Consider the following 40,980-nt stretch of genomic DNA (forward strand, 5'->3'; position numbering starts at 1 on the left):
CCCAGACCAAGGCCCACCGGGGCGAGGAACTGCCGGAGAACCTCGCCCACCTCGCCGCCGAAGGACCCGCAGCCCAAGAAGCCAGCAGCCTGCTGGCGAGGAACTAGGAGAAGGGGCGGATCAATGGCGATCAGCGTCTTCGACCTGTTTTCGATCGGCATCGGGCCGTCGAGTTCGCACACGGTCGGCCCGATGCGGGCGGCCAAGACCTTCGTGGACGGTCTGGTCGAGGACAGCGTGCTGGAAACGGTCGCGCGGGTGCGAGCCGAGTTGTTCGGCTCCCTCGGCGCGACCGGATTCGGGCACGGCAGCGACAAAGCTGTGCTGCTCGGCCTGTCCGGCGAGAAGCCGGAGGAGATCGACACCGACACGGTGCCCGCCAAGGTGGCGGCGATCCGGGAGTCCGGGCGGCTGGCGGTCGGCGGGACGCACGAGGTGGCGTTCGCCGAGGACACCGACCTGACGATGCACCGGCGGAAGTCGCTGCCCGCGCATCCGAACGGGATGGTGTTCCGGGCGTTCGCTTCCGACGGTTCGCTGGTGCGGGAACGGACGTACTACTCGGTCGGCGGCGGGTTCGTGCGGGACGAGTCGTACGAGACCGACACGGTGTTCGTGGAGGATTCCACGCCGGTGCCGTATCCGTTCCGCACCGGGGCGGATCTGCTGAAGCACTGCGCGGACACCGGGCTGCCGGTCAGCGAGATCATGCTGCGGAACGAGCTTTCCTGGCGCGGCCGCGAGGAGATTCGGGACGGGCTGCTGCGGATCTGGCAGGTGATGGCCGAGTGCGTGCGGAACGGGTACACGCACGAGGGTGTGCTGCCGGGCGGTCTGAAGGTTCCTCGGCGGGCCAAGTCGTTGCATGACAAGCTGCTCGCCGAGGACGGTGCGGACGACCCGTTGTACGCGATGGACTGGGTCAGCCTGTACGCGCTCGCGGTCAACGAAGAAAACGCCGCGGGCGGGCGCGTCGTCACCGCTCCCACCAATGGTGCGGCCGGGATCATTCCGGCGGTTTTGCATTACTACCGAAGGTTTGTGCGCGGGGCTTCGGACGACGGCATCGTCACCTTCCTGCTCACCGCGGGTGCGGTCGGCTCGATCCTCAAGCAGACCGGATCGATCTCCGGCGCCGAGGTCGGATGCCAGGGCGAGGTCGGTTCGGCTTCGGCGATGGCGGCTGCCGGGTTGACTGAGGTGCTGGGCGGATCGCCTGCTCAGGTCGAGAACGCGGCCGAGATCGGCGTTGAACACCACTTGGGCCTCACTTGCGACCCGGTGGGCGGGCTCGTGCAGATCCCGTGCATCGAGCGCAACGCCGTCGGTGCGTCCAAGGCGATCCACGCCGCGCGCATGGCGATGCGCGGGGACGGAAGCCATGTGGTGACGTTGGACAAGGCGATCAAGACCATGCGCGAAACCGGCGCGGACATGTCGGTGAAGTACAAGGAGACTGCGCGCGGCGGACTCGCCGTGAACGTCATCGAGTGCTGATTTTCGTTCCGTGAAGGGCTCCTTGAGGGAATCAGATTCCCTCAAGGAGCCCTTCACGGCGTTTCGGGGTGGCGAGGCGAAGGCCCAGTTCCATGAGCCACCAGCCGAGCCGTTGCCGGGCAGGTGGCCGGGGTGGGTGGCGCACGGCGGCGGCGAGGAGTTCGCCCTGGCGGTCGGCGGCGAATTCGGGCAGGAACGGGTGCATCAGGATCCCCCCTGGTCTTCGGCTGCGACGGTCGCGTGCGGGAACGCCGCCCATTGCGTGATCACCGTTTCGTCGCCGGGACGGGCCGGACGGCGGTAGCGTTCGATCACCGCTTCGATTTCTTCGATCAACCGCTGGGACTCGCCCGGGGTGAGCGGCATCCGGGTGCTGCTCAGCGTCGAGCTGTCCCGCCATTCGTCCGCCCAGCGCGGCAGTTCCGAGACGAACTGCGCTTGTTCGCGGTAGCGGATGTCCACGTGCTGGTGCAGGAAAGCCATGAGCGGCCCGGCCATCTCCGGGTCGTCGGCGAAGTCGGCCGCGCGCATCCGGGTCGATTCCTGCGCCGCCTTCCACCAGCGTTCGCGCTTCGAGCCGCGGCTGGTGTCTTCCTCGACCAGCCCGGCGTCCGCGAGCTGGCGCAGGTGCCACGACGTGGTGCCGGAGCTTTCGCCGACGCGCTTGCCGAGCCCGGTCGCGGTGGCCGGGCCGTCGACGGTCAGCAGGTCGAGCAATTCCATGCGCAGCGGATGCGCCAGCGCGCGCAGGGTCCGGGCGTCGATCTGGCGGGCGCGGCGTTCGTCGGGCATGCTCCGTACGGTAGACTACAGAGAAGTCTTTGCAAAGAGTTCTCTGCAATTAGGCGGCATAGAATCGGACGGGTGGAGTCGACCTCGGTGGTGAGCGCGAACGCGGCCCTGTTCCGGCCGGTGCGTGCCGGGAACGCCTTCGAGGAGACCGTCGAGCGGCTGTTGCAGGCGATCCGGCTCGGGGTCGTCGGCGCGGGGGACCGGTTGCCCTCCGAGCGCGAGCTGGCGGAACGGCTCGGCGTGAGCCGGGTGACGCTGCGGGAGGCGATTCGCGCGCTGGCTGACGCGGGGTACGTCGAGTCGCGGCGCGGGCGGTACGGCGGCACGTTCGTGAACGAAAACCTGCCGGAGCCCGTGGAACGCGCGGTCGGCGAGGTCGACGCGGCCGGGCTGGAAGACGCGTTGTGCCTGCGGCACGTGCTGGAGACCGGTGCGGCGGAGGCGGCTGCGGCACGGACCTTGAGCCCGGCCGACCGGCAGCATCTCACCGGCACGCTCGCGGAAGCGTCGGCGGCGGGGCTCGCCGATTACCGGCGCAAGGATTCGCGGCTGCATCTGGCGATCGCCGAGGTCACCGCGTCCGCGTCGCTGACCAGCACGGTGGCCGACGCGCGGACGCGGGTCAACCAGCTGCTCGACCGGATTCCGCTGCTCGAACCCAATCTGGAGCATTCGAACGCGCAGCACGAGGCGATCGTCGACGCGATCCTGGCCGGCGACCCGGTGGCCGCGCGGCAGGCGATGGCCGAGCACATCGAAGGCACGGCGTCGTTGCTCCGCGCGTTCCTCTCGTGATCAATTCACGGGCTCGGCAGAACCTTGTCACTAGTTCAGTCGTCCTTCAATCGTGGAGCCAGCCCCGGAGAGTGACCGATCCGCTGTTGTCCGTCGCAAGTGGCGCCGCATCCGCAAGGGTGCCTACTACCTGACCGGCTTCGCGGTCGGCGTGCCGCTGATCGCGTTCTGGATCGCCTACCTGCTGCTGGACGTCCGCAGTCCGCAGGACGTCCTCGCCTCGCTCGGCAAAACCGTCACGCTGAAGTACGCCGACGGCAGCGAGCTGCTGCGCATCGTGCCCCCGGAGGGCGACCGGCGGTTCGTGCCCTTCGACCGGATCCCGGGGAAGCTGCGCGACGCCATCGTCGCGACGGAGGACCCGACCTTCTGGGCCAACTCCGGCTTCGACCCGACCGGGGTCGGCCGCGCGTTCCTGACCGGCGTCGGCGGCGGGTCCGGGATCACCCAGCAGTACATCAAGAAGTCGACCGGCGACGAGGATTCGACGCTCTCCCGGAAAATGCAGGAACTCGTGCTCGCCACGAAGATCACCCAGGAGCAGAGCAAGGAACAGATCTTCGAGAGCTACGTCAACATCATCTCCTTCGGCCGCAACACGTTCGGCCCGGCGGCGGCGATGAACGCGTTTTTCGGCCGCCCGCTCGACAACAGCATCACCTGGAGCGAGGCCGCGTTCCTGGCCGGGATGATCCAGTCGCCGTCGGTGCACGATCCGGCGGTGTCCGGCGACGAACACGCGGGGAAGCGCTGGCGGTACGTGCGCGACAAGCTGATCGAGCGCGGCTATCTGAAGAACGCCGACGGCATGGCTTACCCGGGAGCGGAGATCAAGCCGCCCGCCGAGACGCGGGTGAGCCTGAACTACGACCAGTACCATCTCAAACAGCGAGTGCTCGCCGAGCTGGAGCCGGCCGGGTTCTCGCTTTCCCGGTTGCAGCAGGGGAATCTGACCGTCCAGACCACGCTGGACCCAGCGTCGCAGACCGCCGCGCACGACGCGCTGAGCGAGAGGTTGAAGGGCGAACCAGCGGAGTTCCGCGGCGCGCTGGTGGCTGTCGATCCGGCGAACGGCGCGGTGCGCGCGTACGACGGCGGTGCCAACGGCGTCCGGGATTATGCGGCAACCGGCCATCCGCTCGGCTCCGCGTTCTACCCGTTCACCGCCGCGGCCGGCTTGCGGAACGGGATGTCGCTGGACGAGAAAGTGGCTGCTCCCCGTGAGATTCAGTACCTCGGCGAGAAGTTCGACTATCCGCCGAAGTGCCCGCAGCCGTGCACCTTGCGCAGCGCCTTGACCTCAGGAGCGGACACGCCGTTCATCACGGTCTCCAAGAAGGTCGGTGTCGACGAGGTGAGCGAGGCGGCCCGTGCGGCGGGCATTCCGGACGAGGTGGAGGGCACGCCGACCATGCGCGAACAGGACGGTGCCACGATCGGCTCGGGCATCGTCGTCGGCCGGTACCCGATGCGGCCGCTCGACGTGGCCGGGGCGTACGCGACCTACGCCGCCAACGGGATGCGCTCGCCGGTGCACCTGGTGGACAAGGTGCTCGACCGGTCCGGGCAAGTCGTGTGGCAGCACGAAAACCAGCCGGTCTCCGCCGTTCCGGAACAGGTCGCGCAGGACGTGACTTCCGTTCTGCGGACGACGTTGCCGGACGGTCGCGCGGCGGCTCTGCGCACTGGCGAGTCCGAGCGCGGCAACTCCCGCGACAACCAGGACGCCTGGGCGGTCGGCTACACGCCGCAGCTGGCGACGGCGGTGTGGGTCGGTTCCGACGACGACCGCAAGCTGCTCGACGCGGACGGCAAGAAGGTGACGGGTTCGTCGGTCCCGGCAGACGTGTGGCGGTCGTTCATGACCCGCCGCTGAGTCAGGCCGCCCGGCGGCTGACCTTCGGGATCACCATCGGGCTCCCGCTCTCCGGGCACTCCATCACCCGGCACGGCAGCTCGAAAATCCGCTCCACGTTCTCCGCCGTCACGACCTCCTCCGGCGTCCCGGTGGCCAGCACCTTCCCGTCGCGCATCGCGATCAGGTGCGTGGCGTACCGGGCCGCGTGGTTGAGGTCGTGCAGCACCGCGACCAGCGTGCGGCCCTGTTCGCTGTGCAGGGTCGCGCAGAGGTCGAGGATGTCGAGCTGGTGCGCGATGTCCAGGTACGTCGTGGGCTCGTCGAGCAGCAGCAGATCGGTCTGCTGGGCCAGCGCCATCGCCATCCAGACGCGCTGGCGCTGCCCGCCGGACAGTTCGTCCACCATCCGCTCGGCGAGGTCGTCGACGCCGGTCGCGCGCATCGAATCGGCGACCACCGTCGCGTCCTCGGCCGACCATTGGCGCAGCAGTTTCTGGTGCGGGTACCGGCCGCGCGCGACGAGGTCGGACACGGTGATCCCGTCCGGCGCGATCGAGCTTTGCGGCAGCAGGCCGAGCCGCCGCGCGACCTCCTTCGCGCCGTAGCTGGAGATCACCTCGCCGTCGAGATAGACCGAGCCCGCGCGCGGCTTCAGCATCCGGGCGAGCGCGCGCAGCAGCGTCGTCTTGCCGCAGGCGTTGGGGCCGACGATGACTGTGAACGACTTGTCCGGGATGACCACGCCAAGCCGTTCGGCGACCGTGCGGCCGTCGTAGGCCAGCGTCAGGTCCTCGGCGTGCAGTCGGGTTTCTTCGCTCGTCAATGCCACACAGGTAAGGCTAACCTAGTGACCCCCGTTCGGGGAGTTCCGTAGGTCGCATTAGCCGTACGTGACCGGCCGGTGCCATGATGCGTCCGGGAGAATCCCGGCGGAGCGAGGGTGGGATGGACGACTACCGCGTCGTCGCGGACGAACTCGCCGCCGACATCGAAGCCGGCCGGCTGCGGCCCGGCGACCGGCTGCCGCCGCAGCGCCGCTTCGCGCGCGATCGCGGCATCGCGGGCTCCACCGCGGCCCGCGTGTACGGCGAACTCGTCCGCCGCGGCCTGGCGATCGGCGAGGTCGGCCGGGGCACCTTCGTGCGCGCGGCGAAGCCCGGGCCCGAACCGGCGCTGTCCGAACCCGGCGACGCGCGCGTGGACCTCGAACTCAACTTCGCCGTGCTGCCCGCCCAATCGGCCAAACTGGCGCGAGCGCTCGAACCCGTGCTTCGCGCGGACGTCTTCACCGATGCCCTGCACCCGCTCGGCGCGGCCGGCACCAAAGCGGTCCGCGAGGCCGCCGTCACCATGCTCGCGCGCGGCGGCTGGACGCCGGATCCGGGGCAGGTGCTGGTCGCGGGAAACGGGCGGCAGGGCATCGCGGCCGCGCTCGCGGCGTTCGTGCCGACCGGCGAGCGGCTGGCGGTCGAATCCCTGACTTACCCGGTGGTCAAGGCCGCGGCGACCCGGCTCGGCATCGAGCTGGCGCCGATCGAAACCGACGCGCACGGGCTGGTCCCGGCCTCGCTCGCGGCGAGCGCTCCGGTGCGGGCGCTGTACGTCCAGCCGACCCTGCACAACCCGCTCGGCACCACGATGCCGCCGCAGCGCCGCGCCGAACTGGCCGAGACCGTCCGCAGGCTGGACCTGCCGGTGATCGAAGACGGCATCTACACCTTCCTCCGCCCGGACACCGAACCGCTCGCCGCGCTGATGCCGGAGCGGACGGTGTTCGTGGACAGCCTGTCGAAACGTGTCGCGCCCGGGCTCACCGCCGGGTTCCTCGTGGTGCCGCCGCCGTGGGTCGCGCGGCTGGCGAGCGCGATCCGGTCCGGCGGCTGGTCGGCCTCGCGGTTCTCGGTGGAGGCGGCGCGGCGGTGGATCACCGGCGGCGTGCTCGCGGAGGTGGAAGCGGCGAAACGTGCGGACGCCGGGGCGCGGGCGAGGATTGTTGCCGAGCGGCTGGCGGGTTTCCAGGTGTACGGCGACGCCTCGGCCTACCACCGGTGGTGGGTGCTGCCGGACCAGTGGCGGGCCGAGACCTTCGTGGCCGCCGCTGCTCGCCGGGGGATCGCGTTGTCCCCGGCAGCGGCGTTTTCGGTGGTGCCGGGACACGCGCCGAACGCGGTGCGGATCGCGGTGTCCGCACCCGCGGAGGAGACGTTGGCGAGTGCGTTGGGGGTGCTGGCCGGGCTGGCTGGCGGGTCGCCGGACGACATGGTGGTGGACTCGTGAGCGGTTATGCCGGTTCTAACCGTGCTAGACACTCACGACGTCCTTAAGCCTTCCTCCGCCACACCAGCCGCGTCAGAGCCCCTGCTACGGCCGCCGGTGCAGGCTGCCTGGCCCGCCCCTTGGCTTCCGGCGCGGATTCCGGCATCACCCGGTACACGAGGTGTGCCGCGAACCGGGCGAGGTCCGGCGCCGCCAGCGAGGCCAGTTCCGCGGCCCGGCCCTCGGGCAGGTTCAGGATCTGCGGCCGCCGTTCGATCGCCTTCACCACCAGCGCCGCGGCGCGTTCCGGCGAGCTCGCGGGCAGCCCGCGGTACGACCCGGTCGGCGCGATCATGTCGGTGCGCACCAACGGCATCCGGACCGAGGAGAACGTGACGCCGTCGGACAGCGTCTCGCGCCCGGCGGTCAGGCCGAACTCCTCAAGCGCGGCTTTTGAAGCCAGGTAAGCGGAAAACCGCGGGGTGTCGGTCTGCAGTCCCTGCGTGGTGACGTTCACGACGTGGCCGAACCGGCGTTCGGCCATCGACGGCAGCAGCCCGAGGATCAGCCGCACCGGGCCGAAGTAGTTGATGGCCATGGTGCGTTCGTAGTCGTGGAACCGTTCCGTCGACAGCTGCACTGAGCGTCGGATGGAGCGTCCTGCGTTGTTCACCAATACGTCCACTGCACCGTGGTCGGCGAGGACTGCCTTCACGAGACTGTCGACCGCGTCGCCGTCAGTGAGGTCGCACGGGTACGTCGCTGCTTCGCCGCCTGCTGCGGTGATCTCGCTACGCACGTCTTCTAGTTCTTCGGCGCGGCGCGCGACGAGAAGCACCTTCGCACCGCGACGCGCGACAGCGAGCGCACTCGCGCGGCCAATGCCGGACGACGCACCGGTAATGAGGACAACGCGTCCTTCAAGCCCTGGTCGACGAGCGTGGTCCGGGTCGAGATGCCTGCGCCAGTAGCGGTAGAGCGGTTCGGCGTAGTCGCGAAGCTCGGGAAGGTGGACGCCGCTGCCGTACAGCTCCGAAGTGGTGCGCGCGGTGTCGAACTCCACCTCCATGTTCAGGTGGGGGAGTACTTCGAGCGGAATTCCCAGCTCGGTCAGCACTGCTGCCCGCGTTGCATGGCCAGTCGGCAGGCGGTCGACAGCGGTCGCGAGGCGGGACGCCGTGCTGCGAAGCAGACCTGACGGCACCGTCGTACGTACGCGCGGCGCTCCGGCAACGCGGGCGAAGGCGTTGTAGACCTCGTGCAGCTTCTGCGGTCGCGGCGAAGCGAGGTGATACGTACTGCCCGAAGGTGCTTCGCGATGCATGAGGGTTTCCATCGCGGCGACGACGTAGTCGACCGGAACGAGGTTGGTGGCCCCGAAGTCGGGCGCTGCGAGCGGCAGTTGCTTCGGTAGTGCGGCAAGGCGCGAGATGGCAGGCAGGAAGTAGTACGGGCCGTCGATTTTGTCCATCTCGCCGGTGCGCGAATCGCCGACGACTGCCGAGGGCCGGTAGACGCGGAACGGCACGTCCGACTGTGCACGGACCAGCTTCTCGGCTTCGAACTTCGTGGCGTGGTACGGAGAGGTGAAGGACTGGCCGAGGTCGAAATCGGCTTCGGTGAAGCGGCCGGCGTGATCGCCCGCGACGGCGATCGACGACATGTGGTGCAGCAGTCCCGCGCCGGCAGCCGCGGCGAAGGCGAGCAGGTTCCGGGTGCCCTCGACGTTCGCGGCCCGGTTCGCCGCGTCGTCGGCGGTGAAGTCGTAGATCGCGCCGAGGTGGACGACGTGGTCGACCCCGTCGTAGCCGGCCGGGTCGAGGCCCAGCAGCGCTTCGGTGAGGTCGCCGACGGCGGGGACCAGGCGGTCGGCGTTCGGCCAGTCCCGCGCCAGCGCGGCCAGGCGGTCGCGCGAGGTGTTGCGGACGAGCACGTGGACGGCGGTCGTGTCCCGCCGCGAGAGCAACCGGGCGACCAGGCGCTTCCCGAGGAAGCCCGTCGCGCCCGTGACGAAGTAGGTGGTCATGGCCGGCACCTTTCGGGGTCTGCGGGTGCCGACTCTACCTACTCGCGAGTAGGAACGGTAGTTGTCAGTCGGTTCCGGTGCGTCGCGCCGACGTCGCGGTGGCCGCCACGGCGTCGCGCAGGGCCGCGCGCAGCCGCCCGACCTCGAGCGGCCCCAGTACGGCCGCCTCTCCCGGCGGCGCGACCAGGACGACTTTGTCGTCGCTGCTCACGAACACCGTCACGGCGCGCCGCCTGCCCGCCAGGTCTCGGCAGCCGACCGTCCACTCGTTTCGCACCGCACTGTCGTCCCGCGCTGTCACGGCCCTCGCCCTCCGATCACGTAGCACCCGTGTCCTTCGTGCGGGGGTGTGACCGCGCCCTCCGGGGCGGCTTACGCCGGTTCACCCGAATTGCCTACCGGCCGGTTTTCCACGGGGTGTGACCAGCCGGATACCGGAGTAGCGTCGGCCACCGCACGCGGCGGGCACTCAGGAGGACGCATGTCGGAACCCCGGAAAATCGTCGTCGTCGGAGCCGGACTGGCCGGTGCCACTGCGGCGGCGACAGTGCGAGAACGCGGTTTCGACGGCGACATCCTGCTGCTCGGAGCGGACACGCACCGGCCGTACGAGCTGCCGCCGCTGTCGAAAGCCGTGCTGCTCGGCAACGCCGACGAGCCCGACTGGGTGCGTGAAGAGGGCTACTGGACCGAGCGCGACATCCGGCTGCTCTCCGGCACCACCGCGACCCGAGTCGAACTGGGCGCCCGCCTGGTCCTAGACGACGCTGGCGACGAACACCGCTACGACCGTCTTGTCTTAGCGACCGGCTCGCGCCCGCGGACGCTGAAGGTGCCCGGCGGCGACCTACCTGGCCTCTACACGCTTCGCACTCTCGACGACGCGCTACGGCTGCGCGCAGCCTTCGAAGCAGCGAAGCGCGTACTGATCGTCGGCGCTGGCTGGATTGGCACTGAAGCCGCTGCTGCCGCGCGTACGCACGGTGCCGAGGTGACTGTGGTCGCTCCGGAGAAGCTGCCGCTCGCCAACGTCCTAGGCGACGAGGTGGCCGGAGCGTTCTACCGCCTGCACGAAGAACACGGTGTGGAGTGGCGTCTCGGCGAAGGCGTCGCAGCGATCACCGGCGACACCGCAGCGACCGGCGTCCGACTGTCGAGCGGCGAAGAGCTGTACGCCGACGTTGTCCTTATTGCGGTTGGCGCGGCCCCGAGCGTCGAGTTGGCGCACGCTGCCGGTCTGGAGCTGGCAGACGACGGCGGCGTCGACGTCGATGCAGGCCTGCGTACAGCGGCACCTGACGTTTACGCGATCGGCGACATCGCTTCGCAGTTCCATCCGCGCTACGGCCGCCGTGTACGCGTCGAGCACTGGGCGACAGCGCGTACGCAGGGCGAGCATGTGGCGGCCAACCTCTTTGGCGCGAACGAGCCGTACCTGAACAGCCCGTACTTCTTCTCCGACCAGTACGACCCAGACCGCGGCGGCCCAGCTATCGGCTGCGAATACCGCGGGCTGCCCGTCCTGGACCGAGACCGCGTCGTAGTGCGCGGCGACCTCGCGGCCTACGACTTCACGGCGTTCTGGGTGACCCCGGACAGCGAGGTCTCGGCCGCGATGAACGTCAACCAGTGGGACGACGGGGACGCGCTGCAAAAACTCGTCGACGAACGCGTCGAGGTCACCGACGACCAGTTGCGGAGCGGAAATCTCGCCGATCTGGGCTGACCGCCAGCGTCGCGAACGACAGCAAGGCGAGCACCCCGAACCCGGCCATCACGGCGGTCATCGGAACCGCCGTGCCCGGCCCGCCGAGCCCGACCAGCGGCGTCGCGATCCCGCCGATCGCGAACTGCAGCACGCCCAGCAGCGCCGACGCCGCCCCCGCCGTGCGCGCGTGCCCCGCGAGCGCGAGCGAACTGGCGTTCGGGCTGATGATTCCGATGCAGGAAACCATTAACAGCAGCGGAACCAGCAGCGCAGGCAACGGCAGCCGCAGGGCTGCGGCCGCCAGCGTGGCCAGGCCAGAGAGGGTCGACACCGTCAGCCCCGTACGCAGCAGTGTCCGTTCGGGGAACCGGCCGACGAGCCACCCGTTGAGCTGCCCAGCGAGCACGATGCCGACACCGTTGAGCCCGAAGACGACGCTGTACTCCTGCGGACTCAGCCGGTAAACGTCCTGCAGTGCGAACGACGAACCCGAGATGTACGCGAACAACGCGGCGAAGTTCAGCCCCGCGGTGAGCGCGTAGCCGAGGAATGCGCGGTCGGTGAGCAGGTGCCAGTACGTCCGAAGCACCCCGCCCAGCCGCGCCGGATGCCGCCGCTCGACCGGCAACGGTTCCGGCAGCGCGAACGCGACCGCGCCGAGCAACAGCGCGCCGAACGCGGTGAGGACGACGAACACTCCGCGCCAGGACGTGAAGGTGAGCAACTGCCCGCCGAGCACCGGCGCGAGGATCGGCGCGAGACCGTTGACCAGCAGGAGAAGCGAGAAGAACTTCGTCATCGCCGTACCGGTGTAGAGATCGCGGACGGCCGCGCGGGCGATCACGATCCCCGCTGCCGCGCCGAGCGCCTGGATGCTCCGTGCGGCGATCAGCAGCTCAACGCCCGGACTCACCGCCGCCGCGACCGACCCGGCGATGTACAGCCCCAGTCCGACCAGCAACGGCCCCCGCCGCCCGAAGGAGTCCGACAACGGCCCAGCGATGATCTGCCCTACCGCGAGCCCGATGACGAACGCGGTGAGCGTCAACTGGACGGTGGTGTCGGAGGCCTGGAAATCGCCCGCCATCCGGGGGAGGGCGGGGAGGTACATGTCGATGGAGAGCGGCCCGAAGGCGGAGAGGCCGCCGAGAATGAGAAGACGTCGGATCTTGCCCCGGCGAGGGTGCTCGGGGAGGGTGGCGGAGTGTTCGAGGGCGGGATATTCCGTGCTGGCCGCGGTGGGGTCTACGGCTGCGGAATGATCCGGCGTGGAGTGGCCGGCTGCGGAGCGGCCGGGCGTCGAGTGATCCTCGGTGGAGTGTTCGGCCGCGGAATGATCCGACGTCGTGCGGTCAGCCGCGGAGTGATCCGCCGCGGAGTGATCGAGAGCTGTCTGGTCGGTTGTCGAGTGGGCTGTGGCGGGGTGATCGAGAGCTGTCTGGTCGGCCGTCGAATGGGCTGCGGCGGGGTGATCGAGAGCTGTCTGGTCGGCCGTCGAATGGGCTGTGGCGGAGTGCTGGGCCGTGGTGCCCGTCCACGGTTTGTCCCGTTCATCGGTACCGCAGTGGCTGTCCGTGGCACCGCCCTCGACAGTGTCGCCTCCCTCGTCGGTGTTGTCCGGATCCGACCGCCCCGGACCCCGCTCGTCCGGTCCTGCTGCCTGTCCTGGTCCCATCCGCGCCGCACCGTCTCCCTCGTCCTGGCGGGACCGCCCCGCCAGGACGAGTGTCCGTTATCCGGCTGGCAGCCCGGTGATCGGATCAATTTCCCCACCAAATCCCGCGTCCCTCTAGATCTGCCGCCCTCCAGTGCGCTATACATCGGATGTATCGCGAGAACGGTGTCGAGAGAGGGGTTCGTCCGTGCGGTTTGTGCGTCTCGGGGCAGCGGGGGCTGAGCGTCCGTTCGTCCGTGCCGGTGACGGCACCCTCCACGACCTCTCCGGGGTCACGCCGGACATCGACGGCGCGTTCCTCGCCGGCGACGGACCGGCCAAGGCCGCGCGGGCGCTCGAAGCCGGGGAACTGCCGGTCGCCGACGGGGCCGGGCTGCGGGTCGGCGCGCCGATCGCGGTGCCGGGCAAGATCGTCTGCATCGGCATGAATTACCGGCGTCACGCCGAGGAAACCGGCGCGGCCGTGCCGGCCGAACCGGTGCTGTTCATGAAGGCGCCCGACGTGATGGTCGGACCGTTCGACGAGGTGCTCGTCCCGCGCGGTTCCACGGCCACCGACTGGGAGGTCGAACTCGGCGTCGTCATCGGGAAAACCGCGCGCTATCTGGAAAGCTCGGACGCAGCGCTGGCGCACGTCGCCGGGTACGTCGTGTCCAACGACGTCTCCGAGCGCGACTTCCAGCTGAACCGCGGCGGCCAGTGGGACAAGGGCAAGAACTGCGAGACCTTCAACCCGCTCGGCCCGGAGCTGGTGACCGCCGACGAGATCGCAGACCCGCAGGCGCTCGGCCTGCGCACCTGGGTCAACGGCGCGAAGGTGCAGGATTCGTCCACAAAGGACATGGTGTTCGGCGTCGCCGGGATCATCCATTACCTGAGCCAGTTCATGGTGCTGCGCCCCGGCGACCTGATCAACACCGGCACCCCGGAGGGCGTCGCGCTCGGGCAGCCCGAGCCGAAGCCGTACCTGCGCGCGGGCGACGTCGTCGAGCTGGAGATCGACGGCCTCGGCAAGCAGCGCCAGAGCATCGGGCAGGCCTGAGATGGCGAAAATCGTGGCCATGGAGGTCCGGGACGTCCGCTTCCCGACGTCGCGCGACCTCGACGGTTCGGATGCGATGAACCCGGATCCGGACTATTCGGCGGCCTACGTCGAACTGCACACCGACGCCGGACCGGACGGCTACGGCCTCGCGTTCACCATCGGACGGGGCAACGACGTGCAGGCCGCCGCGATCCGCGCGCTGGCGCCGCACGTGGTCGGCCGCGAGGTGCCTGAAGACGCGGAAGCGCTCGGCGCGCTCTCGCGGGCTCTGGTCGGCGATTCGCAGTTCCGTTGGCTGGGACCGGAAAAAGGCGTGGCGCACATGGCGATCGGCGCGATCGTCAACGCGGCGTGGGACCTCGCCGCACGCCGTGCCGGACTTCCGGTGTGGAAGTTCGCCTCGCGGATGACACCGGAGGAGCTGGTGTCCCTTGTGGACTTCCGCTATCTCTCCGACGCGCTCACCGAACCGGAAGCGCTCGACATTCTGCGCGCTGCCGAACCCGGGAAAGCAGAACGGATCGCCGAGCTTGAAGCCGGGGGCTACCGCGCGTACAGCACGTCGGCGGGCTGGCTCGGCTACTCCGACGCGAAACTGGTGCGGCTGGCCGAACAAGCCGTCGCCGACGGTTTCGAGATGATCAAGCTGAAGGTCGGCGGGGATCTTGAGGACGATGTCCGGCGGATGAAGCTGGCCCGCGAGACTGTCGGCGCGGACATCCGGATCGCGGTCGACGCGAACCAGCGCTGGGATGTCGCGACGGCGGTGTCATGGATGACCGCGCTGGCACCGTTCGATCCATATTGGATTGAAGAGCCGACCTCGCCGGACGACGTTCTCGGCCACGCGGCCATCGCGAAGGCGCTCGCACCGATCAAGGTCGCCACCGGCGAACACGTGCAGAACCGTGTGGTGTTCAAGCAATTGCTGCAGGCCAAGGCGATCGACGTGCTGCAGCTGGACGCCGCACGCGTCGGCGGCGTGAACGAGAATCTCGCCATCCTGTTGCTGGCAGCCAAATTCGGCGTCCCAGTATGCCCGCACGCCGGTGGTGTCGGGTTGTGCGAGCTGGTGCGGCATCTGTCCATGTTCGACTTCGCGGCAGTGTCCGGTTCGGACAGCGACCGCTCCATCGAATGGGTCGACCACCTGCACGACCACTTCACCGATCCGGCCGTCGTGCGCGACGGTCGCTACCTGGCCCCGGCCGCACCGGGCTTTTCCGCGCGCATGCACGACGCTACGCTGCGCCGGTTCAGCTTCCCGGACGGTCCTGAATGGACGGAGAACGCGCAGTGAGCGAATTCGACGGCTTGGTCGCCGCGGTCACCGGCGGCGCTTCTGGCATCGGCCTGGCCACGGCGAACCTGCTGGCCCAGCGCGGCGCGCGGGTGGCCGTGCTCGACCTCAAGACCGACGAGGTGCCCGAGCGGCTGACCGGATTCCGCTGTGATGTGACGTCCGACGCCGAGGTCCGCGCCGCCGTCGCCGCGGTGGCCGAACGCTTCGGACGGCTCGACATTCTGGTCAACAACGCGGGAATCGGCGCGCAGGGCGACGTCACCGCGAATGACGACGACGAATGGCACCGCGCGTACGACGTGAACGTGGTCGGCATGGTGCGCACGGCGCGGGCGGCCTTGCCGCACTTGAAGAACTCGCCTGCCGCGGCGGTCGTGAACACCTGCTCGATCGCCGCCTGGGCGGGGCTGCCCGCGCGGGCGCTGTACTCGGCCACGAAGGGCGCGGTGCTGTCGCTGACCCTGGCGATGGCCACCGATCACCTGCCGGACCGGATCCGGGTCAACTGCGTGTGCCCCGGCACCGCGGACACCCCGTGGGTCGGCAGGCTGCTCGACACCGCCGCGGACCCCTCGGCGGAGCGGGCGGCGCTCGCCGCCCGCCAGCCGATGGGGAGGCTGGTGACCGCGGACGAGGTCGCGAACGCGATCGCGTACCTGGCCAGCCCGCTTTCGGCATCGACTACCGGCACCGCGCTCGCGGTGGACGGCGGCATGTACGGTCTGCGTCCGCGCGGACCCGTGCAGAACTGATCTGCTTAGCCAACAAGGCCTGTCATCAAGGAGGATGCGGTGCGTACGAAGGTGATCCGGCTGGCCGCCGCGGTGGCCGCCTGCGGTTTGGTGCTCGGTGCGTGCGGGTCCACTAAGGACAAACCGGCGGCAGCGGCCAGCGGCGGCGGCACCGGCAAGGTCGGGGCGACGCTGCCCCTGCTTACCTCGCCGTTCTGGCAGGCCTACAACAAATACGTGCCGCAGATGGCGAAGGAACAGGGCCTCGACGCGCTGCCCACGGTGAACGCCGACAGCGACCCGGCCAAGCTCATCACAGACATCGGCACCCTGCTCAGCCAGGGCGTGAAGGGTCTCGTCGTCACGCCGCTCGACTCGGCCGCGATCGTCGCCGGGCTGAAGCAGGCCGAGAACAAGGGCGTCCCGGTGGTCGCGGTGGACGTCGCTCCGGAGAGCGGCAAAGTCGCGATGGTGGTGCGCGCGGACAACAAGGCGTACGGAACCAAGGCGTGCGAGGAAATCGGCAAGCGCGTGAAGAGCGGCAAGGTCGTGCAGGTGATGGGCGACCTCGCCTCGGTCAACGGCCGCGACCGGTCGGCGGCGTTCCGCGAGTGCATGAAGCAGAAGTACCCGGACGTCAAGGTCCTTGAGGTCGCTGCCGAATGGAAGGCGGACAAGGCTTCGTCCGGTTTGGACAGTCTGCTGACCGCGAACCCGGACATCAAGGGCGTGTACATGCAGGCTGGCGGCGTCTACCTCGCGCCGACCGAGCAGGCGCTCAAGCGCAAGAACCTGTTCTTCCCGGTCGGCGACCCGAAGCACGTGGTGCTGGTGAGCAACGACGGTATCCCGCAGGAGCTCACCGCGATCCGCAACGGCGAACTGGACGCGACCGTCTCGCAGCCTGCCGACGCCTACGCCAAGTACGGCATGTATTGGCTCAAGAAGGCGATGGCGGGGGAGACGTTCAAGCCCGGACCGACCGACCACGACTCCACGATCGTCGAGATCAGCCCCGGCATCCTGGAAGACCAGCTGCCCGCGCCGGTCGTGACCAAGGACAACGTGGACGACAAAGCGTTGTGGGGTAACAACCTGTGAGCGCGCCGGTAGTGCAGGCGGACGGCGTCGGGAAGCGGTACGGGCCCACCGTGGCGCTGCACGACGTCAGTCTCACCGTGCGGCCCGGCGAGTCGCACGCACTCGTCGGCCGCAACGGGGCGGGCAAGTCCACGCTGGTGTCCATCCTCACTGGACTGTCCGAAACGGACACCGGCAGTGTTTCCTTCGGCGGCGTACCGGCCCCTTCCTTGTCCAAACAGGACGATTGGAAGGCACGCGTGGCATGCGTGTACCAGCACGCGATGGTGGTACCGCAGCTGACCGTCGCGGAGAATCTGTTCCTGAACCGGCAGGCCCGGGGCGGATTCGCGATCGGCTGGAAGAAGCTGCGCCGCCAAGCGCGGGAACTGCTGGACTCGTGGGACGTCCGGGTCGAGGTGGACACTCCGGCCGGCGATCTGTCCGTTGAGGACCGTCAGTTCGTCGAGATCGCTCGCGCATTGAGTTACGGCGCCCGGTTCATTGTGCTGGACGAACCGACGGCGCAGCTGGACAGCCAGGCCATCGAGCGGCTTTTCGAGCGCATGCGGCAGATGCAGGAGAACGGCGTCACCTTCCTGTTCATCTCGCACCATCTGCACGAGGTTTACGAGGTGTGCCAAGCGGTTACCGTCCTGCGCGATGCCCGCCACGTGCTCACCGCACCCGTCGAAGAGGTCAGCCGCGCGGCGCTGGTCGACGCGATGACAGGGGAGCAGGGCGGCCTAGCGGTCCGGGACGCAGCGACTCGCGACCCGCTCGCGGTAGACGCCGAAGAGGTGCTCGCCGTCGACGACTTGTCCGGCGACGGCTTCCACGACGTCTCCCTGCGAATCCATCGCGGCGAGGTCGTCGGTCTCGCCGGCAGCAACGCGAGCGGCAAGCACCAGGTAGCCGAGACAGTCTACGGCCTGCGCAGGCCCACCTCGGGAACCGTGGCCGTGAACGGAAAACGCCTGCCACCCGGTGACATTCCCGCCGCCCTGCGCGCGGGCATCGGCTGTGTGCCGCGGGATCGCCACCACGAGGGTCTGGTACTGGAACACTCCATTATGGACAATGCGACCCTGTCGGTGCTTGATCGGATGGGCCGCGGCGGCCTGGCGTCCCCGAAGATCCGCCGCGAACGCGGATCGCGTGCCCTGACCGACTACGACATCGTGGCGGCCGGCCCGGATCAGCCGGTCTCGGATCTGTCCGGCGGGAACCAGCAGAAAGTCGTGCTCGCCAGGGCTCTGGAGAGCGATCCGCGCGTGGTGGTGCTGATCAACCCCACCGCGGGTGTGGATGTGAAGTCGAAGGAGGCCCTGCTCGCGGTCGTGGACCGGGTGCGGGCCGAGGGGAAGGCGGTGCTGCTCGTGAGCGACGAGCTGGACGACCTGCGCCTGGCCGACCGGGTGCTGGTGCTGCGCGCCGGGGAGGTGGCCGCCGTTCGCCAGGCCGGCTGGTCCGACGGGGACCTGGTGGCGGATATCGAAGGAGTCGGGCTCCATGACTGACCTGATGAGCGACCCGCGGACGGCGCTGCCCGCGGCGCGGCCGAAGCGCCGGAAGTCGGCGTGGCTGCGCGAACTGGCGCTGTTGCCCGCGCTCGTGGTGGTGTTCGTGATCGGCGGGTTGATCAGCGACACGTTCTTCACCTTCGGCAACATCATCAGCATCCTTTCCGCGGCGGCGGCGTTGTCGCTGGTCGTGCTGGGCGAATCGCTGGTGCTGCTGACCGGCAAGTTCGACCTGTCGCTGGAATCCACGATGGGCATCGCCCCCGCGATCGGCGCGATGCTGGTCATCCCGGCCGCGTCTTCCGGCTTCGGCACGGAATGGCCGTCGGTGCTCGGCCTGGTGGCGATCCCCGTGGTGGGCGCCTTGATCGGTTTCGTGAACGGCTTCCTGATCGTGAAGCTGAAGCTGAACGCGTTCATCGTGACGCTGGCGATGCTGACGGTCCTGCGCGGAACCCAGATCGGCACGACGAACGGCAAGACGCTGTTCGACCAGCTGGACGCGTTCACCGCGTTGGCGACCACGACCTTCGCCGGCTTGCCGATGTCGGTCTGGCTCGCAGCGGCCCTGTTCGTGCTCTTCGGGCTGGGCCTGCGCTACCACCGAGCCGGCCGCTCCCTGTACGCGATCGGCGGCAACCGCGAAGCGGCGCGGGCCGCGGGCATCCGGGTGGACCGGATCTCATGGGCGGTCTTCGTGGTAGCCGGAGTACTGGCCGCGATCGGCGGCCTGGCATACACGGGCTACGTCGGCGCCCTCGGCGCTGACCAGGGCGACGGATTGATCCTCCAGGTCTTCGCCGCGGCGGTGATCGGCGGCGTTTCACTGGACGGCGGCCGCGGCACGCTGGTCGGGGCGCTGACCGGGGTGCTGTTGCTGCAGTCGGTGGACAGCCTGCTGCGCATCGCCCAGGTACCGGCGGAATGGCTCAAGGCGATTTACGGCGGGATCATTTTGATCGCGTTGATCATCAGCCGGTATGCCGGCGGAAAGCCCCAGACCTGATCGGCGGAGGTTCGGTGATCATCCGACCTTCTGGATGCGTGGGCTCGGCGGGCGAGCGATTGGCTGGCGCGGTGGCCGGCTGGCTGGGTGGCCCAGGTGGCTCGCTCGGCCGGGGTGGCTGGGGTGGCTCGCTCGGCTTGCTCGGCTGGGGTGGCTCGGCTGGTCGGAGTGGCTCAGTTCGTCGTGGTGGCTTGCTCGGCTTGGTCGGTGGGGGCGGTTCGGTTGGCTCGGTCGGCCGTGGTGGCTCAGTTGGCCGGGGTGGCTGGGTCGGCCTGGACGACCGGGGTGCCTCGGGCGGTCCGGTCGGCTCGACGGCCGATGCGGCGGATGACTCGGCGGGGAGGTCGGTGAAGGGTCCCTTCACCGGTTCGGAGTCTCTCGGGTTGCCCCGCACCGGCCACGCCGTCGTCTCCACCTCGGTTGTCTCTCGCGAGTACGCTGCCGTGTCCTTTTCGGCTGCCTCTCGCGGGCGTGCGGGCGTCTCCGCTTCGGCTGTTACTCGCGGCTGCGCCGCTGTCTCTCCCGCTGATGTTGCCTATGGCTGCGCCGCTGCCTCTCCCGCTGATGTTGCCTATGACTGCACCGCTGCCTCTTCCGCTGATGTCGCTCGTGGCTGTGCCGCTGTCTCTGCCAGCATGGTTGCCGCTGGCCGTGCCGCCACCTTTGGCTGTGCGGTTGCGTCCGGCGGTTGTGCCGCCGTCTCGACTTCCGCCGCGCCGTCTTTCTCCGCTGCTTCTGGCGCTGTGAAAGAAACCTCCGCAGCATCAGCGCCGGAGTTGATGAAGGGCCCCTTCATGCAGCCCGTCGGCGAACGCGTGCCCGCCGCTTCGACCGCGCCTGCGCGATGGGTCCCTTCGCCATTCCCGGTTCGGAGTTTGCCGGTCTCCGCCCGGTCCGCTGCGCGAAAGTCCCTCTCGCTCCAGCCAGGCGTGCGCGATGGGTCCCGTCGCTTCGACCGTCATGGCGTGAAGGGTCCCGTCGCTCCTACGGTGCGGGCACGAAAGTCCCCCTCGCGCCAACCGAACAAAAGCGAAGGGTCCCTTCACTCGCACCAGCAAGGAATGAAGGGACCCGTCACTGCAACAGACCGCCCAGAAGCCGTCGTCGTTCGGTCAGGAGGCAGCGGGTTCGGCCTCATCGCCGGGCGTGTCGTCTTCGACCAGGGTGCTGCGCAGCCATTGCTCCACTCCGGCGACGTGCACCGTCGCCCACGAGCGGGCCAGTTCTGGTTCCCGCGCGGCGATCGCGTCGTAGATCGCGGCGTGCTGTTCGCGGGTTCGGGCTACCGCGCCTTCCTGGGTGAGGCCGCGCCAGATCCGGGCTCGCGCCGTCGGGCCGGAGAGGCTTTCGAGCAGGGAGCACAGCACCGGATTGCCCGAGCCGTCGGCGATTTTGCGGTGGAACTGCAAGTCGTTGGCCACGAGCGCCTCGACGGTCGGGGATTCCTCCAGCTCGCCGAGCAGCGCGCCGAGTTCGGCAACGTCCTCGTCGCGCATGTGCAGCGCCGCCATCGCGGTGGCCGCGGGCTCCAGAATCCGCCGCACAGCAAGGAAATCGAGCACGGTGTCGTCGCGGTGAAAGTCGACGACGAAGGTCATCGCGTCGAGCAGCAGGTTCGGTTCCAGGCTGGTGACGTACGTGCCGTCGCCCTGGCGCACGTCCAGCACCCGGATCAGGCACAGCGCCTTCACCGCTTCCCGCAGCGAACTGCGGGAAAGCCCCAGCCGCTGCGCGAGCTCGGCCTCCTTGGGGAGCCGGTCGCCGGGGGCCAGCTCGCCCGAAATGATCATGTCCTTGATCTTGTCGATCGCGACATCGGTGACGGGCATCGGGACCGCCCTCCCTGCAGAGACCTCGGATGTTTACCCCCTACAGCGTGCCACGACTCCCGTCAGGAGGAACGATGACCCACGGCCCGGCGCCGCAAACGGTCGCATTGCGCACCCGGCTCAAGCCCGGAATGGAGAAAACCTACGAGGAGGTGCACGCGGTGATCCCGCAGGATCTGGATGGCGCACTGCGCCGCGCCGGCGTGCGATCGTGGCGGATCTGGCGCGACGGGCTCGACCTGTTCCACTTCGTCGAGGTGGACGATTTCGAGCGAATGCGCGCGAAACTCGTCGGCGACCCGGCCGACATCGCATGGCAGAAGCGGATCAACGAACTGCTCGACCTCGACCATTCCGACGTCGCGCACGGCCTCGGGCTGGTGTGGCAACTCCCGGCGGAGGCGTGACCGTGGACCTTCCTCCGCTGGGACTCGGCGGCGCGCAACTCGGCAACCTCTATCACGCGGTGCCGGACGAAACCGCCGCGGCGAGCGTGCGGCGGGCGTGGGACGAGGGGATCCGCTATTACGACACCGCGCCGCATTACGGGCTCGGGCTGTCCGAACGCAGGCTCGGGGCCGCGCTGGCGGCGTATCCGCGCGCCGAGTACGTCCTGTCCACGAAAGTCGGCCGGGTCCTGGAACCGCGTGCGGTGGCCCCCGGGGAACGCGACGACCAGGGCTTCGACGTTCCGGGGACTTACCGGCGCCGCTGGGATTTCAGCCGCGACGGGGTGTTGCGTTCGCTGGAATCGAGCCTGGACCGGCTGGGTCTCGACCGCATCGATCTCGTGTACGTGCACGATCCGGACGATCATTTCGAGGAAGCGGTTTCGAGCGCGTTTCCGGCGTTGCTGGAGCTGCGGGAGCAGGGCGTCGTGGGGGCAATCGGGGCCGGGATGAACCAGGCTCCGATGCTGGCGGAGTTCGTGCGCCGGTTCGATCTTGACCACGTCCTGATGGCCGGTCGCTACACCTTGCTGAACCAGCCGGCGTTGGACGAGTTGTTGCCGCTGTGCGTCGAACGCGGCGTCGGCGTCGTGGCTGGCGGGGTGTTCAACGGTGGAATTCTCGCCACTGAACAACCCGGCGCTATTTATGATTACGCGGCCGCGCCCGCGGATCTCGTTGAGAAAGCGCAGAAGATCGCGGAAATCTGTGCACGGCACGGTGTTTCGCTGCCAGAGGCCGCGCTCGCGTTGCCGCGCACGCACCCGGCGGTGGTGTCGGTCGTCGTAGGTGCGCACGATGCTGAGCAGGTGTCGCTGAACGTTCGCCGGGCAGCGGCGAATATCCCGGCCGTACTGTGGGACGACCTCGCCGACGCTGGCCTGCTGCGGTCGGCCGCCCGTCCCGTCGTGTCCGGAGGAATCCAGTGATCGATTCGCACCACCACCTGTGGGATCCCGCGCGTCGCGAGTACCCGTGGATGTCCGGTGACGCGCTGGCCCCGATCCGCCAGCCATATACCGTCGACGATCTGCGCGCGGTGACCACTGCGGCGGGTGTGCACGCCACCGTGCTGGTGCAAACCGTGTCGGACGCGGCGGAAACCGAGGAATTCCTTGCCACGGGCGCGTCCGAGCCAGTGGTGGCCGGCGTCGTCGGCTGGGTCGACCTCGCCGCCCCGGACGTGGCCGACCGGCTCGCCCGGCTGCGCGAACTGGGCCCGCTGGTCGGCATCCGGCATCAGGTCGAGGACGAACCGGACCCGGATTGGCTGCTGCGTCCGGAAATCCTGCGCGGCCTGACCGCGGTCGGCACCGCGGGCCTGGCCTACGACCTGCTGGTGGCACCGGCGCAGCTCGCCGCGGCCCGGCAGGTCGCCGAGCGCTTGCCGGACCTGCGGCTGATCCTCGACCACGCCGCGAAACCTGGCATCGCGGCAGGCGAATGGCAGCCGTGGGCGGACGGCGTGGCCTCGCTGGCCGCGCACGCCAACGTGCACTGCAAGCTTTCCGGCTTGGTGACGGAAGCCGACTGGCGCGAATGGCAGGTGGGCCATCTGCGCCGCTACGCAGACCACGTTTTCGAGTCGTTCGGCGCGAACCGGGTCATGTTCGGCTCCGACTGGCCAGTGTGCGAACTGGCGGCAGCGTACGAAGTCGTACTGGACGCGGCGGTGTCGCTGACCGGTGTGCTGAGCGATCCGGAACGGCTTGACGTCTTCAAGCACACGGCGGCACGCGTTTACGAGTTGAGCTGAAGATGCGGCGGGTAACTCCAGAGTGCCGTGCGAAACCGAGCCTGTCGACCTATTCGGCGGCCGGTGGCGGCCTTCCAGCCGTTCGAGTGACGAAACGGCTCAGAAGTCCTGGCCCTGCACCATCTCACGGAGTTTGGCCAGCGCGCGGTGCTGCGTGACGCGGACGTTGCCGGCCGAAATGCCCAGCGTCTCGGCCGTCTCGTTCGCGCTGAGGCCGACGACGATGCGCAGCGCCAGGATCTCCTGCTGCAGCGGGGCGAGGCGGGTGAGCAGCTCCTGGAGACGGCTGCCGAGGTCGAGGCGCAGCGCGTGGGATTCCGGCTCGTTGCCGCCGGAGAGCGGGTGCTCCGGAAGCTCGGGCACCGGTTCGGAGCGGTCGCGCGCGACGGCCCGGTAGGCGTCGGCGACCTTGTTGGCCGCGATGGCGTGCACGAGGTAGAGGAAGGAACCGCCGCGGTCCTGGTAGTCGGGGAGGGCCTTGAGGACGGCCATGCAGACGTCCTGCGCGACGTCGTCGGCGGCGAGGTAGGACAGGTCGCGGCCGCCCATCCGGGCCCGGCAGTAGCGCGCGACCACCGGCCGGAGCACGTGCAGCAGTTCGGCGACCGCGGCTTGATCGCCCTGCCCCGCCGCGCGTACGAGCGGGTCGAGGTCTTCCTTGGTCAGGCGTCCGCCGGACCGGGGCAGCGTCGCGGGGCTCACGTAGCCCGCGACACCGGACACCGCAGTACGGGACGTCTTCGACGGTGCTGTCATGGTCGTCTCCCCGGCAACCCTGCGACCGTCGCTGTCTTGGGGTCAACACTCTGTGATGTTGCGGTCGCAAGTACTCCGATCGAACGGGGGGAGCACTGCGATCGTTGCGACGCTCCGTAACCTTAAGCGGCCGGAGGCCGACCGTCCACTTTTCAACTACGAATACCCCGTTAGCAGCAGTGGTCTTGACACAAACGAGACCAGCCGACGCACAGTACGAATCCGGCCTCGCAGCATGTGCGGATGTCCGATTTCGTGCGTCACGAAGAGTGACAGCCGGGTAGCGCAACAGAGAGTGGTCGCACTGCGGGTAGAACGGGTTTCACTACCGCTGGTGATCTTGTGCCGCGTCCGTTCGCCGTGCCCGGGCGAACACCCACCACCGCAGAACGGCGAACCGGACGACCCCGCCGACGAAACTGGCCGCGAGAAGCGCGGCGGTTTGCTGCCCGGCGGAGGGATGGGGGACAACGGCGTCGAGGGCCGCGAGGACGACCGATCCGTAGCCGGCGTAGAAGGCGAAAGTGACGAGATCCTGAAGATGCCGCTTGCCCGCGCGGCTGCTCCGGTTGGCGAAAGTGACGCGGCGGTGGAACTCGGTGTTGCCGGCGGTCGTGATCGCGAGCGCGGCGAGATTCGCCCATTGCGCGCCGATTTCCGGACGGAAAGCGAGGAAGAGGACGGCCTGGAGCCCGGTGGTGACGACACCGGCGGCCAGGTACCAGGCAGCATGTCCGCCCATTTCGCGGCGGCGGGCGGTGCGGTCTGCGGGTTTTGGCCGATGATCGGCGACGCTCGGCGGCTCTGGGTGCGTGGTGGGGACGGCTGCTGGATCCGGGTGGGGCTGGTGGCAAGCGGGGCCGGCTGCTGGATCCGTCGGAGCTTGCGGCTGGCGGCCGGTTTCCGCGGCGTTGTTCCTGGCGGGTTTCGACGACAGCAGGCCAGCGGCGCTCGCCGCTTCATGACATGGCTGGCGCGGATTCGCCGTTGAGTGGCGACTGGTGTGTTCGTCGCTGGTCTCCGGTCGCAACTGTTCGGTGTAGTCGGTTGCCGTTTCACGGCGAGGGACACTCGTGGTGGCCTCCGAGCGCTGACCGGGGTGCTGGTCGCTGGTCTCCGGTCGCAACTGTTTGGCGTAGTCGGTTGCCGTTTCACGGCGAAGGGCACTCGTGGCGGCCCTGGAGCGCTGACGGGCGGCCTTCGCTCGCCGCGGTTTGCGGTTTCCGGTTACGGCTTCACCGCGATCGGCCCGAGTGTTCGCCGTTGAGTGGCCAATGGCGGGCTCGCTGTTGCCTTCCGGTTGTTGGGGTTCGGTGTCGTCAGGTGGTGTTGCATGGTGAACGCCGCCCGGATTCGCCACTGCGCGACGGCTGGAACGCTCGCTGCTGGCTTCCGATCGCGGCAGGTCGGCGTCACTGGTTGCCGGCTGAAGGCGGCGATCGCTCGTAGTTGCCGCTGAGTGACGACCGGTGTTTTTTGGCGGCAGCAGCTTGTCGTCGCTGGTTGTCGCCTTGAGGCGATTGGTGCGGTCGTGGCTGACAACCTCGACCCCGAGGACTGGCGCAGAGGCAGTTGCCCTTTCGCGGCGATCGGAGCTTGAGTTAGCCGCACGAGGGCTGTTGTCTTCGGGCTTCGACGGCGGCTGGTCAGCGTCGCGATCAGTCGTTCCCTGGCGCTCAGCGCTCGGATTAGCCGTTGAGAGGCGACGGGTGTTCTCCACGCGGCGGTTGGCGCCGGAGTCCGGCAGATCGCGGCGAGTGCCGATCCCGTCGGCGAGCGCGGCCAGGTCATTTTCGACCGCTCGACGCTGGCCGGCGGCCTCGTCGGCGTCCGGAGAGCGGTGGCTCGGAGTCTCGCCGAGCGTGCGGAACTCCGGCTGCGCGTCATCGCCGCGCGGGTCGTCGCTGGTCGTGCGCCGGGGGCGGAGACCGATCCGGCCACGCGGCTTCCACCTGGTGGTGGTCATAGTGCTGACGCTAGCTCCGCTTCGCCCGCTGACGCCCTGGCAGACCGAAGGAAACCCTGTGATTCCGGCGACAGCCGTTCGGCCCGTTTCACTCGATGTCGCCTCGGGTAGCTCACCACGAACAATCCGGACTTTCGGGAGGTGCCCGTGAGCGATCCCGGTGACGACACTCCCCGCGAGGGTCGAGCGCCCGGCGCGGACGGCTCTCGTGTCGACCCGTTTCGCGCGCCCGGCTCTATGGTCGCGGCAGCTTCTGGCGAGGTCTGGGAAAGCCAGCGTGCGGGGGACGAGCCGGAGGTCCGGCCGCCGGTCGACGCCAGTGGGGAAGCCGGCGGAGGCGATTCCGAACTGGGGCCGCTCGGCCCGGCCGGGGACGGCTGGCCCCCGGTGCCCGGACAGGGCGAGCGGGTCGACCACGGGGGCGGCACGGTCGCCGACGCGATCCGGTCGGCCATGGCCCGAAGATCCTGATTTCAAACGTGTTTGTGACAGTTCCATCGTCGCGGCAAACGGCCTCGCGCTCACACTGCGCGACCGTCGTGCCGCCTTTAGCGTGAAAAACCACCCTGCAACCGACCGCGCGCATCCGACTGCGACAAAGGGAAGGCCGAAAGATGCTGACCGTTACCGAAGCCGCCGCCGAGGCGATCACCGCGTTGACCGCTGAGCAAGGCAGTGAATCCGACGAGAGCGGCCTGCGCTTCGCGCTGCAGAGCATGGAAGGCGACGGCGCTCAGTTGGCGCTGTCGGTAGCCCCGGCCCCGGAGGACGGCGACCGCATCGTCGGCGCCGACGGCGGAGCCAAGGTCTTCCTCGAGCCGCAGGCAGCGGCGTTGCTCGACGACAAGGTTCTCGACGTTCAGCAGGACGACACCGGCGACGTCGCCTTCGCCGTCCTGCCGCAGCAGCAGTCCGCCTGACGGGCTGCGCAAGCAAGCTCCCGGTCACGGGGTTCGCGCGGCGGTGTCCGTCCGCCGATCCCGTGCGCCGTTCGCCGGTGTCTCCGGATGTCTCAAGACGTCCGGGACCGGCGAGTTGCCTGGATGGCTGTCGTCCGAGACACGGGTCGTCCAGACGACGGCGTGGCTGCGTTGTTGTGCTGAACGCTCCCGCGGTTGAGCGCGGGAGCGTTCCGCTATCTGGTGCGCAGCCAGTCCCGCACTAGCACTCCGGCCCGTTCGCGCAGCAGTTCCGCGGCGCGGGAGCGGGCATAGTCCAGCGACGGCGCGTGGTCGATCAGCGCGCTGCTGCCCACGACTCCCAAACCGGCCAGCGCGTCCGCGTCCAGCTGGATCCGTCCGGCGAGCACCAGCAGGGGGACGCCCGTCCGGCTGGCGCGAGCCGCGATCCCCGCCGGGGCCTTCCCGGACAGCGATTGTTCGTCCAGCGAGCCCTCTCCGGTGATCACCAGGTCCGCGCCGGTCAACGCGGTGTCGACGCCGGTCAAGGCGGCGATCAGGTCGAAGCCGGACTCGACCGTCGCGCCGAACCCCGCGATCGCTCCCGCCGCGACACCTCCGCCGGCCCCGGCTCCGGGGAGGTCGGAGACATCCGGTGCGCCAGCCCGCACAAGCGCCTTAGCCCAGTGCGAAAGACCTTCGTCTAGCGCGTGGACATCGTCTGGAGCGGCGCCCTTTTGCGGACCGAACACCGCCGCCGCCCCGTTCGCGCCGAGCAGCGGGTTCGTCACGTCCGTCGCGACCACGACCGGCACTGCGCCCAGCCGCTCCCGCATCGGACCCAGTTCGACGCGAGCGACTTGCGTCAGCGACCCGCCGCCGAGACCAACCGGCGCACCGGACGCGTCGAGGACCTCGGCATCCAGTGCAGCCAGCATCCCGGCACCGCCGTCGGTGCTCGCGGTGCCGCCGACGGTCAGCACGAGCCGCCGTGCGCCGCGGGCGAGCGCGTCGTTCAGCAGCTCGCCGACGCCCCACGTGTGCGCGGCCAGCGCGACTTCCCGGCTCGGCGTCACGAACTCGATCCCGCACGCCCGCGCCGATTCGACGTAGGCCGTGCCGTCGAGCAGCACGTACCGGGCCTCGACCGGTTCGGCCAGCGGACCGCGCACCGGCAACCGCACCATGGAGCCGCCCGCGTTCTCGAGCACCTCCAGCGTCCCTTCGCCGCCGTCGGCGACTGGGCATTCGGAGATCTCGGCATCCGGCAACGCGTCGCGCACGCCGTACGCGATCGCTTCCGTCACCTCGACCGCGGTCAGGCTTCCTTTGAACTTGTCCGGTGCGATCACGACCCGGGTCATCGGCCCACCTCCGTCAGCGGCTTGGCTCCGGCGAGCACCGAGACGACGTTGCGTGCGGCCAGCACCGCCATCGCTGTACGCGTTTCCACCGTCGCTGATCCGAGGTGCGGCGTCAGCACCACATCGTCGCGCTCCAGCAACCGAGGCTCGACGTCCGGCTCTTTCTCGAACACGTCCAGCGCCGCGCCCGCGATCTCACCGGCTTCGAGCGCGTCGGCCAGCGCCGATTCGTCGACGACCGGACCGCGCGTGGTGTTCACCAGGTACGCACCCGGTTTCATGGCCCGCAAGGCGTCCGCGTCGACGAGGTGCCGGGTCCCGGGAGTCAGCGGACAGTGCAGTGACACGAAGTCGGAACGTCGCAGCAGCTCGTCGAACGAGACGAACTCGCCGTCGAAGTCCGGTTTCGCCGACCGTCCGGAGTAGACGACCCGCATCCCGAACGCCGCCGCCCGCCTCGCCACCGCGCGGCCGATCTGCCCGAGTCCGACGATGCCGAGCGTCTTGCCCTGCAGTCCGGACCCGAGCAGGAAGCCGAGGTGGAACGACCACGGCTGCCGCGCGCGCAGCAACCGTTCGCCTTCGCCGAGCCGCCGCGAGACGGCCAGCAGCAATCCGAACGCGAGATCCGCGGTGGCGTCGGTGAGCACGCCTGGCGTGTTGGCGACCACGACCCCGCGCTCGGCCAGTGCACTGACCTCCACGTTGTCGTAGCCCACCGCGACGTTCGCGACGACCTTCAGTCCGGGACCCGCCGCGTCCGCGACTGAGCCGTCGATCCGGTCGTGCAGCATCGACACCACCGCGGCCGATCCGGCGACGAACTTCCGCAGTTCCTCGGGCGTGAGCGGCCGGTCCTCCGGCGAGATTTCGACTTCGCCTGCTTCGCCGAGCACCTGCACGGCTTCGTCCGGGATCCAGCGGGTGACAGCGATCTTCGGCATGCCGAGCAGCCTAATGCCGACTGCGGCGCCCGAGCGAGGTTCGCGGCGCGCTCACCGCCGGACACCCGCCTGAGCTGCGACGGAGCGTCCAACCGCGACAGGACGCCGCTGACGTCGGCAGTGCCCGAATTCCGCATTGCGGTACCACGCAACGAAATTCCGGTCTGCCGCCGGCTTGTGCCGCCCTGTGCCGCCGCGAAACCCGTTCGCCGACTCCTAGCGCACCGTGTTGTCTTATCCCATCACCTCACTTCCCTTGAAGCCGTAAACCTCGCGTTGTCTTGTGCCGTCTCTCCGGACCTCCGCTTCACCCGTTGGCACTCCCGCCGGCGGCCGGATCGTGCTATGTTCTCATATAGAACTTCTGTGCGCTATGCGAACACGCTAGCACGGAACGGCGGAATCAGGAAGATCCAGACGGAAGGGCTCGTGATGGCAAGGGTGCTGTCGCTCGGCGAGGCGGTCGCCGAGCTGGTGCACGACGGAGACACCGTCGCTCTCGAGGGCTTCACGCACCTCATTCCCGTGGCGGCCGGGCACGAGATCATCCGTCAGGGCAGGCGGAACCTCACGCTCGTGCGGATGACGCCGGACATCGTCTACGACCAGCTCATCGGCGCGGGCTGTGCGAGCAAGCTGATCTTCTCGTGGGGCGGCAACCCCGGAGTCGGCTCGCTGCACCGGTTCCGCGACGCGGTGCAGCACTCGTGGCCGGCGCCGCTGGAGATCGAGGAGCACAGTCACGCGGGCATGGCGAACCGTTATGTCGCAGGCGCTTCCGGGCTCCCGTTCGCCGTGCTGCGCGGTTACACCGGCACCGATCTGCCCGCGCAGACGGAGACGATCAAGCCGATCACCTGCCCGTTCACCGGCGAGCAGCTCACCGCGGTGCCCGCGCTGAATCCGGACGTCACGATCGTCCACGCGCAGCGCGCCGACCGGGCGGGCAACGTCCAGTTGTGGGGCATCGCGGGTGTGCAGAAGGAAGCGGTGCTCGCGGCGAAGCGGTCGCTGGTCACCGTCGAAGAGGTCGTCGACGAGCTGGAGCCCCGGCCGGGCGCGCTGGTGCTTCCGTCCTGGGCGGTCACCGCGGTGGCCGAGGTGCCGCGCGGCGCTGCGCCCTCGTACGCCGCTGGGTACTACGAACGGGACAACGCGGCGTACCAGGCGTGGGACGAGATCGGGCGGGACCGTGAGGAATTCGCCAAGTGGCTGAGCGACCTGACCGGGGTGAAGGCATGAGCGAGTACACCGCCGACGAGATGATGAGCATCGCCGCGGCCCGCGCGCTCGGCGAGGGCATGTCGTGCTTCGTCGGGATCGGTTTGCCGAGCACGGCGGCGAATCTGGCCCGTCGCACGCACGCCCCGAACCTCACGCTGATCTACGAATCGGGTTGTCTCGGCGCGAAACCCGGCAGGCTGCCGCTGTCGATCGGCGACGGCGAGCTGGCCGACACCGCCGACGCGGTGGTCAGCGTGCCCGAGGTGTTCAACTACTGGCTGCAGCCCGGCCGGATCGACGTCGGGTTCCTCGGCGCGGCGCAGCTCGACAAGTTCGGCAACATCAACACCACGGTCATCGGCTCCGACTACCACGATCCGAAGGTGCGCCTGCCCGGCGCGGGCGGGGCGCCGGAGATCGCCGCGTCCTGCAAGGAAGTGTTCGTCGTGCTGCGGCAAAGCAGGCGGACGTTCGTGGACAAGGTCGACTTCGTGACGTCGTTCGGCCACGGCTCCGGGCGCGGCGACCGCGAACGGCTCGGCCTGCGCGGCGCCGGGCCGACGCTCGTGGTCACCGACCTCGGACTGATGCGGCCTGACCCGGAAACCGCGGAACTCACGCTCACTGAGTTGCATCCCGGGATCGAGCTGGAACAGGCTGTGGCAGCGACGGGGTGGACACTGAAGGCGGCTGCGGACCTCAAGACCACCCCCGCACCCACCGAACGCGAACTGACCCTGCTCCGTGAGCTGAAGAAGGCCGGCGAATGAGCGACGCTTACGTACTCGACGCGATCCGCACTCCCTTCGGGCGCTACGGCGGCGCGCTCTCCGGAGTGCGACCAGACGACCTGGCCGCGGGTGTCCTGCGCGCGCTGGCCGAGCGCAACGGGCTCGATCCGTCCACTGTGGACGAAGTACTGCTCGGCGACGCCAACGGCGCGGGCGAGGACAACCGCAACGTGGCGCGGATGGCCGCGCTTCTCGCTGGCTGGCCGACGTCGGTGCCCGGCGCGACAGTGAACCGGCTGTGCGGGTCCGGTGTCGAGGCGACCATGCAGGCGAGCCGGGCGATCCAGGTCGGCGACGCCTCGCTGGTGGTCGCGGGCGGCGTCGAGTCGATGAGCCGCTCGCCGCTGGTGATACCGAAGCCGGACAAGGCTTTCCCGGCCGGCAACCAGACGCTGTACAACACGGCACTCGGCTGGCGGATGGTCAACCCGGCGATGCCGTCGCAGTGGACCGTTTCCCTCGGCGAGTCCACCGAACTGCTCGCCGAGCGCTACGGCATCGGCCGGGACGAGCAGGACGCGTTCGCCGCGCGCAGCCACGTGAACGCCGCACGGGCGTGGGACGAGGGCTTCTACGACGACCACGTGGTTCCGGTCGAAGGCGTCGAGCTGACCCGGGACGAGGGCATCCGGCCGGACTCCTCGCCCGAGAAGCTCGCGAAGCTGAAAACCGTGTTCCGCAAGGAAAACGGCACCGTCACAGCGGGCAACGCGTCACCGCTGAACGACGGTGCGTCGGCGTTGCTGCTCGGCGACGCGGCCGCGGCCGAGCGGCTCGGCAAGACCCCGCTGGCCCGCATCGCCGGCCGCGGTGCCGCGGGGGTCGATCCGGACGTGTTCGGCATCGGCCCGGTGCGTGCGGCGGAGATCGCGCTCGAACGGGCGGGCATCGGCTGGGACGATCTCGCCGCGGTGGAACTCAACGAGGCGTTCGCGGCGCAATCGCTGGCCTGCCTGAAAGAATGGTCGAAGCTGGATCCGGAGATCGTCAACGTCAACGGCGGTGCCATCGCGATCGGGCATCCGCTCGGCGCGTCCGGCGGCCGGATCATCGGCACGCTGGCGCATCAGCTCCGCCGCACTGGCGGTCGCTGGGGCCTCGCGGCGATCTGCATCGGCGTCGGCCAGGGTCTCGCTGTCGTGCTCGAGAATCGCTGAGAAAGGGGAGGCATCGTGGCCACACCGACCGACCGGCGCCTGCCGCAGTACCGGCCCGACCCGGACGGCACCCACCCGCCGCTCGACTACGCGCCGTACCGTTCCACCGCGTTGCGGCATCCGACGCAGCCGCTGGTCCTGCTGCCGCAGATGCTCACCGAGGTCACCGGACCGCTGCTCGGCCCGGGACGGCTCGGCGAACTCGACAACGACCTCACCCGCCAGCACGCGGGCGAGCCGCAGGGCCAGCGGATCATCGTCACCGGCAGGCTTCTCGACGGCGACGGGCGGCCGATCCGCAACTCGCTGGTGGAGATCTGGCAGGCCAACGCGGGCGGCCGCTACCGGCACACCGGCGACCGCTGGCCGTCCCCGCTCGACCCGAACTTCGACGGGCTCGGCCGCACGCTGACCGACGACGACGGGCGCTACGAATTCACCACCATCAAGCCCGGCGCGTACCCGTGGAAGAACCACGACAACGCCTGGCGTCCCGCGCACATCCACTTCTCGGTGTTCGGTTCGGCGTTCACCCAGCGGCTCGTCACGCAGATGTACTTCCCGGACGACCCGCTGTTCTCGCAGGACCCGATCTTCAACTCCGTTCCGGACGAGAAGGCGCGGCAGCGGATGATCTCCCGGTTCGATCTCGACCGCACCGAGGAGGAATGGGCGCTGGCGTTCCAGTTCGACATCGTGGTGCGCGGGCGGGAACAGTCGGTGTTCGAGGACGAGGAGGAGGACGAGTGAGGCTGGAAGGCACGCCTTCGCAGACCGTCGGGCCGTACCTGTCCATCGGGCTGCCGTGGGACGACGGGCCGTTCGTGGTCCCGGAAGGCGCCGAAGGCGCGGTGTGGATCCGCGGCGGGGTGTACGACGGCGCGGGCAACCCGGTTCCCGACGCGATGATCGAGACGTGGCAGGCCGGTCCGGACGGCGGGTTCGACCACCCCGACGATCCGCGCGGCAAGCCCGCCGACGCGTTCCGCGGATTCGGCCGGTGTCCCACCGACGACCAGGGTCAGTACCGGATTCTGACCCTGCTGCCCGGGATCGTGCCGGACGCGTCCGGGGCTCCGCAGGCACGGCACATCGACGTGTCGGTCTTCGCTCGCGGGCTGCTGAACCGGGTCGTCACGCGCGTGTACTTCGAGGACCAGGACAACGCCGGCGACGCCGTGCTGGCGAGCGTTCCCGAGGAGCGGCGGGACACGCTGCTGGCCAAGAAGGACGGTTCCGGTTACCGGTTCGACGTGCGGTTGCAAGGCGAAGGCGAGACGGTGTTCTTCGCGGTCTGACCGGCCGTGTCCATGGTGGAGGTTCAAGCGTGAGCAGTGTCCGGGTGCACCGGGTCGTCGAAGGCCCGGCGGCGGGTCCGGTGGTGGTGTTCTCCAACTCGATCGGCAGCGACCACCGGATGTGGGAGCCGCAGGTCGCGCCGCTGACCGAACGCGGGTTTCGCGTGGTCCGGTACGACACGCGCGGCCACGGGTCGTCGCCGGTTCCGCCGGGGCCCTACGACCTGGCCGATCTGGGCGGCGACGTGCTGGGGCTGCTCGACGACCTCGGCGTCGAGCGCGCGCATTTCGTCGGCCTGTCGCTCGGCGGGATGACCGGGATGTGGCTCGGTGCGCACGCCGCCCAGCGATTGTCGAGCCTCACGCTGTGCTGCACGTCAGCGCTGCTCGGACCGCCCGAGATGTGGGCCGATCGCGCGCGCCTCGTGCGAGCCGAGGGCACGGGGACGGTCGCGGAAGCCAGCGTCGGGCGCTGGGTCACGCCGGACTTCGCGCAGGCGCATCCGGACCAGATCGCGTACCTGCGGGAGATGGTCGCGGGCCAGCCCGACGAGGGATACGCCGGATGCTGCGAGGTGATCGAGCGGATGGACCTCACCGGCGACCTGCCGAAGATCTCCGTCCCGACACTGGTGATCGCCGGTGCCGACGACCCGTCGACGCCCGCCGAGCCGCACGGGCGGGTCATCGCGGACGGGATCCCCGGCGCCCGGCTCGAGGTCGTCGCCTCCGCCGCGCACCTGGGCAGCTACGAACAGCCGGATGAATTCACCCGGCTGATCCTCGCGCGGATCACGGAGGAGCAGTGACCGGAGACCGCTACGAGGCGGGTATGCGGGTGCGCCGCGAGGTGCTCGGCGACGAGCACGTCGACCGGGCGGCCGCGCGGACCACCGAGTTCAGCGAGCCGTTCCAGGAGTACATCACCGAAGCGGCATGGGGTTCGGTGTGGACGCGGGACGGCCTCGACCGGCGAACTCGCAGCTGCATCACCCTGGCCGCGCTCACCGCGCTGCACTGCCACGACGAACTGGCGATGCACGTCCGCGCGGCGGTGCGCAACGGGCTCACCGCCGACGAGATCCGCGAAGTCCTGCTGCACACCGGCGTGTACGCGGGGGTGCCCGCGGCGAACACGGCGATCGGGATCGCCCAGCGCGTCCTCGCGGAGCTGGGAGAACCCACCGCCCAGCCGCCGGCCGGATAGGCTTCGCCGCATGGAATCCGACGACCAGGCCGAACGCGGCGCGCACCACGTGCAGTCGCTGGAACGCGGACTGGCGGTGATCAAGGCGTTCAGCGCCGAGGCCCCGCATCCGACGCTCAGTGACGTCGCACGCGTCACCGGATTGACCCGCGCGGCCGCACGCCGGTTCCTGCTGACGCTCGTGGACCTCGGCTACGTCCGCACCGACGGCAAGTACTTCTCGCTCACCGCGCGCGTGCTGGACCTCGGCTACGCCTATCTGTCCAGCCTGAGCCTGGCCGAGATCTCGCAACCGCACCTGGAACGGCTGTCGGCGGAGGTGCGCGAGTCGAGTTCGGTGTCGGTGCTGGAGATCGCCGACATCGTGTACGTCGCGCGCGTCGCGGTGTCGCGGATCATGACGGTGAGCATCAACGTCGGCACGCGGTTCCCCGCACACGCCACGTCGATGGGGCACGTGCTGCTCGCCGACATGGACCGGACCGAACTCAACGCCTACTTCATCGTCGCCGACCTCGACCGGTTGACCCCGCACACGCTCACCCACCGCACCGCGCTCGAAGCCGAGCTGGCCAAGGTCCGGGAACAGGGCTGGGCGATGGTCGACCAGGAGCTCGAAGAGGGCCTGCGCTCGGTCGCCGCGCCGATCCGCAACCGGGCGGGGCGCGCGGTCGCCGCGGTGAACATCTCGACGCATGCGAGCCGGACGCCGGTGGAGACCGTCCGGACCCAGTTCGTTCCGCCGTTGCTTGAGACCGCAGCTGCCGTCTCGGCAGAGCTCGCCGCGGTCGCGCCCGGCCGAGCGATCCAGGGCTGAGGAGTGCCGATGCCGGAAGCGGTTGCCGGACTGCTGCTCGCCGCCGGGGCGGGGCGGCGGTTCGGCGGGCCCAAAGCGCTGGTCGAATACGACGGTGAGCCGCTGGTCCAGCGGGCGGTCCGGAACCTGGCCGAGGCCGGATGCGCCTCGGTGCGGGTGGTCGTCGGAGCATCGGCTGAGCAGGTCCGGCAGCTGTTGCCGCCGGACGTGGCCGCGGTGCCCGCCGCGCGGTGGCAGGACGGGATGGGCGAGTCGCTGAAGGCCGGGCTCGAATCGCTGGCGGGGGAGTCGGCGGTGGCGGTGCTCGTGCACCTGGTGGATCTGCCGTGGGTGCCGGCCGCGGCGCTCGCGCGGATCGTCGGGGAGGCTTCCGGAGACGCCGTCGTCCGGGCCGCGTACCAGGGGGTTCCGGGACATCCGGTGCTGTTCGGACGGCGCTGGTGGGGCGAGATCGCGAGTTCGGCGCACGGTGACCACGGGGCGCGTGACTGGTTGCGCGGGCGTGCTGACGTGCGGCTGGTCGAGTGCGGTGACCTCGGGAGCGGCAGCGATGTCGATCGGCCTGGGGATCTGGCCGGGCCTGGTGCGGAGCGGCGATGAACGGTGCTGGGGTGCGTGGCCAGCTGAGTGTCTGCGGCGGGCCTGGCTACGTGGGGTCGCCGACGGAGCTTGTTTGGTCAGGGAAGCGTGCGTCGCTGGATTTGGATGAGATTCCTCTGCGCGAGGGTTCCGCGAGGCGGTGAACGGCGAACTAGGCGGTCTCGGATCTACGATCGGGGGCGTGACAGAGTCCCTTGCCTCGCCCGAAGCGCTCGCGGCCGCCCTCGACACCACCGGCTACCTCGCCGACGAGGGGCTGGCCACCGCGGGATTTCTCGCGACGCAGATGCAGCGTCCGCTCTTCTGCGAGGGCGAGCCGGGCACCGGGAAGACCTCGCTGGCACTTGCCTTGTCCGAGGCGTTGAAGTGGCCGTTGGTGCGGCTTCAGTGTCACGAGGGCATCGACGCCGCGCAGGCGCTCTACGAGTGGGACTTCCCCCGCCAGCTGTTGCACCTGCGCGCTCTCGAAGCGGCAGACGGTGGACGGCTCGACGCGGAAACTGCCGAGCGTTCGCTGTACACGGAGCGTTTCCTGCTTGCGCGACCGCTGCTGCAGGCGCTCACTACGACGCCGTGTGTGCTGCTGGTGGACGAGATCGATCGCGCTGACGATGAGTTCGAGGCGTTCCTCCTGCAGTTGCTGGACGAGTACGCCGTCACGATCCCGGAGTACGGCGAAGTGCGTGCGGAGCAGCCGCCGCTGGTCGTGCTGACGTCCAACCGGACTCGCGAGGTGCACGACGCGCTCAAGCGCCGGTGCCTTTACCACTGGCTCGAACATCCGGACCTGGCTCGGGAGATCAGCATCCTGCGCCGCCGGCTGCCGGGGATCGGCGAGACGCTCGCCCGGCAGATCGCCGACGCGGTGCACCGCCTGCGGGCGATGGACCTTCTCAAACCGCCGGGTGTCGCCGAATCTCTCGACTGGGCAAGGGCTTTGCTCGCGCTCCAGCGCGACGAACTGGACGCCGCGACGGCCGCGCGGACTCTGGGTGCGGTGCTCAAGTACAGCGAGGATCTCGATCGGGTGCGGGCGAAGCTGGACACGTTGTTCTCTTGATTTTGCGTCCAATGTGGACTGTTGGGTAATTCCGTTGCGGCGGGGCGCGGGATCGGGCATGCTTGAAGCAGCACCGGATGACTTCGCCGACTTCATTGATTTTATGCCTGGTTTTGTGACTGCGACTGTGCCGGAAGGAGGGCTCGTGACCGACTTCGTCCGGACTGCCCTCCTGGCTGTCCGCTGAGTTCCGTTCTTTCCTGAAGGTTCCGCGCGCCCGCCTTGCGCTACCGAGGCTGGCCGCCGCGCGCAACCACGGTCCGCGCACGCTGTCCCGGAGGCGGGACGGCGTGCGCGGCCGCCCTTCGCCGATGACATGGGCCGATGACATGGGCCGATGACATGGGCGGTGTGGGTGGGGCCTTGGGGAGTTTCGCTCGGCGGCGGGCTGACTGGCCGAGCTGAACGACATGCCCGGGAACGCGGCGCGGGTGTGGCTGGCGGACGGAAGCGTCGGGAAGTCTTGGCGCGGCGCGGGGGTTGGCTGGCGGACGGAAGCGTCGGGAAGTCTTGGCGCGGCGCGGGGGTTGGCTGGCGGACGGAAGCGTCGGGAAGCCTTGGCGCGGTACGGCGTTTGGCTGGCGGACGGAAGCGTCGGGAAGCCTTGGCGCGGTAAGGGCCTGGCAACGGCCGCGGGGTATCCGCGGGCTTTGGCGCGGGCGGAATTGGGCTGGCGACGGTTCAGCTGGATGGAGCTGTGCGCAGCTCGCGCGCAGCGGCGAGTTGGCGCAAGCTGGAACATCTGCGGGGCTGACGCGGTTCACACTGGAATGGCGGTGCGGAGGAACGCTGGCGAGCTGGAGCAGCTCAAGCCGGAAGTTTCGCGCGCCCAAGAATTCGCCCCAGAGCGTCCGTCCGGCCGAGAACCCGGCCGAGAACCCGGCCGAGAACCCGGCCGAGAACCCGGCCGAGAGCCCGGCCGAGAGCCCGGCCGAGAACCCGGCCGAGAACCCGGCCGAGAACCCGGCAAAGAACCTCTGCGCGCCAAGATCGCGGCAGGCAACCCGCAGTCCGCGGCCGGACAACCGCGGCTCAGGGTGGCTGAACCGGTCGCCGCCGGAGTGGGTGAAGGGCGTCCGAATCAGGCGGGATCGGCTGTCGCGGCGCGGTTTCCGGCGTTGGGGTCACAATGGGGGACATGAACACCGAAGTCGCTGACCCGCTTGCTGGCTATGCGGGGTTCGCGGCGGCATTGCGGGAGGCGGGCGTCGCCTGTGACGCGCGGCGGGTGCAGGCTTACCTGTGCGCGGTGGCGAAGGTCGATGTCGCCCGGCCGGCGCAGCTGTACTGGGTCGGGCGGTTGACGCTCTGCTCCGATCCCGACGACCTGCCTCGGTACGAGGAAGCCTTCGCGCGGTGGTTCGAAGGCGATGACAGTCCGAAGGCGACGCCGGGGACTCCGGTGCGGAAGCAAGCCCGGATCGCTCCGCTTGTCGCGGCGGCCGGGGACGGGGACAGCACCCAGGAATCTCGCGACACGCTGCGGGTCGCGGCCAGTGATCATGAGGTTCTCCGGCATCGCGATCTCGCCGAGCTGACCAAAGCTGAGCGGGCGCACTTGCGGGAGTTGCTCGCGACGCTGCGTCCAGTCCTGCCCCGGCGGCGGGCGGCGCGGCGGATGCCCGCGCATCGTGGTGCGCTTGACCCGGCGCGGACTTTGCGGGCGATGCTCGCGTCCGGTGGCGAGCCTGTCCGGCTGGCGCATCGTCGACGGGCGACGCGGGCGCGGAAAGTCGTCTTGCTGATCGACGTTTCCGGCTCCATGAGCCCGTATGCCGACGCGTTGCTGCGGTTCGCGCACGTCGTCGCGCGGGCCGCTCCGATGTCGGTCGAGGTGTTTACGCTGGGTACTCGGATGACGCGGGTGTCCCGTCAGCTCCGGCAGCGCGATCCGGAGCAGGCGATGCTCGCCGCTGGTACCGCGGTGCCCGATTTCGCTGGCGGGACACGACTTGGCGAGACGCTGCGGGTGTTTCTCGACCGGTGGGGCCAGCGCGGGTTCGCGCGACGCGCGGTAGTCACCGTGTTCTCCGACGGGTGGGAGCGCGGCGACGTCAGCCTGCTGGCCGAGCAGCTCGGCAGGCTGCGCCGGCTCGCGCACGCCGTATTCTGGGTGAATCCGCACGCAGGGCACGAGGGTTATGCTCCGGTCCAATCCGGCATCGTGGCCGCCCTGCCGCACATCGACCGGTTGCTGGCCGGGCACAGCCTGGCGACGTTGGAACGACTCCTCGGGGAGATTGCCGATGCGTGACGTACTGGACGACGTGTACCGCCGCTGGCAGGCGGGCGAAACGGTCGGGCTCGGCACCGTGGTGGCCACGTTTTCGTCGGCCCCGCGGGCACCGGGCGCGTCGATGATGGTCGCGCCGGACGGCACGGTCGTCGGGAGCGTGTCCGGCGGCTGCGTCGAAGGCGCGGTGTACGAGCTGGCCAACGAGGTCGTCGCCGAGCGGAAGCCGGTTTTGCAGCGCTACGGCGTCAGCGACGACGACGCCTTCGCAGTCGGGCTGACCTGCGGCGGCATCATCGACATCTACGTCGAGCCGGTGGACCGCGCATCGATGCCGGAGCTGGGGCGCGTCGTCGAATCGGTGCGCGGCGGCGAGCCGGTCGCGGTCGTCACGATCGTGGAGCACGAGACGCCGGGACTGGTCGGCGAGCACATGATCGTGTGGCCGGACCGGGTCGAGGGGTCCCTTGGCTCGTCCCGGATGGACGATGCCGTCGCGGACGACGCGCGCGGGCTTCTTGCCGCTGGACGCACCGGGACGCTCCATTACGGACCGGACGGGCAGCGTCGCGGCGAAGGCATGGCCGTTTTCGTGAACTCCTTCGAGCCGCCGCCGCGACTGCTGGTGTTCGGGGCCATCGACTTCGCCGCCGCAATGGCACGGATGGGTGCTTATCTCGGGTACCAGGTGACGGTCTGCGACGCGCGTCCGGTGTTCGCGACCAGCAGCCGGTTCCCGGAGGCGCACGAAGTGGTCGTCGACTGGCCGCACCGCTACCTGAAGGCCGAGGCCGATGCGGGCCGGATCGACGCGCGGACGGCGATCGCGGTCCTCACGCACGATCCGAAGTTCGACGTGCCGCTGCTGGAGGTCGCGCTGCGGCTCGACGTCGGGTACGTCGGCGCGATGGGGTCCCGCAAGACGCACGACGACCGGTTCGCGCGGCTTCGCGAGGCGGGGATCACCGAGGGCGAGCTGGAACACCTGTCGTCGCCGATCGGCCTCGACCTCGGCGCGCGCACGCCGGAGGAGACGGCCGTGTCGATCGCGGCGGAGATCATCGCGCTGCGCTGGAGCGGCACCGGGCGGCGGCTGGCGGCGTTGAGCGGGCGGATTCACAGCTGACCGGGCGGCCGAGCTGAGACCATGGCAAGCGTTTGCGGGCCGGGCTCGGCGGCTGGTGCGGGCGAGGGTTCGGGTGCTGCCTGGCTGGTGCGGGCGAGGGTTCGGGTGCTGCCTGGCTGGTGCGGGCGAGGGTTCGGGTGCTGCCTGGCTGGTGCGGGCGAGGGTTCGGGTGCTGCCTGGCTGGTGCGGGCAAGGGTTCGGGTGCTGCC

39 protein-coding genes and 1 pseudogene are annotated in these 40,980 nt (G+C 69.5%); 29 read left to right on the plus strand and 11 right to left on the minus strand.

Translation table 11 applies throughout. The features are described 5' to 3' along the window. Both BM362_RS45415 and BM362_RS45420 read left to right on the plus strand, forming a co-directional pair. Nucleotides 1-107 (plus strand): annotated as a pseudogene (locus tag BM362_RS45415) (lipoyl synthase); the annotation flags it as partial. A gap of 16 nt (nucleotides 108-123) precedes the next feature. Beyond that, complete coding sequence (locus BM362_RS45420; RefSeq protein ID WP_093577348.1) at nucleotides 124-1,497, plus strand: L-serine ammonia-lyase; 1,374 nt, start codon at nucleotides 124-126, stop codon at nucleotides 1,495-1,497. A 31-nt stretch (nucleotides 1,498-1,528) separates the two neighbouring features. Here BM362_RS45420 and BM362_RS48065 read toward each other — a convergent pair whose 3' ends face one another. Both BM362_RS48065 and BM362_RS45425 read right to left on the minus strand, forming a co-directional pair. Further along, entirely contained in the window at nucleotides 1,529-1,702 is a 174-nt protein-coding gene (locus tag BM362_RS48065) for a hypothetical protein (RefSeq protein WP_157905064.1), read from the minus strand. Further along, the gene (locus BM362_RS45425; protein WP_067589399.1) at nucleotides 1,702-2,289 is read right to left on the minus strand and encodes an ArsR/SmtB family transcription factor; all 588 of its coding nucleotides are present in this window, start codon (nucleotides 2,287-2,289) and stop codon (nucleotides 1,702-1,704) included. The genes BM362_RS48065 and BM362_RS45425 overlap by 1 nt, the downstream gene beginning before the upstream one ends. Nucleotides 2,290-2,361: 72 nt before the next feature. Here BM362_RS45425 and BM362_RS45430 point away from each other — a divergent pair, with 72 nt between their 5' ends. Both BM362_RS45430 and BM362_RS45435 read left to right on the plus strand, forming a co-directional pair. Further along, on the plus strand, nucleotides 2,362-3,084 hold the full coding sequence (locus BM362_RS45430) for a FadR/GntR family transcriptional regulator (protein WP_067589396.1): 723 nt from the start codon (nucleotides 2,362-2,364) through the stop codon (nucleotides 3,082-3,084). 52 nt (nucleotides 3,085-3,136) lie between these two features. Further along, on the plus strand, nucleotides 3,137-4,960 hold the full coding sequence (locus BM362_RS45435) for a transglycosylase domain-containing protein (RefSeq protein WP_093577349.1): 1,824 nt from the start codon (nucleotides 3,137-3,139) through the stop codon (nucleotides 4,958-4,960). 1 nt (nucleotide 4,961) lies between these two features. Here the strand turns inward: BM362_RS45435 and BM362_RS45440 are convergent, their stop codons facing one another. Continuing rightward, the gene (locus tag BM362_RS45440) at nucleotides 4,962-5,771 is read right to left on the minus strand and encodes an ABC transporter ATP-binding protein (protein ID WP_067589393.1); all 810 of its coding nucleotides are present in this window, start codon (nucleotides 5,769-5,771) and stop codon (nucleotides 4,962-4,964) included. Nucleotides 5,772-5,887: 116 nt separating this feature from the next. Between BM362_RS45440 and BM362_RS45445 the strand changes: the two genes are divergently transcribed. Further along, nucleotides 5,888-7,219, plus strand: a complete 1,332-nt coding sequence (locus BM362_RS45445) for an aminotransferase-like domain-containing protein (protein WP_067589389.1) — start codon at nucleotides 5,888-5,890, stop codon at nucleotides 7,217-7,219. A 43-nt stretch (nucleotides 7,220-7,262) separates the two neighbouring features. On the opposite strand, the gene BM362_RS45450 is transcribed toward BM362_RS45445, so the two are convergent. Continuing rightward, a complete protein-coding gene (locus BM362_RS45450) occupies nucleotides 7,263-9,224 on the minus strand; it encodes an SDR family oxidoreductase (RefSeq protein ID WP_093577350.1) in 1,962 nt (653 codons plus the stop codon). Between the two features lie 64 nt (nucleotides 9,225-9,288). After that, nucleotides 9,289-9,525 (minus strand): hypothetical protein, encoded by a 237-nt coding sequence (locus BM362_RS45455; protein ID WP_067589383.1) that lies wholly within the window; start codon nucleotides 9,523-9,525, stop codon nucleotides 9,289-9,291. A gap of 180 nt (nucleotides 9,526-9,705) precedes the next feature. On the opposite strand from BM362_RS45455, the gene BM362_RS45460 reads away from it, so the two are divergent. After that, nucleotides 9,706-10,950: an NAD(P)/FAD-dependent oxidoreductase gene (locus tag BM362_RS45460; protein ID WP_067589381.1), complete on the plus strand. Its 1,245-nt coding sequence runs from the start codon at nucleotides 9,706-9,708 to the stop codon at nucleotides 10,948-10,950. On the opposite strand, the gene BM362_RS45465 is transcribed toward BM362_RS45460, so the two are convergent. Continuing rightward, nucleotides 10,904-12,100 carry a multidrug effflux MFS transporter gene (locus tag BM362_RS45465; RefSeq protein WP_093577365.1) on the minus strand — a complete coding sequence of 399 codons (1,197 nt, stop codon included), beginning with the start codon at nucleotides 12,098-12,100 and terminating at the stop codon, nucleotides 10,904-10,906. The genes BM362_RS45460 and BM362_RS45465 overlap by 47 nt on opposite strands. A gap of 694 nt (nucleotides 12,101-12,794) precedes the next feature. Between BM362_RS45465 and BM362_RS45470 the strand changes: the two genes are divergently transcribed. The 6 genes from BM362_RS45470 to BM362_RS45495 are packed head-to-tail and all read left to right on the plus strand — an operon-like array spanning nucleotide 12,795 to nucleotide 19,295. Continuing rightward, nucleotides 12,795-13,649 carry a fumarylacetoacetate hydrolase family protein gene (locus BM362_RS45470; RefSeq protein ID WP_093577351.1) on the plus strand — a complete coding sequence of 285 codons (855 nt, stop codon included), beginning with the start codon at nucleotides 12,795-12,797 and terminating at the stop codon, nucleotides 13,647-13,649. Between the two features lies 1 nt (nucleotide 13,650). Then, nucleotides 13,651-14,952, plus strand: coding sequence for an enolase C-terminal domain-like protein (locus BM362_RS45475; RefSeq protein ID WP_093577352.1), 1,302 nt, complete (start codon nucleotides 13,651-13,653; stop codon nucleotides 14,950-14,952). Beyond that, nucleotides 14,949-15,707, plus strand: coding sequence for an SDR family NAD(P)-dependent oxidoreductase (locus BM362_RS45480; protein ID WP_067589372.1), 759 nt, complete (start codon nucleotides 14,949-14,951; stop codon nucleotides 15,705-15,707). The genes BM362_RS45475 and BM362_RS45480 overlap by 4 nt, the downstream gene beginning before the upstream one ends. 39 nt (nucleotides 15,708-15,746) lie before the next feature. Further along, entirely contained in the window at nucleotides 15,747-16,787 is a 1,041-nt protein-coding gene (locus tag BM362_RS45485) for a sugar ABC transporter substrate-binding protein (RefSeq protein ID WP_067589369.1), read from the plus strand. Further along, entirely contained in the window at nucleotides 16,784-18,286 is a 1,503-nt protein-coding gene (locus tag BM362_RS45490; RefSeq protein ID WP_067589368.1) for a sugar ABC transporter ATP-binding protein, read from the plus strand. The genes BM362_RS45485 and BM362_RS45490 overlap by 4 nt, the downstream gene beginning before the upstream one ends. Then, the gene (locus BM362_RS45495) at nucleotides 18,279-19,295 is read left to right on the plus strand and encodes an ABC transporter permease (protein WP_067589364.1); all 1,017 of its coding nucleotides are present in this window, start codon (nucleotides 18,279-18,281) and stop codon (nucleotides 19,293-19,295) included. Before BM362_RS45490 ends, BM362_RS45495 begins: the two co-directional genes overlap by 8 nt. Before the next feature lie 1,112 nt (nucleotides 19,296-20,407). Here the strand turns inward: BM362_RS45495 and BM362_RS45500 are convergent. Continuing rightward, entirely contained in the window at nucleotides 20,408-21,124 is a 717-nt protein-coding gene (locus BM362_RS45500) for a FadR/GntR family transcriptional regulator (protein ID WP_093577353.1), read from the minus strand. Nucleotides 21,125-21,198: 74 nt separating this feature from the next. Here BM362_RS45500 and BM362_RS45505 point away from each other — a divergent pair, with 74 nt between their 5' ends. From BM362_RS45505 to BM362_RS45515, 3 genes are read left to right on the plus strand one after another with little or no spacing between them, the layout of a single operon-like run. Then, entirely contained in the window at nucleotides 21,199-21,531 is a 333-nt protein-coding gene (locus tag BM362_RS45505; RefSeq protein ID WP_093577354.1) for an L-rhamnose mutarotase, read from the plus strand. After that, nucleotides 21,528-22,502: an aldo/keto reductase gene (locus BM362_RS45510; protein WP_093577355.1), complete on the plus strand. Its 975-nt coding sequence runs from the start codon at nucleotides 21,528-21,530 to the stop codon at nucleotides 22,500-22,502. The genes BM362_RS45505 and BM362_RS45510 overlap by 4 nt, the downstream gene beginning before the upstream one ends. Beyond that, nucleotides 22,499-23,329 (plus strand): amidohydrolase family protein, encoded by an 831-nt coding sequence (locus BM362_RS45515; RefSeq protein ID WP_093577356.1) that lies wholly within the window; start codon nucleotides 22,499-22,501, stop codon nucleotides 23,327-23,329. Before BM362_RS45510 ends, BM362_RS45515 begins: the two co-directional genes overlap by 4 nt. Nucleotides 23,330-23,428: 99 nt before the next feature. On the opposite strand, the gene shbA is transcribed toward BM362_RS45515, so the two are convergent. Beyond that, nucleotides 23,429-24,085 carry an RNA polymerase sigma factor ShbA gene (shbA, locus tag BM362_RS45520; protein WP_067589350.1) on the minus strand — a complete coding sequence of 219 codons (657 nt, stop codon included), beginning with the start codon at nucleotides 24,083-24,085 and terminating at the stop codon, nucleotides 23,429-23,431. Between the two features lie 325 nt (nucleotides 24,086-24,410). Next, the gene (locus BM362_RS45525) at nucleotides 24,411-24,827 is read right to left on the minus strand and encodes a GtrA family protein (protein ID WP_067589347.1); all 417 of its coding nucleotides are present in this window, start codon (nucleotides 24,825-24,827) and stop codon (nucleotides 24,411-24,413) included. Nucleotides 24,828-26,198: 1,371 nt separating this feature from the next. On the opposite strand from BM362_RS45525, the gene BM362_RS45530 reads away from it, so the two are divergent. Together BM362_RS45530 and BM362_RS45535 are read left to right on the plus strand one after the other, a co-directional pair. Further along, nucleotides 26,199-26,522 (plus strand): hypothetical protein, encoded by a 324-nt coding sequence (locus BM362_RS45530; protein WP_143132653.1) that lies wholly within the window; start codon nucleotides 26,199-26,201, stop codon nucleotides 26,520-26,522. Nucleotides 26,523-26,665: 143 nt separating this feature from the next. Further along, nucleotides 26,666-26,971 carry an iron-sulfur cluster biosynthesis protein gene (locus BM362_RS45535; protein ID WP_067589341.1) on the plus strand — a complete coding sequence of 102 codons (306 nt, stop codon included), beginning with the start codon at nucleotides 26,666-26,668 and terminating at the stop codon, nucleotides 26,969-26,971. A gap of 215 nt (nucleotides 26,972-27,186) precedes the next feature. Here BM362_RS45535 and BM362_RS45540 read toward each other — a convergent pair whose 3' ends face one another. Both BM362_RS45540 and BM362_RS45545 read right to left on the minus strand, forming a co-directional pair. Then, nucleotides 27,187-28,314 carry a glycerate kinase gene (locus BM362_RS45540; RefSeq protein WP_093577358.1) on the minus strand — a complete coding sequence of 376 codons (1,128 nt, stop codon included), beginning with the start codon at nucleotides 28,312-28,314 and terminating at the stop codon, nucleotides 27,187-27,189. Then, the gene (locus BM362_RS45545; protein WP_067589335.1) at nucleotides 28,311-29,258 is read right to left on the minus strand and encodes a 2-hydroxyacid dehydrogenase; all 948 of its coding nucleotides are present in this window, start codon (nucleotides 29,256-29,258) and stop codon (nucleotides 28,311-28,313) included. Before BM362_RS45545 ends, BM362_RS45540 begins: the two co-directional genes overlap by 4 nt. A gap of 432 nt (nucleotides 29,259-29,690) precedes the next feature. On the opposite strand from BM362_RS45545, the gene BM362_RS45550 reads away from it, so the two are divergent. From BM362_RS45550 to BM362_RS45610, 12 genes are all read left to right on the plus strand, one after another. After that, nucleotides 29,691-30,500 carry a CoA transferase subunit A gene (locus tag BM362_RS45550; RefSeq protein ID WP_067589524.1) on the plus strand — a complete coding sequence of 270 codons (810 nt, stop codon included), beginning with the start codon at nucleotides 29,691-29,693 and terminating at the stop codon, nucleotides 30,498-30,500. Next, complete coding sequence (locus tag BM362_RS45555; protein ID WP_067589333.1) at nucleotides 30,497-31,252, plus strand: CoA-transferase subunit beta; 756 nt, start codon at nucleotides 30,497-30,499, stop codon at nucleotides 31,250-31,252. Before BM362_RS45550 ends, BM362_RS45555 begins: the two co-directional genes overlap by 4 nt. Further along, on the plus strand, nucleotides 31,249-32,430 hold the full coding sequence (locus tag BM362_RS45560; protein WP_067589330.1) for a thiolase family protein: 1,182 nt from the start codon (nucleotides 31,249-31,251) through the stop codon (nucleotides 32,428-32,430). The genes BM362_RS45555 and BM362_RS45560 overlap by 4 nt, the downstream gene beginning before the upstream one ends. A gap of 15 nt (nucleotides 32,431-32,445) precedes the next feature. Beyond that, nucleotides 32,446-33,180 carry a protocatechuate 3,4-dioxygenase subunit beta gene (gene pcaH, locus BM362_RS45565; protein WP_093577359.1) on the plus strand — a complete coding sequence of 245 codons (735 nt, stop codon included), beginning with the start codon at nucleotides 32,446-32,448 and terminating at the stop codon, nucleotides 33,178-33,180. Beyond that, nucleotides 33,177-33,728, plus strand: coding sequence for a protocatechuate 3,4-dioxygenase subunit alpha (pcaG, locus tag BM362_RS45570; protein WP_067589326.1), 552 nt, complete (start codon nucleotides 33,177-33,179; stop codon nucleotides 33,726-33,728). Before pcaH ends, pcaG begins: the two co-directional genes overlap by 4 nt. Before the next feature lie 29 nt (nucleotides 33,729-33,757). Continuing rightward, complete coding sequence (gene pcaD / locus BM362_RS45575) at nucleotides 33,758-34,537, plus strand: 3-oxoadipate enol-lactonase (RefSeq protein WP_067589324.1); 780 nt, start codon at nucleotides 33,758-33,760, stop codon at nucleotides 34,535-34,537. Beyond that, nucleotides 34,534-34,935 (plus strand): 4-carboxymuconolactone decarboxylase, encoded by a 402-nt coding sequence (pcaC, locus tag BM362_RS45580; RefSeq protein ID WP_067589322.1) that lies wholly within the window; start codon nucleotides 34,534-34,536, stop codon nucleotides 34,933-34,935. Before pcaD ends, pcaC begins: the two co-directional genes overlap by 4 nt. Before the next feature lie 10 nt (nucleotides 34,936-34,945). Next, on the plus strand, nucleotides 34,946-35,752 hold the full coding sequence (locus BM362_RS45585) for an IclR family transcriptional regulator domain-containing protein (RefSeq protein WP_093577360.1): 807 nt from the start codon (nucleotides 34,946-34,948) through the stop codon (nucleotides 35,750-35,752). Between the two features lie 9 nt (nucleotides 35,753-35,761). Next, nucleotides 35,762-36,352 carry a nucleotidyltransferase family protein gene (locus BM362_RS45590; protein WP_067589318.1) on the plus strand — a complete coding sequence of 197 codons (591 nt, stop codon included), beginning with the start codon at nucleotides 35,762-35,764 and terminating at the stop codon, nucleotides 36,350-36,352. Between the two features lie 181 nt (nucleotides 36,353-36,533). Further along, nucleotides 36,534-37,412: an AAA family ATPase gene (locus tag BM362_RS45595; protein WP_093577361.1), complete on the plus strand. Its 879-nt coding sequence runs from the start codon at nucleotides 36,534-36,536 to the stop codon at nucleotides 37,410-37,412. A 1,138-nt stretch (nucleotides 37,413-38,550) separates the two neighbouring features. Beyond that, a complete protein-coding gene (locus BM362_RS45605; protein WP_067589521.1) occupies nucleotides 38,551-39,666 on the plus strand; it encodes a vWA domain-containing protein in 1,116 nt (371 codons plus the stop codon). Beyond that, complete coding sequence (locus BM362_RS45610; RefSeq protein ID WP_067589315.1) at nucleotides 39,659-40,771, plus strand: XdhC family protein; 1,113 nt, start codon at nucleotides 39,659-39,661, stop codon at nucleotides 40,769-40,771. The genes BM362_RS45605 and BM362_RS45610 overlap by 8 nt, the downstream gene beginning before the upstream one ends. Nucleotides 40,772-40,980 lie beyond the last annotated feature (209 nt).

This window comes from Amycolatopsis rubida (genome assembly GCF_900115345.1).
GTDB classification, from domain to species: Bacteria; Actinomycetota; Actinomycetes; order Mycobacteriales; family Pseudonocardiaceae; genus Amycolatopsis; species Amycolatopsis rubida.

Coding starts and splice junctions, on each gene's coding strand:
- BM362_RS45420 (WP_093577348.1), top strand. CDS start 124: ATGGCGATCAGCGTCTTCGACCTGTTTTCGATCGGCATCGGGCCGTCG.
- BM362_RS45425 (WP_067589399.1), bottom strand. CDS start 2,289: ATGCCCGACGAACGCCGCGCCCGCCAGATCGACGCCCGGACCCTGCGC.
- BM362_RS45475 (WP_093577352.1), top strand. CDS start 13,651: ATGGCGAAAATCGTGGCCATGGAGGTCCGGGACGTCCGCTTCCCGACG.
- BM362_RS45535 (WP_067589341.1), top strand. CDS start 26,666: ATGCTGACCGTTACCGAAGCCGCCGCCGAGGCGATCACCGCGTTGACC.
- BM362_RS45590 (WP_067589318.1), top strand. CDS start 35,762: ATGCCGGAAGCGGTTGCCGGACTGCTGCTCGCCGCCGGGGCGGGGCGG.
- shbA (WP_067589350.1), bottom strand. CDS start 24,085: ATGACAGCACCGTCGAAGACGTCCCGTACTGCGGTGTCCGGTGTCGCG.
- BM362_RS45550 (WP_067589524.1), top strand. CDS start 29,691: ATGGCAAGGGTGCTGTCGCTCGGCGAGGCGGTCGCCGAGCTGGTGCAC.
- BM362_RS45450 (WP_093577350.1), bottom strand. CDS start 9,224: ATGACCACCTACTTCGTCACGGGCGCGACGGGCTTCCTCGGGAAGCGC.
- BM362_RS45525 (WP_067589347.1), bottom strand. CDS start 24,827: ATGGGCGGACATGCTGCCTGGTACCTGGCCGCCGGTGTCGTCACCACC.
- BM362_RS45460 (WP_067589381.1), top strand. CDS start 9,706: ATGTCGGAACCCCGGAAAATCGTCGTCGTCGGAGCCGGACTGGCCGGT.
- BM362_RS45555 (WP_067589333.1), top strand. CDS start 30,497: ATGAGCGAGTACACCGCCGACGAGATGATGAGCATCGCCGCGGCCCGC.
- BM362_RS45540 (WP_093577358.1), bottom strand. CDS start 28,314: ATGACCCGGGTCGTGATCGCACCGGACAAGTTCAAAGGAAGCCTGACC.
- BM362_RS45495 (WP_067589364.1), top strand. CDS start 18,279: ATGACTGACCTGATGAGCGACCCGCGGACGGCGCTGCCCGCGGCGCGG.
- BM362_RS45500 (WP_093577353.1), bottom strand. CDS start 21,124: ATGCCCGTCACCGATGTCGCGATCGACAAGATCAAGGACATGATCATT.
- BM362_RS45605 (WP_067589521.1), top strand. CDS start 38,551: ATGAACACCGAAGTCGCTGACCCGCTTGCTGGCTATGCGGGGTTCGCG.
- BM362_RS45585 (WP_093577360.1), top strand. CDS start 34,946: ATGGAATCCGACGACCAGGCCGAACGCGGCGCGCACCACGTGCAGTCG.
- BM362_RS45545 (WP_067589335.1), bottom strand. CDS start 29,258: ATGCCGAAGATCGCTGTCACCCGCTGGATCCCGGACGAAGCCGTGCAG.
- BM362_RS45445 (WP_067589389.1), top strand. CDS start 5,888: ATGGACGACTACCGCGTCGTCGCGGACGAACTCGCCGCCGACATCGAA.
- BM362_RS45505 (WP_093577354.1), top strand. CDS start 21,199: ATGACCCACGGCCCGGCGCCGCAAACGGTCGCATTGCGCACCCGGCTC.
- BM362_RS48065 (WP_157905064.1), bottom strand. CDS start 1,702: ATGCACCCGTTCCTGCCCGAATTCGCCGCCGACCGCCAGGGCGAACTC.
- BM362_RS45610 (WP_067589315.1), top strand. CDS start 39,659: ATGCGTGACGTACTGGACGACGTGTACCGCCGCTGGCAGGCGGGCGAA.
- BM362_RS45560 (WP_067589330.1), top strand. CDS start 31,249: ATGAGCGACGCTTACGTACTCGACGCGATCCGCACTCCCTTCGGGCGC.